This is a genomic window from Longitalea arenae (genome assembly GCF_016924755.1).
In the GTDB taxonomy this organism is placed as follows: domain Bacteria; phylum Bacteroidota; class Bacteroidia; order Chitinophagales; family Chitinophagaceae; genus Niastella; species Niastella arenae.
Window position 1 is genome coordinate 1,153,432 of sequence record NZ_JAFFJX010000001.1, and the last position, 57,671, is coordinate 1,211,102.

At 47.1% G+C, this 57,671-nt stretch carries 39 protein-coding genes (2 of these 39 only partly in view); 24 read left to right on the forward strand and 15 right to left on the reverse strand.

The genetic code is table 11. The features are described from left to right. Nucleotides 1–862: the end of a glycoside hydrolase family 2 TIM barrel-domain containing protein gene (locus JT717_RS04765; RefSeq protein ID WP_205509022.1), read on the forward strand. The gene continues 1,478 nt to the left of window position 1, outside the view; the window shows 862 of its 2,340 coding nt (coding positions 1,479–2,340); its start codon lies beyond the left edge, outside the window; it ends in the stop codon at nt 860–862. Between the two features lie 77 nt (nt 863–939). Next, nucleotides 940–1,836: an aldo/keto reductase gene (locus tag JT717_RS04770; RefSeq protein ID WP_205509023.1), complete on the forward strand. Its 897-nt coding sequence runs from the start codon at nt 940–942 to the stop codon at nt 1,834–1,836. 114 nt (nt 1,837–1,950) lie between these two features. Here the strand turns inward: JT717_RS04770 and JT717_RS04775 are convergent, their stop codons facing one another. The 4 genes from JT717_RS04775 to recG all read right to left on the reverse strand — a co-directional run bounded on the left by JT717_RS04775 (nt 1,951) and on the right by recG (nt 13,042). Next, nucleotides 1,951–5,601, reverse strand: a complete 3,651-nt coding sequence (locus JT717_RS04775) for a DUF7948 domain-containing protein (protein WP_240347815.1) — start codon at nt 5,599–5,601, stop codon at nt 1,951–1,953. 69 nt (nt 5,602–5,670) lie between these two features. After that, entirely contained in the window at nt 5,671–6,690 is a 1,020-nt protein-coding gene (locus JT717_RS04780) for a PorP/SprF family type IX secretion system membrane protein (RefSeq protein ID WP_240347816.1), read from the reverse strand. 303 nt (nt 6,691–6,993) lie between these two features. Next, nucleotides 6,994–10,656: a DUF7948 domain-containing protein gene (locus JT717_RS04785; RefSeq protein ID WP_205509025.1), complete on the reverse strand. Its 3,663-nt coding sequence runs from the start codon at nt 10,654–10,656 to the stop codon at nt 6,994–6,996. A 265-nt stretch (nt 10,657–10,921) separates the two neighbouring features. Beyond that, nucleotides 10,922–13,042, reverse strand: coding sequence for an ATP-dependent DNA helicase RecG (recG, locus tag JT717_RS04790; protein WP_205509117.1), 2,121 nt, complete (start codon nt 13,040–13,042; stop codon nt 10,922–10,924). A gap of 341 nt (nt 13,043–13,383) precedes the next feature. On the opposite strand from recG, the gene JT717_RS04795 reads away from it, so the two are divergent. Together JT717_RS04795 and JT717_RS04800 are read left to right on the forward strand one after the other, a co-directional pair. Next, on the forward strand, nt 13,384–14,019 hold the full coding sequence (locus JT717_RS04795) for a DUF4136 domain-containing protein (RefSeq protein WP_205509026.1): 636 nt from the start codon (nt 13,384–13,386) through the stop codon (nt 14,017–14,019). A 38-nt stretch (nt 14,020–14,057) separates the two neighbouring features. After that, the gene (locus JT717_RS04800; protein WP_205509027.1) at nt 14,058–14,687 is read left to right on the forward strand and encodes an outer membrane beta-barrel protein; all 630 of its coding nucleotides are present in this window, start codon (nt 14,058–14,060) and stop codon (nt 14,685–14,687) included. 128 nt (nt 14,688–14,815) lie between these two features. Here the strand turns inward: JT717_RS04800 and JT717_RS04805 are convergent, their stop codons facing one another. Further along, nucleotides 14,816–15,367 carry a YqgE/AlgH family protein gene (locus JT717_RS04805; RefSeq protein WP_014223435.1) on the reverse strand — a complete coding sequence of 184 codons (552 nt, stop codon included), beginning with the start codon at nt 15,365–15,367 and terminating at the stop codon, nt 14,816–14,818. A gap of 278 nt (nt 15,368–15,645) precedes the next feature. Here JT717_RS04805 and JT717_RS04810 point away from each other — a divergent pair, with 278 nt between their 5' ends. After that, entirely contained in the window at nt 15,646–17,037 is a 1,392-nt protein-coding gene (locus tag JT717_RS04810) for a sensor histidine kinase (RefSeq protein WP_240347817.1), read from the forward strand. Here the strand turns inward: JT717_RS04810 and JT717_RS04815 are convergent. Next, nucleotides 16,988–18,244 (reverse strand): S-adenosylmethionine:tRNA ribosyltransferase-isomerase, encoded by a 1,257-nt coding sequence (locus tag JT717_RS04815; RefSeq protein WP_240347818.1) that lies wholly within the window; start codon nt 18,242–18,244, stop codon nt 16,988–16,990. The genes JT717_RS04810 and JT717_RS04815 overlap by 50 nt on opposite strands. Nucleotides 18,245–19,642: 1,398 nt before the next feature. Here JT717_RS04815 and mraZ point away from each other — a divergent pair. The 14 genes from mraZ to JT717_RS04885 all read left to right on the forward strand — a co-directional run bounded on the left by mraZ (nt 19,643) and on the right by JT717_RS04885 (nt 38,071). Then, on the forward strand, nt 19,643–20,107 hold the full coding sequence (gene mraZ / locus JT717_RS04820) for a division/cell wall cluster transcriptional repressor MraZ (RefSeq protein WP_205509029.1): 465 nt from the start codon (nt 19,643–19,645) through the stop codon (nt 20,105–20,107). Between the two features lie 12 nt (nt 20,108–20,119). Further along, complete coding sequence (gene rsmH, locus JT717_RS04825) at nt 20,120–21,046, forward strand: 16S rRNA (cytosine(1402)-N(4))-methyltransferase RsmH (RefSeq protein ID WP_205509030.1); 927 nt, start codon at nt 20,120–20,122, stop codon at nt 21,044–21,046. A 307-nt stretch (nt 21,047–21,353) separates the two neighbouring features. Then, nucleotides 21,354–21,689: an FtsL-like putative cell division protein gene (locus tag JT717_RS04830; protein WP_205509031.1), complete on the forward strand. Its 336-nt coding sequence runs from the start codon at nt 21,354–21,356 to the stop codon at nt 21,687–21,689. Nucleotides 21,690–21,844: 155 nt separating this feature from the next. Beyond that, on the forward strand, nt 21,845–23,974 hold the full coding sequence (locus tag JT717_RS04835) for a PASTA domain-containing penicillin-binding protein (RefSeq protein WP_205509032.1): 2,130 nt from the start codon (nt 21,845–21,847) through the stop codon (nt 23,972–23,974). A gap of 15 nt (nt 23,975–23,989) precedes the next feature. After that, the gene (locus tag JT717_RS04840; protein WP_205509033.1) at nt 23,990–25,453 is read left to right on the forward strand and encodes a UDP-N-acetylmuramoyl-L-alanyl-D-glutamate--2,6-diaminopimelate ligase; all 1,464 of its coding nucleotides are present in this window, start codon (nt 23,990–23,992) and stop codon (nt 25,451–25,453) included. Nucleotides 25,454–25,485: 32 nt separating this feature from the next. Then, complete coding sequence (gene mraY, locus JT717_RS04845) at nt 25,486–26,766, forward strand: phospho-N-acetylmuramoyl-pentapeptide-transferase (protein ID WP_205509034.1); 1,281 nt, start codon at nt 25,486–25,488, stop codon at nt 26,764–26,766. A gap of 220 nt (nt 26,767–26,986) precedes the next feature. Next, on the forward strand, nt 26,987–28,327 hold the full coding sequence (gene murD, locus JT717_RS04850) for a UDP-N-acetylmuramoyl-L-alanine--D-glutamate ligase (RefSeq protein ID WP_205509035.1): 1,341 nt from the start codon (nt 26,987–26,989) through the stop codon (nt 28,325–28,327). Nucleotides 28,328–28,387: 60 nt separating this feature from the next. Further along, nucleotides 28,388–29,824: an FtsW/RodA/SpoVE family cell cycle protein gene (locus JT717_RS04855; RefSeq protein ID WP_205509036.1), complete on the forward strand. Its 1,437-nt coding sequence runs from the start codon at nt 28,388–28,390 to the stop codon at nt 29,822–29,824. A gap of 42 nt (nt 29,825–29,866) precedes the next feature. Continuing rightward, nucleotides 29,867–31,015 (forward strand): undecaprenyldiphospho-muramoylpentapeptide beta-N-acetylglucosaminyltransferase, encoded by a 1,149-nt coding sequence (murG, locus tag JT717_RS04860; RefSeq protein ID WP_205509037.1) that lies wholly within the window; start codon nt 29,867–29,869, stop codon nt 31,013–31,015. 102 nt (nt 31,016–31,117) lie between these two features. After that, complete coding sequence (murC, locus tag JT717_RS04865; RefSeq protein ID WP_205509038.1) at nt 31,118–32,494, forward strand: UDP-N-acetylmuramate--L-alanine ligase; 1,377 nt, start codon at nt 31,118–31,120, stop codon at nt 32,492–32,494. A gap of 14 nt (nt 32,495–32,508) precedes the next feature. Beyond that, a complete protein-coding gene (locus JT717_RS04870; RefSeq protein ID WP_205509039.1) occupies nt 32,509–33,285 on the forward strand; it encodes a cell division protein FtsQ/DivIB in 777 nt (258 codons plus the stop codon). A gap of 97 nt (nt 33,286–33,382) precedes the next feature. Continuing rightward, nucleotides 33,383–34,759 carry a cell division protein FtsA gene (ftsA, locus tag JT717_RS04875; protein WP_205509040.1) on the forward strand — a complete coding sequence of 459 codons (1,377 nt, stop codon included), beginning with the start codon at nt 33,383–33,385 and terminating at the stop codon, nt 34,757–34,759. 281 nt (nt 34,760–35,040) lie between these two features. Next, nucleotides 35,041–36,906, forward strand: coding sequence for a cell division protein FtsZ (gene ftsZ / locus JT717_RS04880; RefSeq protein ID WP_205509041.1), 1,866 nt, complete (start codon nt 35,041–35,043; stop codon nt 36,904–36,906). Between the two features lie 238 nt (nt 36,907–37,144). Further along, nucleotides 37,145–38,071, forward strand: a complete 927-nt coding sequence (locus JT717_RS04885; RefSeq protein ID WP_205509042.1) for a TIGR01777 family oxidoreductase — start codon at nt 37,145–37,147, stop codon at nt 38,069–38,071. On the opposite strand, the gene JT717_RS04890 is transcribed toward JT717_RS04885, so the two are convergent. The 4 genes from JT717_RS04890 to JT717_RS04905 all read right to left on the reverse strand — a co-directional run bounded on the left by JT717_RS04890 (nt 38,072) and on the right by JT717_RS04905 (nt 43,215). Continuing rightward, a complete protein-coding gene (locus JT717_RS04890) occupies nt 38,072–38,875 on the reverse strand; it encodes an ABC transporter permease (RefSeq protein ID WP_205509043.1) in 804 nt (267 codons plus the stop codon). It abuts the gene before it with no gap. Nucleotide 38,876: 1 nt separating this feature from the next. Further along, a complete protein-coding gene (locus JT717_RS04895; RefSeq protein WP_205509044.1) occupies nt 38,877–39,773 on the reverse strand; it encodes an ABC transporter ATP-binding protein in 897 nt (298 codons plus the stop codon). 113 nt (nt 39,774–39,886) lie between these two features. Next, nucleotides 39,887–40,546, reverse strand: a complete 660-nt coding sequence (locus tag JT717_RS04900; RefSeq protein WP_205509045.1) for a zinc metalloprotease — start codon at nt 40,544–40,546, stop codon at nt 39,887–39,889. A 287-nt stretch (nt 40,547–40,833) separates the two neighbouring features. Next, entirely contained in the window at nt 40,834–43,215 is a 2,382-nt protein-coding gene (locus JT717_RS04905) for a 3-hydroxyacyl-CoA dehydrogenase/enoyl-CoA hydratase family protein (RefSeq protein ID WP_205509046.1), read from the reverse strand. A 152-nt stretch (nt 43,216–43,367) separates the two neighbouring features. On the opposite strand from JT717_RS04905, the gene JT717_RS04910 reads away from it, so the two are divergent. Continuing rightward, a complete protein-coding gene (locus JT717_RS04910; protein ID WP_205509047.1) occupies nt 43,368–44,684 on the forward strand; it encodes a glycerate kinase type-2 family protein in 1,317 nt (438 codons plus the stop codon). Between the two features lie 234 nt (nt 44,685–44,918). Here the strand turns inward: JT717_RS04910 and JT717_RS04915 are convergent, their stop codons facing one another. Together JT717_RS04915 and metG are read right to left on the reverse strand one after the other, a co-directional pair. Beyond that, entirely contained in the window at nt 44,919–45,848 is a 930-nt protein-coding gene (locus JT717_RS04915) for an NAD(P)-dependent oxidoreductase (RefSeq protein WP_255552911.1), read from the reverse strand. Between the two features lie 15 nt (nt 45,849–45,863). Continuing rightward, complete coding sequence (gene metG / locus JT717_RS04920; protein ID WP_240347848.1) at nt 45,864–47,966, reverse strand: methionine--tRNA ligase; 2,103 nt, start codon at nt 47,964–47,966, stop codon at nt 45,864–45,866. A 364-nt stretch (nt 47,967–48,330) separates the two neighbouring features. Between metG and JT717_RS04925 the strand changes: the two genes are divergently transcribed. From JT717_RS04925 to JT717_RS04940, 4 genes are all read left to right on the forward strand, one after another. Next, complete coding sequence (locus JT717_RS04925; RefSeq protein ID WP_205509049.1) at nt 48,331–49,353, forward strand: S66 peptidase family protein; 1,023 nt, start codon at nt 48,331–48,333, stop codon at nt 49,351–49,353. A gap of 61 nt (nt 49,354–49,414) precedes the next feature. Beyond that, nucleotides 49,415–50,341: a S66 peptidase family protein gene (locus tag JT717_RS04930; protein WP_205509050.1), complete on the forward strand. Its 927-nt coding sequence runs from the start codon at nt 49,415–49,417 to the stop codon at nt 50,339–50,341. Nucleotides 50,342–50,582: 241 nt separating this feature from the next. Further along, a complete protein-coding gene (locus JT717_RS04935) occupies nt 50,583–52,013 on the forward strand; it encodes a UCP032817 domain-containing protein (protein ID WP_205509051.1) in 1,431 nt (476 codons plus the stop codon). 909 nt (nt 52,014–52,922) lie between these two features. Then, nucleotides 52,923–53,858 (forward strand): hydrogen peroxide-inducible genes activator, encoded by a 936-nt coding sequence (locus JT717_RS04940; RefSeq protein WP_205509052.1) that lies wholly within the window; start codon nt 52,923–52,925, stop codon nt 53,856–53,858. A 148-nt stretch (nt 53,859–54,006) separates the two neighbouring features. Here the strand turns inward: JT717_RS04940 and JT717_RS04945 are convergent, their stop codons facing one another. The 3 genes from JT717_RS04945 to JT717_RS04955 form a co-directional block, all read right to left on the reverse strand. Further along, a complete protein-coding gene (locus tag JT717_RS04945; RefSeq protein ID WP_205509053.1) occupies nt 54,007–54,813 on the reverse strand; it encodes an alpha/beta hydrolase in 807 nt (268 codons plus the stop codon). A 220-nt stretch (nt 54,814–55,033) separates the two neighbouring features. Next, complete coding sequence (locus JT717_RS04950) at nt 55,034–55,813, reverse strand: alpha/beta hydrolase (protein ID WP_369411685.1); 780 nt, start codon at nt 55,811–55,813, stop codon at nt 55,034–55,036. A 301-nt stretch (nt 55,814–56,114) separates the two neighbouring features. Further along, nucleotides 56,115–57,671, reverse strand: the 3' portion of a protein-coding gene (locus tag JT717_RS04955; RefSeq protein WP_205509055.1) for a KUP/HAK/KT family potassium transporter. Its footprint extends 441 nt past the window's final position; 1,557 of the gene's 1,998 nt are visible here — the last part of the coding sequence; its start codon lies off the right edge, out of view; its stop codon occupies nt 56,115–56,117.

Here is a 57,671-nt window from a genome sequence, read left to right on the forward strand (position 1 = left end):
ATTGGTATTAACTGTTCTCGATAACAAGGATAAAGAAGTATATACCTGGACCTTCCCCATTATGAAACCAGAAGATGTGGTGAAGACCAGCCCTGAAGTAGCTTCTATCTCTACCATTATGCGTACTGAAGATCCTGAGCACCTTTCGCTGGTTTGCGATGGTATCAACTATATCTTCGACAAAAAGAATGGCAGTCTTACCAAAGTATATGTAGGTAAAAGAGATCTTTCGTTTCAGGGTCCTTTCCTGGCCGGTGTTTCCGGTTATACTTTGGCCGATTTCAAACACCTGGTAAAAGACAATACGCATTACGTTGATGTTACCTATAAAGGCGAGCACTCCCTGAATGTGAAATGGACATTCCACACCGGCGACCTGCCCAAGATGGATTATTCATACACCATGAAATCGCCTAATGAGTTTGTAGGTATCACCTTCAAATATCCCGAAGAAAAGATCACCGGTATGAAGTGGTTTGGCCGCGGCCCCTTCCAGGTTTGGAAGAACCGCCTGAAGGGACAACAGTTAGGCGTATGGGAAAGATCGAACCGCGGTGCAAACACAGCCGAGTTCAAAGGATGGCATGCCGATATTTACTGGGTTCAGTTCCAGACAAACATGGGTAATTTCACCTTCTATACCGATCAGTCAAATCTGTTCCTGCAAATGTTCAGCCCCCTCAAGCAGGGCGCCCTGCTGAATGAGTTCAGCAGCGCTCCATTCCCTGATAACGGTAACATCGGGTTCATGCACCAGATCAGCGGTTTGAGCACCAAACCAGCTGATAATGTTGCTGCCAAAAGCCTGAAAAGCGCCAATGAGCAGCTGAGCGGCACTTTGTATTTCGATTTCAGATGGTAATGTAGCACTATAATAATGTAAAAAGCGTGGCACGGTTTCGAACCGTGCCACGCTTTTTTTAGTTATACCTTTATACCATGGAATATGTACAATTAGGCAGATCAGATCTGCGGATCAGCCGTATTGGCTTTGGATGTATGTCGTTAGGCGATGATGATGCCGCCAATGAAAAGATCCTGCACCGGGCATTGGACCTGGGCATTAACTTTTTTGATACGGCCGATCTGTATGCAAAGGGGATGAATGAAGTGTCCGTTGGCAAAGCGCTGAAAGCACACCGCAGCAAAATATATATCGCCACCAAGGTGGGTAATCAGTGGCGCGCCGATGGCAGTGGCTGGGACTGGAACCCTCGCAAAGATTACATGCTGGCCCAGGTGGAAAAGAGCCTGCAGCGGCTGCAAACCGATTATATCGATCTGTACCAGTTGCATGGCGGTACCATCGATGATCCCATCGGTGAGACCATTGAGGCCTTCGAATTGTTGAAGCAGCAGGGAAAGATCAGGTATTATGGCATCTCTTCCATTCGCCCCAATGTGATCAGGGAGTATATCAAACGATCGAATATCGTGAGCGTGATGATGCAATACAGTTTGTTAGACCGCAGACCCGAAGAATCGGCCTTACCGTTATTGCTGGAACATAATATAGGCGTATTGGCCCGGGGCGCTGTGGCGCAGGGATTACTGGTGAATAAAACAGCAAAACCCTATTTAAATTATTCACAGCAGGAAGTAGAGCAGGCAGCAGCAGCCGTGCAATCAATATCCAATGCCCGCCGGAATGCGGCTCAAACCGCCATCGGCTTCGTCTTACAGCATCCTGCTTTAACAGCAGCCGTAACTGGTATAAGAACAATGGAGCAGTTGGAAGAAGCTGTTGCAGCCATTGATTCACCTTCCCTTACAGAAGCAGAAATGAAGAAGCTGCAGGCATCATTGATCGCTAATAAGTATGAGCAACACCGGTAGCAGCAATTGGCAGCTGGCAATTCGCAGTTCTCAGTTGGCCTGTATTGCAAACTGCCAACTGCAAACTGCGTACACACCACTATGTTTTCAAAACATGTAATTACTTAGAAAGCATCACCTAATAAGCGTGATATCTCCCGTCTTTCGCAGCTTTTGCCCATCAAAGAACTCCACATCTAACGTATAGGCATATACATCCATGGGCTGCAGCTGGCCTTTAAAAGTGCCATCCCAGCCAATGCGGCGATCCTGGGTCTCAAACACCAGTTTTCCCCAGCGGTTGTAAATGCGCCAGTTCATTTTCGCAATACCAAAACCGCTTACCATTACAATGCCGTTGCGGCCAAAGCGGCCCGGAGTAAAGGCGTTGGGCACATCGAGCAATGGATTGATCAGGGCCTGAACCGGTTTGCAAACCGTATCGGTACAATAGTCGGCAGAGACCGCCACCAGGCAAACTTCGAAATTACCAGTGGCATTATACTGATACATGACCGTATCCTTTGTTCTTTTAACTACCTGTTCGCCATCGCCAAAATGCCATTGGTATTCCATGGCAGGGCCCGACAAATTGGTAAAGATGGTCGGTTTATTAACCTCCGGCGTAACCGGCGCGAAAGAAAAATCAGCTACCGGTTTCGCATACACATTGATCACCTGAACGATGGTATCCGCTTTATTACAGGTGTTGGTATCTGTGACGATCAGGGTAACCGGGTACCTGCCTATATTGGTATAGGTATGGCTGGGGTTCACTTCTGTTGAAGTGGCGCCATCCCCAAAATCCCAGGAAAATTGATGGCCGGCCAGCGACGTGTTGTTGAAGAAGGCGGTGTAGGGAGCACAGCCGGTAGCCGGTGTTTCAAAGCGGGCAACCACCAGCGGCGATACCCGCAGTTCCTGAAATGCCGTATCTGGCGAATTACAATACGCGGTGTCATTCAGGATAAGCCTGGATAAATAAGTACCCGGCGCGGCATAAGAATGCTGTATCGTCTTGTTCGCCGGTGTTATGCGGGTGCCATCCCCAAATTCCCAGATAAAACTGTTGGCATTAAAAGGTTTGCCGGGCGGGAAAGTGGAGATATTTTCAAACTCGTAATTCAGCGCTTCGCAGGGTGCTAATTTTTTCACTGTGTAACTGACCTTCGCTTCATCATCGCGCACATGAATGGTTACATAGGCCGTATCGCGGATATTACAGGAAGCAGAATCGATAGCGATCAGCCGCACCCGGTAGGTACCCACCGCATGAAAAGTATGCGACACATTGTATACGGTAGTTGTTACATCAGGGCTGCCATCGTCAAAACTCCATTCATAACTTTTCGCATCCAATACCGTATCTCGAAAATTTAAAGTGAAAGGCACGCAGCCCACTGTATCAAAATTGCCTCTGAAATAAGCTTTAGGGCCGGCGCCAACACCTGCAAAATTGAAGAGGATCTTCACCGCGCCCAGGTTACAGCCCGTGCCGCCGGTTCCATTCGCGGGTCCTACCACACCGGGCGTTATAGGATATGGCCGGGTTATGCGGGAGGGCGTACTGCCAAAACAGTTGGCGCAAATGGCCTGGTAAATAGCGCCCTGTTTATCAAAGCGGCTGGTGCCGCCATCAACGTGTTCGCCAAAGCCACCGCTTTGTCCAAAGTAAGTACCATATAACAGGGAGGAAGCGTTCTTTTCCAGTACGATAAAATAAAAATCACGGTCATCGGTGACCGATTTCAGGGCGTCAGGGGTTATCGGCATGTTGGCCACGCCGCCCAGGTCGTATGGGTCTTTATCGGTCGAATGCCAACCACCCCAGCCAGATACATACACATTCTCACAACGGTCAACCATAAAGGCCACCGGTGAAATATTGGGTTTTGGTCCGGCCCCGAAAGTGGTGGAATAAACAATGCCCGTAAGATCGGCTTGCAGTTTTACTATAAATTGTTTGGTGTCTGGGATGCTGTAGGCGGCATTGATCACCGGCCAGCCACCCCGGCTCGTACCCATCACGTAAGGATAACCGGTGAGATCGAACTGGATGCCATAGACCAAATCGATTTGGGGCGTGCCCAGGAAGGTCGTGCGTTTTATAGCCGTGCCGTCGTTGGAAAATATAGAAACATAACCGTCGATATTACCTGCCAGCACATCGCTGATAACGCCATTGGTAAAACCTGGTACGGTGCCGGGCAGGCTGGGGCTTGCAGTGCCGCCGGCCACATAAACATCGTTGGTGACAGGGTGTATGGCCAGTACAAAAGCGGCATCATCGGCTGATCCGCCGATGAAAGAACTCCATAGAATGGTATTACAATCGGGATTTATTTTGAGCACAACGCCGTCCTGGGCGCCCCCTCTTTTATTTTGAAAGCCACCGCCGCGCATGGGAAAATTATCTGATTGTGACTGACCGGCCACATAAATAAAACCGGCCTCATCGAGGATCACTTCACTGTGCGAGTGGTCGCCATAGTTCCTGAGCAGGGAGGTGCTGCGGAATGGACTGGTCTGGCTGGTGGTCACTAACTGGTCTTCAATATTCAGACCATCGTTCTCAGCGCCGCCGATACGCATGGAACCGATCAGGGCGCTGCCGGTGGCGTTCAGTTTGGTGACGATCATATCACATTTGCCGCCGGGACCTACCACCGTACCAGGATAATCACCGGAATAGGTTCTGCCCAAGACGACCAGGTTGCCCTGCTTATCGCAATACAAGCTATGCGGAACATCATCTTCGTTGCCACCGAGATAAGTGGCATACTCGCGCCTGTCGCCATTGGGACTGAACTTTAAGATGCCTATGTCGATGCCCCGGATGCCGCCATTGGAGTGGGTGGTTTTATAAGCGCCGGGTGTAACCGGAAAGCCGCCGTGTTTGAATACGATACTGCCGGAAAATAAAGAGCCGTCAGGGCCTGGTGTGGCCGTGAAACCGTATTCGTCGGATGTAGAACCGGTGAATGAGGAGAAGATGATCGCCGGATCGATCACCAGCGTACTGGTCTTTGCATAATCTGCCGTTTTAAAACGCACGATATTCTTTCCCTCGAGTGTATAGGCGCAGTGGGTTTCGCGTTTGCCATGCACTTTATCGAAAAGATAGGAGTAAGGGTAAAGCTCTCTGACCTCGCCCACACTTGTTTTGATGACCAGCTCACTGTTCCTGATCGACAGCTTATCGGCGCCCTCGTATTTCATGACGATCTTAGCTGGGTCGCCGCCCGGGTTCACAATGATATCGTATTTCAACCGGCCGTTCTCGGAGTAATACCGTACATCGATGTTGGGATAGATATTTTTATAGATCACCGCCTGGCAGCTTTTTATAAAACTTCTCCATTTGGAAGGATCATTGCCGATAAGATAATTGGTATAACCGGGAAGAATTTTGTCAGGAACGATCTCCGGGTTTTCGGCAGCGCCCACAAATTGCACCTGGTAGGCATGTGACCGAATGGTGAGGCTGTTATTGCCGGAAGCTTCGGCAGTGCTGTTCCGGGCTTTCGGCTTGTTATTGTGCTGGCCGCCATGGAGCAAAGCCTCGTGGCTATCGTGCAGCAGCTGCAGGTCGCTGCTATTATGTTGTACTACGGTAAAACCGTTCTTCCGAAGATAGAAATTACCGGTGGGCAGATCGCTTTTAAAAGCTACCTGTTTATCCCACTGTCCTTTATTCTCTATAAACTCAAAAGTGGAAGGGCCCTGCGCTACCGATCGTATAACGCCGCTAAGAAGCGCTATAGCTACCAGGATATGTTTAACCAAGATTTGCGTTTTCAAAGTGTATTTAATAGGAAGGTTGCAATAATATTGAATTACTGCGAGGCTACTGAACTAATATTTAAATGAAGGGCACATAGATTGTCTTCTGTCGCCATTGTATTCATTATAGAACCCATGCCGCAACAAGGCAAATTCAAAGGCGCCACGGGAATAATTATACTGGTTCAGCGATGATGTGGTGGCATCATAGGTGAACATCAGCTTAATGGCTTTCCACTCAAATCCGATCATGGGTATAACCGCATCGCCCGGGCGATAATATAAACCGCCGATCAATTGTGTTTCGCCATCGCCGGAGAGATTGTACTGCACATTGCCGCCGGCTACCAGCTCACTGGCTTTGGCCGTGCTGCTGAAATAAGCCATGGGGTTTACGATCACCTGCTCGTTCAGTTTAATGCTGGCATTGGCAAAGGCATTGTACCGCCGGGGAAGGCGGGAATCAAAATCGGCTGCATCATTGTTGAAGAAGGATTCCCGTGGCTGGTTGATATGCCATACGGAGATGCCCCCGTTTATATACAATCTGTCGGTAGGAAAGTAGGCGTAGTTCACGCCCACCTGCATATCGAAGTAATTTACATTCGGTTGATCGAGCACCACACTGGTAGGCAGGTTGCTGTCGAAGAACTTGCCATCAAACTGATCGGGAAATTTAAGGTCAGTGGTGTTGATGCGTTTGTTGGCCCAGCCTACATTAAAACCGGCCGATAACAAATGCGCTACGCCCAGCATCTGATGATAGGCTGCAGAAGCATATATCTTAGTTGAGGTAAGACTGCCTGAACCGGCTACATCGCGAAGGATAACTCCGCCCAAACCCAGCCAGCCGCTTTCAATACGATCTCTGAACACCTGGGCATCGCCCCAAATGCTCATAGTTTTGTATGGCACGCTCATGATCGTTGACCACTGGTTGCGGTAATTAATACCCACCCGGTAATCGGCATCGGGAATAAAGCCCGTATTGGCCGGGTTGGTTGTGAGCGGGGAATTAAACCATTGTGAAAAGTGTAGATCCTGTGCTGCTGTTTGAAAGCAGAAGCACACGATACATGAAATTGGCAGCATCACCTTTAGTAGAAATCGGTTTAAAATTTCCCGGGTCACAGGGGGCCGCACTGTCTTAGTTACTGTAATTGTCTTCATAACCACCTGTTCTAAAATTACAATTTGTTATACCACCGTCAAGCTTTTAGGGAGCTTTAACGTATTATTATAAAAGGCTTAATGCTCAATGCGCAAGGTGTAACGCTCAACGCTTAACGCTTGTTGCGCAACTGCTTATTACCGCGGGCATCCCGTACTGTAAGGCGCTGGCTTCCGCCTGTGAACTTTATGCCTTCTGCCTTTTTGGCTTTTTGCCTTTTGCCTCTAGCGTATTAACGTAATATCCCCCGTCTTTCTTAGTTTTCTTCCGTCGGAAAATTCCACATCGAGCGTATAGGCATATACATCCATCGGTTGTGGCTGGCCTTTGTAGGTGCCATCCCAGCCCGACTTCCGGTTATTTGTTTCAAATACGAGTTGTCCCCAACGATTATAGATCTTCCAGCTCATTTTGGCGATACCAAATCCGGCAACGGAAATATAGCTGTTCCTGCCAAAGCGGCCGGGCGTAAAGGCATTGGGCACATCGAGCAACGGATCAATGAGTGCTTCCACTGGTTTACAGATCGTATCGCTGCAATTAAACTCATTGAAAGTAATGAGGCAGGCATTGAATGTTCCGGTTGAATTGTATTGATGGCCTACAGTATCCATTGTTGTTTTAATGGTTGAATCGCCATCCCCAAATAACCATACATACCTTGTGCCACCGGTTGATAAATTGGTGAAGATCGTTGGCCGGTTGGTCACAGGTGGAACGGGCGTTACCGAGAAATCGGCGGTTGGCAGCGGATGCACACCAATATCCATGAAAGTAGAGTCCTCCTTGTTACAGGTGCTGGTATCAACCACCCTCAATCTCACGCGGTAATTGCCAACGTTGTTATACACGTGCACGGGGTTCACTTCCGTAGATGTAGTACCATCGCCAAAATCCCAGTAAAACTCCTGGCCGGCCAGTGACGTATTGTTGAAAATAGCTGTATAAGGCGCACAGCCCGATGGCGGCGTTTCGAACCGGGCATCTACCAGCGGCGATACCCGCAATTCCTTCTCAATGGAATCGGGCGAGTTACAATAAGCTGTATCGTGCAAGATCAATCTCGTTTTGTAGGTACCCGCCGAAGCATAGGAATGTTCCACTACCCGGTCTGCCGGTGTAACCCGGGTGCCATCCCCAAAATCCCAGGTAAAGCTGCTGGCCTGGAAGGGTTTGGTGGGCGGGAAGGTGGTGGTATTGGTGAACCGGTAATTCAGCGATTCGCAGGGCTGTAATTTGTTAGTCATGAACGCCAGCTCGGCCTTATCGGAACGCACATGAATGGTCACATACGCAGTATCGCGGATATTGCAGGTGGTGGAATCGATGGCGATCAATCGCACCCGGTAATCGCCCACCGCCGTAAACGTGTGTGTGACTTCAACATTGGTGGTAGTTTCATCGGGTGTACCATCGCCAAATGACCATTCATAACTTTTGGCATTGAGCACCGTATCCTTCAGGGTAACTGTAAAGGGCACACAACCCAGCGAGTCTACCGCGCCATTGAAATAAGGTTGCGGGCCGGAAGCCACACCGGCAAAATTGAATGCGATCTTGGCGGCCGCCAGGTTACAGTTCGAAGTGCCCGTACCATTTACGGGGCCAACAACGCCAGGCGTAATAGGGTAGGGCGCCGAAATATTGCCTACCGAACTGCCGAAACAGTTGGCGCAGATGGCCTGGTAAATAACCCCCTGGGCATCGTAGCGGCTGGTGCCCCCATCCACGTGTTCGCCCTCACCGCCGCTTTGGCCAAAAAAGGTACCATACAAGAGGGATGCCGCATCTTTTTTAATAACTATAAAATAGAAATCGTGATTGTCTGTAACGCTTTTCAATGCATCGGGCGTAATGGGCATACCTGCTACGCCCGACATATTAAAGGGATCGCGGCCATTGGCCGATATCCAGCCGCCCCAGCCGGAAATGTATACATTCTCGCAACGGTCGACCAGGAAAGCCACCGGTGAAATGTTCGGCCGGGCAGCACCGTTACCGAATGTTGTTGAGTAAATAAAATTCGACAGGTCGGGTTGCAGCTTGGCAATGAACTGCCTGGAGTTCCCCCCATTATAAGCTGCATTCACAATGGGCCAGGTACCTTCGGTAACCCCCATAATATATGGGATCCCCATTCTGTCGAACTTGATACCATATACCGCGTCAAATGCGCCGGTGCCCATGTAGGTGCTGCGCGTGATGGTAGAACCATTATTCGCGATCTGGGCCACAAAACCATCTGTAGCGCCCTGGCTTCCGCCCTGGTAAACCCCGCTTTTATTGCCGGGAAAATTGGAGCTGGTGGTAGCGCCCCCTACATAAATATCATTGTTCAGCGGGTTAACGGAAATAACAAAAGCTCCATCATCGCCGCTGCCGCCGAGGTAGCTGCTCCAGATCACATTGTTGCAGGTAGGATCTATTTTCATTACCACCCCGTCCTGGCTGCCACCGGCCGTGGCGCCGAATACAGAACCGATGATCCTGAAATTATCTGAACGCGTTTGTGCCGCCACGTAAATATTGCCGCTATTGTCCAGGGTGACTTCACTGCGGGAATCATCGCCATAGAAGCGCAGGGTAGATGTTAAGTTAATAGAGCCGCCTTCCTGCATGTCGCTGACGTTAACACCATCGGCGCCGGCGCCGCCAATGCGCAGGGAACCGATAATCGCCGTACCGGTAGCATTTAATTTGGTGACGGCAATATCGGCACTGCCGCCGGGGCCTATCAATGTACCCGGATACCGGGAAGAATAGGTTCTCCCCATGATCACCAGATTGCCCTGCGGATCACAGATAAGACTATGCGGATAATCGTTGCCTTCGGCGCCCAGGTATGTGGCATATAAACGCTGCGAACCGTCGGGACTGAACTTGAAAATGCCCATGTCTACGCCACCGTTGGTGGAACCGCCCTGGTAAGAAGATTGGTAAGCACCGGGCGATACGGGAAAACCATTTCCAAATACAATGCCGCCAGAGTATAAAGAACCATCCGGGCCGGGGGTTGCGGTAAAACCATATTGCCCCGCCCGGCTGCCTGTAAATGAAGAAAAGATCAGTGAAGGGTCAATGACCAGCGTGCTGTTGGGAGCGTAGTTGCCTACTTTAAACCGCACAGTATTATTATCGACCAGTTCATAGGCGCAGCTTGTTTCCTGCCTGCCTTTTACCAGGTCAAACTGGTAAGAATAAGGATATAGTTCCTTTACATCGCCCACCGAAGTTTTAATGATCAGCTCTTTATTTTTGATCAATAGTTTATCAGCTCCTTCATAGCGCATGCGGATATTGTTCACGTTACCACCGGGGTTTACGATAATGTCGTATTTCAAATGGCCGTTCTCGGAAAAATACCGCACATCGATGTTAGGGTAAACGTTCTTATACAGCACTGCCTGGAAGGTCTTTACGTTGTGCTGCCATTTGGAAGGATCATTGCCGATAAAATAATTGCTGTAGGTGGGTAACTGTTTATCGGGCATTATCACCGGGTTTTCGGAAGCGCCTACAAAATGAACCCGGTAAGCATGGGATCGAATGAGGTAGCCGGGCAGCGTAGCTGTATCCTGACCAGGCTTTTGCGGTTCAAACTTTTTGTCTTTGCCGGCGCGCGCATTTTTAGTCGTCACCGTATGGTCGTCTACCGCACCATGTTGACGGTGGAAATACCGTTGCAGATCGGTGGTGTTGTGTTGTACCACGGTAAAGCCATTTGCATGCAGGTAAAAATCACCTGCAGGCAATTCGCCTTTGAACTTTATTACATTCTCCCACTGGCCCTTGTTCTCGGTAAATTCAAATGTGGATGGCCCGCCCTGAGCGTTGATTTCAAGGGCTATGATGGTAAGAAGAAGTATGATCGAACTAATCCTGCCCAATGCCTGTCGGTTTTATTTATATAATTTGAACGTAATCACAACTATTCTTACCCGCCCGGTTACATTAAAAGCGTATTAAACCATGCAGTGTACATGAATAGCAAGGAAGTGAAACTAATTAAAAGGTACGTTAGTACGATGTTAACGGCCACAATTTCCAGTAAGCAATTAGCCGTTTACAATTTATGGTTCACGTAAATTGTAAATGCCATGAATAAGCAGTATTGGTTGATGGTGCAAATAAGATCGCCGGTTTCAAATATACCTACGATATCTTACTCCAGGCGGTTTTTCCCTGAAGCGACTGCAGGTAATTTTTAAGCTGCAAATTTGCTGCCGAGCTCAGGTCAGGATCGGTATCCAGTAATCGTTCGGCCATTTCACGGGCGATCTCGAGCCACTGTTTATCCTGAACGATGCTGGCCAGTTTAAAATTCAGGGCGCCGCTTTGGCGGGTGCCTTCAATATCGCCGGGACCACGCAGTTCAAGATCTTTCTCTGCTATTTTAAAACCGTCGTTCGTTGCACACATGATCTTTAACCGTTCCCGGGCTTCATTGTTCAGTTTTGAACCGGATAATAGTATGCAGAAGCTTTTTTCGCTTCCGCGGCCCACGCGGCCCCTTAGTTGATGTAACTGGGAAAGGCCAAATTTCTCGGCGCTTTCAATGACCATCACACTGGCGTTGGGAACGTCGACCCCTACCTCAATAACTGTGGTGCCCACCATGATCTGAGTGTCGCCGGTCTTGAAACGTTGCATATTGGTGTCCCGCACTTCATTTGTCTGCCGGCCGTGCACCATACTGATCCAGTATTTGGGTTCGGGAAAATACGCCTGCACATTTTCGTATCCTTTCATCAGGTTCTCGTAATCGAGCTTTTCTGATTCTTCAATAAGCGGAAAAACGATATATGCCTGCCGTCCTTTCGTGATCTCGGCCTTTATAAAGTCCATTACCTGGCTTCGAACCGTTTCATAACGATGTACGGTTAAAATAGGTTTGCGGTTGGGTGGAAGCTCGTCTATAATGCTGGTGTCCAGATCGCCATAAGCTGTCATGGCCAGGGTACGCGGAATGGGGGTCGCGGTCATCACCAGCATATGTGGTGGAACGGCCGCTTTGTTCCATAACCGGGCCCTTTGAGCTACCCCGAACCGGTGCTGTTCATCTACGATGGCCAGCCCCAGGTTTTTGAACTTCACCGTATCTTCCAGCAGGGCATGGGTACCTACCAGAAAATGAATGGAACCTTCTTCCAGCTGCTGCAGGATTTCTTTTCGCTCCTTTGTTTTGGTTGAACCGGTAAGCAGGCGCACGTTTACCGGCAGCGCTTTCAGCAGGCGGGCGATGTTATTATAGTGCTGCTGGGTAAGGATCTCGGTGGGCGCCATCAGGCAACCCTGATAGCCGTTATCAATGGCCAGCAGTAAGATAAGCAGGGCTACGATCGTTTTTCCACTGCCCACATCACCCTGCAGCAGCCGGTTCATTTGCTTGCCACTGCCGGTATCGCGTCTTATTTCTTTAATAACTCTTTTTTGTGCGTTGGTTAGTTCAAAAGGGAGATGATGCTCATAAAAACGGTTGAAGATCTCGCCTACCTGGCTGAACACAACTCCTCTCGAATACCGGTGCCGCTGCTGCCGCAACAGGCCCATACGTAACTGCGCAATGAAAAACTCTTCAAATTTCAACCGGTCCAGCGCCTGCTGCCATGTTTCAAAGTCGGGAGGAAAGTGAATGTTCACGAAAGCCTTGAAACGGGGCATCAGTTTAAGGGATGTCAGTACTGATTCGGGTAATATTTCAGGAATATTGGTTTCCTGCAACAATTTAATCAAAGTTTCTGTAAAATGCCCGATCTGTCTGCCTCCCATACCCCGGGATTTTAATTTTTCCGTGCTGGGATACACAGGCTCCAGGGTGCTTTTGCCTTCTTTTTTTTCGCGGCTGAAGACTTCCATTTCGGGGTGTGTGATCTGGGGCTGTCCCTGGAAAAAGCTCACTTTCCCATACACCAGGTATACCTGGCCGATGCTGAGATTTTTTTGAATATAGGTAATACCCTGGAACCAAACCAGTTCAAGGGTGCCCGAGGCGTCTTTTATTTCGGCCACCAGGCGTTTACTTCTTTTTTCGCCTACGATGCCGAAGCTTTTCAGTACGCCGGCAATTTGAATGAAATCGGTGTGCGGTGTTATATCGCGCACCAGGTTCACTTTGGTTTTATCGATATGGCGATAGGGAACAAGTTCGAGCAGGTCTTTAAAGGTGTAAATGTTCAGCTCTTTTTTGAGCAGGTCGGCCCGTTGCGGTCCTACGCCCTTCAGGTATTCAATGGGATTGGTTAATATGTCTACAGTTCCTTTTATGCGGCAAATTTAGTTGTTAAGTTGATAGGGTTGAAAGAGTTGATCCAGGAACTTGATGGGTTGGCAAGTGATAGCGTTGCCAGCGCAATTGCCAACTGCGAACTGCAAACTGTGAACTGTGAACTGAACTTTGAACTGTGAACTGGATTTGACTTTCACTTTTCTTTAAGCAACGGCTTGCAGCCATAAAAACGTCCTATATGCCCTGGGTCGTATAAGCGATTGGTTTCTATGACTCATATGTAAGGTTTTCAGTACATGTTAGTGTGCTGTTAAGGAATGGAAATTGCAAACATTCAGGCATTGGCTTTGTTTCCATTTTCAATATCAAGTATGTAAAATCAGTAGTTATGAAGAATATAGTATATGTGCTATTGGCAGGTGGGTTACTGGCTTTTACCAGTTGCAGAAAAGACCCCGTTAAAAACCTGGAGGGTGATGAAGGACAGATCTATATCACCAAACACTCCGACTCCGTTAATTACAGCTCATTTCGAACCTTCAGTATTGCCGATTCGGTGGCAGTGATCAGCGATAATAAGCTGGAAGGCAAAGTGCGTACGGAAGTAGATGCGGCTTACATCAATGCGGTGAAAGACCAGTTGGTGCAACGTGGTTACCGGCAGGTGGCCCGCGATCAGAATCCCGATCTAGGTATTAATATCAGCAGGGTATATAATACCTCAACCGGGGTATTTGATTATGGCCGGTATTGGGACCCTTATTACGGTTCATACTGGGATCCGTTTTATTGGGGTTATGGTGGTTACGGATATTATTTCCCTTCTTATTATTTAGGTACCTATTCCATAACGGAAGGGGCTATGTCGATCGACATTTTCAATTTAAGAGATGCCAAACAGACCAACACAATAAGCAATATCTGGAACGGACTTATCAGGGGTTCGGGCGTTTTTGGCGTTTCAGCCGCTAATACCGGCGTAAAAGCGCTTTTTGACCAAAGCACTTATTTCAGGGTATCTTAATGGCTATTCTCATTTATGAACACAAAAAAATCACAGATATGAAGACGCAGTTAAGGACGGCATTGATAAGCAGTCTGTTGTTTTTGGCAATTTTTCCTTTTGCCGCAAAGGCGCAGGAAAGGGAATTACAACTCGATATAAATTACAGTATAGGTATACCGGGCAGCACTTTTAAAACGGGTGCTGTTGAAAAGACATCTGCCCGCGGATGGACCGCCAACCTCATGTACAATGTTAGCAATAATATATCGATAGGGGTGGGCGTTGGATTCCAGGATTTTTATCAGAAGTATCCCCGCGCCGTATATAAAATGGAAGAAGGTGGTGAGGTATCCGCCGTGGTAACGAATTCCATTCAAACTATCCCCTTGCTGGCACAGGTGCAATACCGTTTTATGCCGGGCAAGGCCATTCAACCGTATGTTGGGGTAGGTGTAGGTGGTAATATGGTGGTATTTGATCAATACCTAGGTGAGTTTGAAAATTCGAGATCCAATTTCAAGTTCGCTGCCCGGCCCGAAGTGGGTGTGTTTATTCCGTTCAGGCCGCAGGGACCTGCCGGTATCCATCTTTTCGGAGCGTATAATTACATGCCTTACAAAGAAATGGGTGTTGACAACCTCAATAACTGGGGCGCAGGTATTGGGGTGAAGTTTCCCTTAAGATAATTACCAGTTACCGGTAAAATAAATGGCCGACCGTGTCAGGGCTTAAAGCCGTGACACGGTTTTTCTTATTTATAATGTAAGTTTTGAAGACTCGGTAACTGATTCCCCATTCGCCATTGACCATTCACCTAATTCAGCTGCGGATCCACCGGGAAATTGGCCATCATTTCATAATCGCCGCCGAGGTGTTTCAGCGATTCTTTCCAGATCTCATCGGCCTTGCGGTGAAAGACCAGTTTGCGGGTTGCCTGGGCGGTAAGCCATGATTTTTCTTTCAATTCATCATTTAACTGGCCGCTGCCCCAGCCGGAATAGCCTATAAAAAATCTTATTTTGGTGGTATCAATAGAACCAGCTTTAATGAGAGTAATTGCGGTCTCAAAATCGCCACCCCAGTAAATACCGTCCAGCACTTCATAGCTGCCGGGGATCAGATCGGGGTATTGATGCAGGAAGTGAATGGTATCCATTTGAACCGGTCCACCGTAAAACACCGGAAGTTTTAATTCATCCAGGTCGTTCATCAGCTCATTGAGGGTGTGGCCGAATACCCGGTTGATCACAAAACCAAAACTGCCTTCATCCTGGTGATCGCATAAGAAAACCACTGTTCTGCTGAAATTCGGGTCCTTCAAAAAAGGCTCTGCAATAAGTAATATACCTGGTCCTGGATTTACCATATTCTAAATTAGCACTTAAAACGACTAACCAAAATGATTGTTCAAAAAAATTAGGGATTCAATAAAACTTTTCTAAGTTAGCAGTGTGCTAACTTGGTAAATCTAAGTTAAACCATAGGCAAGGAATTTCGGGCCCTGGTGAACACTAAAATCGTTTATTAAATTTGCCGGTTAAAATTATCTGCTATGGGAATGGAATTTCCCAATAACCAAAGGAGAAAGTTGAAAAGGATAACCGGTAGATAATGACAAGTTCGGCGATATTAAAACCATATAATTTGCAGTTAAGGAAGATTTTTCCTGTTATTATCGTGCTCATCAGCTTATCGCTGATAGGGACCATTTACGTGCAATACAGCTGGTTGCGTACCATGCTGGTTGACAAACATGAGGAGTTTAAGTACAAACTCATCCGCGGTATCAATGATGTGGGAATGGTGCTCATGGAGCAGAAGGGCTCTCTGCCTTCCCTCAAGAATTACCGCACCCGGCCTGATTTCAGCTGGCCTTCCGAACAATTCAAAATGGAATTGATGAAGCCGCCCACCATTGCCCAGAAATTTACGGAACAGGAGGTTGCTGAAAAATTACACAAAGCTTTTGCTGCGCAGGGCTTGAAAGACATAAAGTTTGAATTTGCCATTACCTCGAACGTGAACCTGCTTTCTTACGAAATAAAATCCCGGGCCTTCCTGAACCAGGTAGAAGATACCGCCAGTGACCGCAACCTGGTCTTGTATTACCTGTTCCAGCCTCCCAGCGGCAGCGACCTCGAGAACCTGGTGCCCGAAGAGACCATGACCGTGGTGGTGCCCAACGTTAAAAAGATCGTATTGAGCGAAATGCGCTGGATGATCGTGGGTGCTATCTTCTTCACCCTCATGATCATCACGGCTTTTTATATTACCGTAAATGCCTTGCTGCGTCAGAAAAAACTGAGTGAGATCAAGAACGATTTCATTAATAATATGACGCATGAGTTCAAAACGCCCCTGGCCACCATATCCCTGGCCGTGGATGCCCTGCGCAATGAAAAAGTTGCCCAGGATCGCGAGAAAATGAACTACTTCAGCAGTATCATCAAGGAAGAGAACAAGCGGATGAACAAACATGTAGAAACCATTCTGCAGGCAGCGGTTATGGATCGCCAGGAAATTACGCTGAACCGGGTTCCCCTGCATGTACATAATCTCATCCATGAGATCATGGATAATTACAAACTGCAGCTGGAAGAAAAAGGCGCCCGGGCCGAACTGAGCCTGGACGCGCGCTTCGATTATATTGAAGCCGATGCCGTACACTTCCGCAACCTGATCTCGAACCTGGTAGACAATGCGGTAAAATATTCCAAAGAGAACCTGTTAATAAAGATCGCCACCTATAATACCAATAAATTCATAGGCATCCGGATCGAGGACAATGGGATCGGGATGAGCAAGGAAACCGTACGGCGCATCTTCGAAAAATTCTATCGGGCCCATACGGGTAATATCCATAACGTAAAAGGTTTCGGCCTGGGCTTAAGCTATGTAAAGACCGTAGTGGATGCCCACGACGGCAAGATCAAGGTTGACAGCGTATTGGGCAAAGGATCGGCCTTTACCCTCGAGATTCCATTGTTCAGGGAAAAAGCGAATGCCGAAACAGTAAACAGCCATCACCATAACTAAGGAAACGGAAATCGTTTGCTAACGCATACGAATACATTTTCCGCCAGTCGCTGCCAATAAAAGCGGCTACTAATAGCAACAGCGTCGATTGGGGCTGGTGAAAATTCGTGACCAGCGCCTGGGCAATTTGAAAGGAATAGCCCGGCGCGATCAGCAGCGATGTTTTAGTGATCAGGCGTTCCATTTTCCTGGATTGCAAGTATTGCAGGAGATTTTCCAATGCGGTTTTGGCGGGAACCGGCGTTCCATTCGCTTCATAAGGATCCCATTGTTGAACCACGAGATCTTTTAATGGCAGCTCGGGCCGATGGGTTGTTTTTACGCCCAGCCAGTAAAGGCTTTCTACAGTGCGTAAAGAAGTGGTTCCTACTACGGTGATCTGTTTATCAAGGTATTGCAATATTCTTTCAATAGTGCTGGTAGAAACATCAATGAACTCGGCGTGCATGGGATGCCCGCTCATGGTCTCGCTTTTGACCGGTTTAAAAGTACCGGCGCCAACATGCAGGGTAACATATTCACGGTGGATCTCTTTACTGTTCAGTTGTTCGAAAACCGCATCGGTGAAATGTAAGCCAGCGGTGGGGGCGGCTACCGATCCTTCCGTATTGGCATAAATAGTTTGATAGCGGTCGCTGTCAGCTTTTTCAACCGTCCGTTTTATATAGGGCGGAAGCGGAATATTACCCGCCACCTGTAACACTTCAGCGAAGGTGAGCGATGAAGGTGTCCACGACAGTTCGATAACAAAGCTGTCTTTTTCCTTGCCAAGATACCGGGCCTGCAGTACAATCTCTTCACCGTTCGAATGCATTTTCTTTTCCAGGATCTGACCTGGCTTCCATTTGCTGGCGCCACCGATAAGGCAGATCCAGGTGACCTGTCCTTTCTGGGTCATGGCACTCGTCATATCTGCATACTGGGGTGGTGGTTCCAGGCAAAAGATCTCAACGACGGCACCGGTTGGTTTTTGGAACAAGAGGCGGGCGGCCACCACTTTGGTATTATTGAAGATCAGCAGAGAACCGGCGGATAAATGCTCACCGATGTTGCGGTAAACAGACTCGGAAAGGTTGCCGTTTTTATAGATCAACAGGCGGGAACTGTCTCTTGCTGGGAGCGGGTGCCGGGCAATTTTTTCTTCCGGCAGCTCATAGGTAAAATCGTGAACTGATAAGTCTTTTGGATGCATCTGGTAGGCGGCCAACTGCCGCTGTTTTGATGAGGGGCAAAGGTAGGGAATAGATGGGCAAAGTATCGTATGTCTTAACTCGCTATTACAGTCAATGTCGCGGATTATCAGTTCGCAATCGGCAGTTGGCAAAGTATCCTATGTCTTAACTCGCTATTACACTCAATGTCGCGGATTATCAGTTCGCAATTGGCAGTTGGCAAAGTATCCTATGTCTTAACTCGCTATTACACGCAATGCTCGCGGTTTATCAGTTGGCAGTTGGCAAAGTGACTTATCTCATAGCTCGCTGTTACACGCAATGCTCGCGATGATCAATTGGCAATTTGCAGTTGGCAAAGTATCCTATGTCTTACCTCACTATTATTGCAAACCTTCCGCTTTATAGGTTGGTCAATTGCCTGTTGTCTATTGCCAATTGCCCATTGTCGCCGCTGGGATGACTGGTAAACGCAAATTCCTGCAGAGGAGAATTAAATGGCGGATACTGCACCCCTTTGGAAATAATATAGTGTGTTAGAGCGACTAAAAAATTTGAAAAAAAGTATAAACAATTAGCGGAAACTTGATATCGATTTAGAATTTAATTTATTCAAACAAAATATTGATGCGTATTTAATTATTTCGTAACTTGGTGTCATAGGATAAGGTTTAATGGTTAATGGTATTTGATTAGTGCAGCCTCCCCTCCGGGAGGCTTTTTTATTGGTGCCCGCCAAGAAAACAAATGCCGGTTTTAAGGCGGGTCCACTCGGTGTTTCAAAATGATGAGTGGTTACCTCTCCTGTTTTCTTCAGAGCGTCTTGCCCGATGCATTCAAAAGCTCCCCCGATCACAAATTCTTTTTAATTGCCTGGTCACTCCAGCGGATCGGAAATGACTATACACCAGTTATCGGATTTCCGCGGCAGGAACCTGATCCGGCGGCTTTCACCTGATAGCCATCTCATCGCTGGGGGGCTAAGGGGCCTGGCTGATCTGACACTTTCTCCCACCCAAAACATGGTCCCGATAAAAATCCCCCTTTTTTCCCACCAACCGCACTTCGTTTATATGGTTTTGACATTTTTTACCACCTGCACACACGGGGCCATCAGCTCCCACCAAGGTGATTTAAAGCCGTTTTTTGGCAGTTTTGGCCGCTTTTTACGGTCTGTTTATGAAGGTTAATGCTAAAAACGGCTTGAGGCAGGATTAATTCACAGCTTATGCACCGTTATGCACATTTATCCACATGCTTATGCACATGAAATTGGCTTTTTGGAAGGATGAAAATGGCCGAATTAATTGCTGCTCATCATTATACAAATAAAATTCCTTGTGGAAAAAATAATTTTTCACAATCTCGGTAAGAAAGTGGGAAAAAGTGTTATTTTGTGTAAGTATTAGATAGGCAGCTGCAACTCATTGTAAATGATACAATTTCTCGGAGAATACGAAGCAACCCTTGACGCTAAAGGGCGTTTTCTCCTACCGGCGGGCATTAAAAAGCAGCTACCGGAGGATGCAGGTGACCAATTTGTCATAGCTCGTGGTTTTGAAAAATGTTTGACTCTATATCCTAAAAAAAACTGGGATCCCATATTAGCTGAACTGAGTAAAGTTAGCGAATACAAAGCCGAAAATAGGGAGTTCCTAAGATATTTCACAATGGGTGCTACGCTGAGTGAATTGGATTCTGCCGGCCGGATGCTGATACCACCCAATTTAAAAGCCCACGCCGGGCTCGAAAAAGATATAGTGCTCGTTTCTGTTATTAATAAAATTGAGATCTGGGATAAAGGTAAGTACCAACAGTTCTTTGAGTCTTTTACACCGGAAAAGTACAGCGATCTGGCAGAGCGGGTAATGGGTGGTCAAAATACTACACAATTGTAATATTGTAATGTTATGAGTGAGCCTGTTTACCATGTGCCGGTCTTATTGCAGGAGGTGATCGATGGATTGAACATTCGACCCGATGGCGTTTATGTCGATTGTACCTTTGGTGGCGGTGGGCATTCCCTGGAAATCCTGAAACGGCTCAATGCCGAAGGACGGATGATTGTTTTTGACCAGGACGCAGATGCCCGGAAGAATGTGCCCGAAAATGATGATCGGATCATTTTTGTTCCGCACAATTTCAGGCACCTGCAGCGCTTTTGCCGCTTGCACCGAATAACCCAGGTAGATGGCATTCTGGCCGATCTTGGGGTAAGCAGCCACCAGTTCGATACCGCCGACCGCGGATTCAGCACCCGCTTCGAAGGCGACCTGGATATGCGAATGGACCAGCGGCAGGAACTGACCGCCTATGAAGTGGTGAACACTTACACCGAGCAGCAATTGCACAAATTGTTTGAACAGTATGGTGAAGTGACCAATTCAAAAACACTGGCAAGAACCATTGTTCAGGTGAGAAAAAATGTTTCGCTCAGGACCATCTCCAATTTTAAACAGGCCTTGCACTCCGTGGTAAAAGGAAATCCTCACAAGTACTTTGCCCAGGTATTTCAGGCTTTGCGTATTGAGGTGAATGATGAATTAGGCGCTTTGAAAGAAATGCTGCAACAGGTTCCCCCCCTGTTAAAACCCGCCGGCCGTGTAGCCATTATTACTTTTCATTCTCTGGAAGACCGGATCGTAAAGAATTTCTTTCGCAAAGGCAATTTCGAAGAAGAAGAAGTAGACATTGACCCGTTTGGGTTGCAAAGCAACCAGCCACCACTCAAAGCAGTAACCAAAAAACCAATCGTTCCAACCGAAGCAGAAATGAAACGGAATTCCCGCGCCCGTAGTGCCAGATTGAGAGTAGCGGAGAAGGTAGGGGAAGGTTGATAGATTAACACAATTGATAAAGTTGACAGAGTTGATAAAGTTCTTAAGTTATTCAGTTATTGAGTTGAAGGTGACAAGTGGAGAACGAAGTTCGGGAGTGCTGAAGATGAGGCATAATGATGTAATAAGAGAATGTATTTCATTAGCAAATCATCGCATTAGCAAATTAGCAAATCAACCATTGAGTTCTTATTCTCATAATAAAGGGTATTAAAAATTGCAATGTTCTATTGAATTACGCCTCGTGAATTAAGCTTACGTAGCGGTTAGACGGATAACACCTGTCTGACCGCTATTTGTTAAAAAAATGAGTGAAGAAAAAGAAATAGCACGCAGGAGAAGACAACGGAAAACCTTGTTCGGGTACAGGTGGATCGTGAAGAATATTCCTTTCTTCCTGTTCCTGTCGGCACTGGCAGTTGTGTACATCTACAATGGCCACTTCGCCGATAACACCGTGCGTAACATCAACAAACTGAACCGCGAGCTTAAAGAACTTCAGTACGAATACAAAACACTGAAAAGTGAAGTGATGTTCCGCAGCAAACAAAGTGAGCTGGCCAAGGCGGTACAGCCACTGGGCTTGAAAGAACTGACTGTTCCGCCCGCCGTGCTGGTTGATACGGCTGTGTTGGCAAGGTGAGTTGAAAAGTTGATAATGTTGAAAAAGTTGATAAAGGAAAAAGTAAGGGCGGGTAGCAAGTAGTAAGTAGCCAGTAGGGGAACCGAGACCGAAAAACAATAAGTTACGAATCAAGAGCCAACTAGCCACCAGCTATTAACCACCAGCTAATTCAAATGGAAGTAAAGAAAGACATATTATGGCGGGTGTACCTGTGCTTTCTGGGCATAGTGGTGTTCAGTATCGTAATACTGGGCCGGGCGGTGTACATTCAGCAGGTGCAGGGCGCTTACTGGCGGGAACAGGCAAAAGAGCAACAGCAAAAATTCGTAGAGATCGATGCACAACGCGGAACCATCTATAGTGAAGACGGCCGCATGCTCAGCACCTCTACACCATATTTTGATATTTATATTGATTTTGCAGCAGACGGATTAAGAGAAAAGAATGGGCAACGGTTCGAGAATAACCTTGATTCACTGTCACTTGGACTGGCAACGCTGTTCCCGGAAAAAAGCAAAGCCTCGTGGCGCCGGGAATTAAAGAATGGTTATCAAAAAAAGAACCGCTACTATTTGTTAAAAAAGAACCTGACATTTCAGCAATATAAACAGTTGCGTAGTCTGCCACTCGTGCGCGAGGGAAAGAATAAAAGCGGTTTCATTGCGGAGGTAAAAGATAAAAGATTGAACCCCTTTGGCCTGCTGGCAAACAGAACCATCGGGTTATCACGCGAATACATCGACAGCGGTGGCAACATGCGTAATATGAATGTGGGCCTGGAGAAAACGTATGACGAACATTTGCGTGGTGAAAGTGGAAAACGCCTGATGCGAAAAATTGCCGCTGGTGTATTTGTGCCGGTAGATGGTTCAGAAATAGAACCGCAAAACGGAAAAGACATTATCACCACACTGGATGTGAACATTCAGGACATTGCCGAAAATGCATTGCTCAATGTACTCACTGCAAATGAATGTGAATATGGCACTTGTGTTGTGATGGAAGTGGCAACCGGAAAAATAAAAGCCATTGCCAACCTGAGCCGCAGAGAGGATGGCAGCTATTGGGAAAACTATAATTACGCTGTGCAGGCATCTGAACCAGGTTCTACTTTTAAACTGGTTACTATGTTGTCGCTGCTCGAAGATCAATTAATAACTTTGCAGCAGCACATCAACCTCGAAGGTGGAAGCTGGAATGTGAACGGAAGAACAGTATACGATACAGAAGATCATGGCACAGACGCAACGATAAAGGAAGCATTTGAACACAGCTCGAATGTTGGTATGGCCAAGTTAACCATGACCTACTATGCCAAAAATCCGAACAAGTTCATAGATCACATTAAGAAACTGCGATTCGATCAACCAACCGGCATCGATCTGTTGGGCGAAGCGAAACCGGTTATAAAAACACCCAAATCAAGATCATGGAGCGCGACTTCACTACCGTGGATGAGTTTTGGGTACGAAGTAATGGTAAGCCCTTTGCAAACATTGATGTTGTACAATGCGATTGCCAACAATGGTAAGATGATGAAACCTTACCTTGTAAATGCAGTGCAGGAAAATGGCATGAAGATCCAGGAAAATCAACCGAAGGTAGTGGAAGAAGCAGTGTGCAGCCCCAAAACATTAAAGCTCTTACAACAATGTCTGGAAGGTGTTTGTGTAGAAGGAACCGCCGCCGAATTATTCAAAGGCGCGCCTTACAGGGCAGCCGGTAAAACCGGAACTGCGCTGATGGCCAACGGCAGCAGGGGCTACCGCGATCATATTTACCAGTCATCCTTTGCCGGTTATTTTCCGGCCGAACATCCGCAGTACAGCTGTATTGTTGTGATCCGTAACAAACCATTTGCACCGGTTTATTATGGCGCCAAAATAGCAGGTCCGGTGTTCAAAGAGATCGCTGACAAGTTGTATGCATTGAATGCAGACCAGAGCCGGGGTTTAAAACAGATGGCGCTGAAAAAAGACAGCAGCAATTATTTATACGCCGGTTCAACGGAAGATATAAAAGATGTGCTGGAGAAACTGAGGATAAAATACCGCGACTCGGCGAAGACCGATGAATGGGGGCACATGTACGCGGTGAATTATCAGCCGGTCGTGAATAACAGGAAAGTGGCCAATAATATTATGCCTGATATCAGGGGCATGGGTATAAAAGATGCATTGTTCCTGTTGGAAAATAGAAAAATGAAAGTGGTGTTCCGCGGCAGGGGAAAAGTGATCAGTCAGAGTATAGAACCGGGCACCTACGTTAACCATCATCAAACAGTGACTTTAGAACTGAACTAAAATAAAATATAAGACGTGACGCTGCAGGATATATTATACAAAGTAAGCATTCGCTCGGTACAGGGTAATACCAGTATACCAGTGCGTGACCTGCAGCTCGATTCAAGGAAGGTAGGTGCAGGGTCTGTATTCATTGCGGTGAAAGGCAGTGCGGCAGATGGCCACCTGTTTATTGACCAGGTACTGGAGCAGGGTGCTACCGCCGTAATTTGTGAAACAATGCCGGCTACCTTTAAGGAAGGAGTGACCTATGTGCAGGTAGAGAACAGTGCAGCGGCAGCCGGGTATATGGCGCATAACTTCTACGGTCAGCCATCAGAGAAAGTAAAGCTGGTTGGGGTAACCGGTACCAACGGTAAGACCACCATCGCTACCATCTTATTCAAGCTCTTTACATCATTGGGTTATAAATGCGGGTTACTGAGCACTGTGCAGAACCATATTGGCAATGAAATAGTGCCGGCCACCCATACCACGCCAGATGCCATCAGCCTGAACGCGCTGCTGCAGCAAATGGTGAACAGCGGCTGCACCCATGTGTTTATGGAGACCAGCTCACACGCCATTCACCAGCACCGCATAACAGGTTTGAAATATGCAGGCGGCCTGTTCAGCAATATCACCCACGATCACCTGGATTATCACAAAACATTTGATGAGTATATCCGGGTGAAGAAATCGTTCTTTGATACGCTGCCTTCGGAAGCATTTGCCATTTCAAATGCCGATGACAAACGCGGTCAGGTGATGCTGCAAAACACCCAGGCACACAAATACCTGTACAGCCTGCGTACGATGGCCGAGTTCAAAGGTAAGATCCTGGAGAACAGACTTACCGGACTGGTGATGACCATCAACGATCAGGAAGTGCATTTCCGCCTGATCGGTGAGTTCAATGCCTACAACCTGCTGGCAGTCTATGGTGCAGCAGTTTGTTTGGGCGAAGACAAACAGGAAGTATTGCGCTGTTTGAGTGAGCTTACCGGTGCAGAAGGCCGCTTTGATTATATGATCTCGCAAAAGCAACAGATCATTGGTATAGTTGATTATGCGCACACGCCCGATGCCTTGCTGAATGTGCTGGCAACCATTAAAAAATTGCGCGAAGGCCATGAGCAGATCATTACCGTGGTAGGATGTGGTGGAGACCGCGATAAAGCAAAACGTCCGGTCATGGGCGAGGTAGCTTGTGAGCACAGCGATAAAGTGGTATTCACATCCGATAATCCGCGCAGTGAAGATCCATTGCAGATCCTGGCGGAAATGGAAACCGGATTGAATACAGCGGCCAGAAGAAAATTTGTATCAGTACCCGATCGTAAAGAAGCCATCAAGCTGGCTATAAGTATGGCCAGGCCCGGTGATATTGTGCTGATAGCAGGAAAAGGACATGAAAAATACCAGGAGATAAAAGGAGTTAAACATCCTTTTGACGATAAGCAGGTGATGCGTGAAATGTTTGAGCTGTATGAAAAATGAGGCAAGAGCTCGTACACCTAAAATAAACCAACATGTTGTACCATTTAATCGATTGGTTAAAAGAATTGGGGGTTAAGGTTCCGGGAAATGCACTGTTTCAGTTCATTACATCCCGGGTATTGCTGGCAGTGATCCTGTCGCTGGTGATCTCTGCTGTATTTGGCAAAAAGTTCATCAATTACCTGCGTAAAAAACAGGTAGGTGAAACCGTGCGTGACCTGGGATTGGCCGGTGAGCAGCAGAAAAAAGGAACACCCACCATGGGGGGATTCATTATCATCCTTGCCATCCTGGTGCCCACCCTTTTGCTCGCCGATCTGAGTAAAGCATATATCCGGCTCATGCTGTTTGCCACCGTATGGCTGGGGTTGATAGGTTTCATTGATGATTACCTGAAACTGCGGGCCAAAAAACTGGCGCAGCAACAAGGCATACCGTATAAAAAAGGAGATAAGGACGGCCTGGCCGGATGGTTTAAAATATTAGGGCAGGTAGTATTGGGTTTTGTAGTGGCGGCAACACTGTTATTTAACAACAATACAAAAGTATGGCGCGAGTATACCGGTGAAAACCTGCCTGAAAAAACAGCTAATTACAGGGAGATCCCCTTAGATAATAAAGTGAAGAAGTTTGTGGTGGCCGATGAACCTATTACTACCATTCCCTTTGTGAAATCGCATGAGTTCAACTACTCAAAGTTGTTGCCCGAGGGGCTGCGTTCATTGACATGGATCCTCTATGTGATCATTGTGATCTTTATTGTGACCGCGGTGTCGAACGGCGCCAATATCACAGACGGAATTGATGGGCTGGCTACAGGGACCAGTGCGATCATTGGGGCTTGTTTGGGCATTTTTGCCTATGCCAGCGGTAACCTGCGGTTCGCAGAGTATCTGAATATTATGTATATTCCTAATTTGGGTGAGCTGTCGATTTTCATTGGCGCGCTCATTGGGGCCTGTGTTGGGTTTCTTTGGTACAATGCCTATCCGGCGCAGGTGTTTATGGGTGACACAGGAAGTTTAACGCTGGGGGGCATCATAGCAGCACTGGCCATCATTGTGCGGAAGGAATTGCTGATACCCATCTTCTGCGGTGTATTCCTGGTAGAAGTACTGAGTGTAAGTTTGCAGGTTTCCTACTTTAAATACACGAAAAGAAAATATGGAGAAGGGAAAAGGATATTCCTGATGAGCCCGCTGCACCACCACTATCAGAAGTTGGGCTATCATGAGTCGAAGATCGTAACGCGGTTCTGGATCGTGACCATCCTTTGTGTAGTGTTTGCGATCGTAACACTGAAAATAAGATAAGAAGCGTCACCGGTCAGCCGGTACCTTAACAATATCATAAACCGATTACTGAAAAACCACCACTCTGAATTTCCACTTAAGGAAACACCGATCATAGTAGTAGGTAGGGTGTGGTACGACAGTAAGAATCTAAACTAGAGAAGAACCCCCTTTAATCCGATATCCGATTATAAACAATAAGTAGTCCCGATGTATCGGGGGTAATGGAGTTAGTAATTACATGAGTAAGCGACTGGTAATACTTGGAGCCGGCGAAAGCGGAGTGGGCACTGCCATCCTTGGGGTGCAAAAGGGGTATGATGTATTTGTATCGGACGGTGGAAAAATCAAAGAAAAGTATCAGGAGGAGCTGAACAAACATGGCATAGCCTGGGAAGCAGAACAGCATACCGAAGAAAAGATCTTGAATGCGGATGAAGTGATGAAAAGTCCGGGTATCCCTGAAAAGAACGAGCTGGTAAAGAAGATCAGGAAAAAGGGAATACCGGTGATCAGTGAAATTGAATTTGCATACCGCTACAAAGGCAACAGTAAGATCATTGGCATCACTGGCAGTAACGGAAAAACGACCACGACGTCGTTGATGTATCACATTTGCAAAACCGCCGGACTGGATTGTGCGCTTGTTGGCAATATCGGTTATTCATTTGCCAAACAAATTGCAGAAGATCCGAAAGAATGGTATGTGGCAGAAATCAGCAGTTTTCAGTTGGATGACATTCAAACGTTCAGGCCGGATGTAGCGATACTCACCAATATCTCGGAAGACCATTTGGATCGATATGATTACCGGTTCGAAAATTATATACACAGTAAGTTTAGAATAGCGGAGAACCAAACAGCGCAGGACTATTTTATTTACTGTGCCGATGATCCGGTGACCATGCAGTATTTAGAGAAATATTCCATCAAATCTAACCCATTACCATTCAGTATGAGCAAAGAATTACCCCAGGGCGGTTTTATCAGGAACGGACAAATGACTGTAACTGTAGATGATGAGAAAATGCAGATGAACGTGAGCGATTTTACTTTAAAAGGCAAACACAACCAGAATAACACGATGGCAGCAGCATTAGGAGGTGTAACGATGGGTATCCGCAAGGAGAAGATCCGCGTAGCCGTTCAAACCTTTGAATCGCTGGCGCACAGAATGGAGCCGGTGGCCACTGTACGCGGTGTTGAATTCATCAACGACAGCAAGGCTACGAATGTGAACAGCACCTGGTTTGCACTGGAAAGCATGGAGCGCCCTACAATATTAATACTGGGTGGCGTAGATAAAGGAAATGATTATACGATCCTGAGTGAACTGGTTCGGGAAAAAGTAAAAGCGATCGTTTGCCTGGGGGTTGATAACCGCAAGATCCATGAAGCCTTTAAGAACGATGTGCAGCTGATGGTGAATACCAACAGTGCCGATGAAGCGGTAAAAGCTGCATTTCATTTTGCAAGTCCGGGCGATACCGTGTTGTTGAGCCCGGCCTGCGCCAGCTTCGACCTGTTTAAGAATTACGAAGACCGTGGCGATCAGTTCAAGCAGGCAGTGCGTGAGTTGTAAGCTGTATAGTAGTAGGTGGGATAGTAAAGTACACTGGTAAAAGATATTTCTGTATATAGAATGACAGGCGCAAATGACATATCGGTAAAGGGACCAAACGCAGGCGGCCTGCTGAGCAAGACCCGGGGTGATAAAGTGATCTGGGCTATCGTTGTGGTATTGGCATTGGTGTCGATGCTTGCGGTTTATAGTTCCACCGGCTTGCTGGCCTACAAGTATAACCGCGGCAACACCGAGGTATACCTGTTAAAGCAGGTGATCTTTACAGCGGTGGGCCTGGCGATCATTTATTTTTCGCACCGGGTAAATTATACCTTGTATTCACGGGTTGCCCGCATTTTATTTATGCTGTCAATCCCGTTGTTGATATATACCTTATTCTTTGGACTGAAACTGAACGAAGGTAGCCGCTGGATCCGGTTACCTATCATTAATTTAACATTCCAGACCTCTGACCTGGCCAAGCTGGCGCTGTTCATGTTCCTGAGCCGCCTGCTGAGCAAGAAACAGGAAGTGATCAAGGATTTTAAAAAGGGATTCATTCCTGTGATCTTGCCGGTTGCTGTCATTTGCATCCTGATTGCACCGGCGAACCTGTCCACTGCATTGCTGGTAGCCGCTACCAGCATGTTGTTATTATTTATAGGACGGGCCAGCACCAAACATTTGCTGCTGACAGTTGGTGTAGCGGCCATACCGGTAGCCATCCTGGTAATGATATCAGTCGCCTTTTATGATAAAAAGGAAGAAAAGTGTTCAGAATTGCCATTTTTTTTGCAGGCTGGCCGGATCCCCACCTGGGTTAGCCGCGTGCAAAACTTTATATATGACAGCAAACAGGTCGACAAAGATGAGAACTACCAGATAAACCAGTCGAAGATCGCCATTGCAAAAGGCGGTTTGCTGGGCCTGGGACCGGGTAATAGTGAAACACGGAACTTTTTACCGCATCCTTATTCGGATTTTATTTTTGCGATCATTATCGAGGAGTATGGACTGGCAGGAGGCGGTTTTATCTTATTTGTATACCTGGTCTTCCTGTTCAGGAGTATCAGAATATTTAAAAAATGCCCTTATGCTTTTGGGGCATTTCTGGCATTGGGCTTAAGCTTTACGCTGGTCATCCAGGCATTGATCAATATGGCAGTGACCGTGAATCTCTTCCCCGTAACCGGGGTCACCCTGCCACTGGTGAGTATGGGCGGAAGTTCTTTTCTCTTCACTTGCCTGGCCATAGGTATTATCCTGAGCGTGGCGCGCAACGTAGAACAGCTGGAGGCGCCGGCAGAAGCAAAAACACCCGTAGCAGAAGCGAAAGAAAAGAAGAAGGCGGCGGTTAAGTCGGATGAAGAAGAAGAGGAAGTAGAGGAAAAACCGGTAAAAGCCAAAAAAGAAAAAGCGGCTAAGAAAAAAGAAGCGGTTGAAACGACCGAGGAAAAAGCCGCCAAGTTAGCGGCCTTAAAACCGCTGCTGGAAGAGGGCAATAAACAGAATTAGTGGTGATAGAAGTATTAAACAGGTGCTTAAACAAAGTGCACAATGAGTGAAGCTCAACATCAATCAACTGGTTCATCATTCGCGTCCACGGGAGGCATTAAGGGACCGCGCCGGATAATCATAGCGGGGGGAGGAACAGGCGGACACATATTTCCGGCAGTGGCCATTGCAAACGCCCTGCGGAAGTTTGAACCCACTATTGAGATCTTATTTGTTGGCGCTAAGGGGAAAATGGAAATGGAGAAAGTGCCGCAGGCCGGGTATAAAATAGAAGGCCTGGATATAGCAGGCTTTAACAGAAGTTCTTTGATCAAGAATATCGGATTGCCGTTAAAACTGCTGAAGAGCTTCTGGCAGGTGCGAAAAATCATTGGCTCATTCAAGCCCGATGCGGTTATTGGTGTGGGTGGTTATTCCAGTTTCCCGGTATTGCGATATGCACAAACCCGGGGCATTGCCACTTTTATTCATGAAGCCAATTCGTTCGCCGGTAAATCGAATATCATGCTCGGTAAAAATGCCACTAAGATCTTTGTGGCAACCGATGGTATGGAAAAATTCTTTCCGGCAAACAAGATAATGATCACTGGTAACCCCGTACGGCGGAACATCGTAAACAATACGATCAGCCGCAGCCAGGGAATTGAATTCTTTGGATTGGATCCGGCAAAGAAAACGGTTTTTGTTACCGGGGGTAGTTTGGGAGCCAAGGGCATTAACGAAGCGATCGATGCCGGCGTTGATGAGTTTACAAAGAACAATGTGCAGTTGATCTGGCAAACCGGTAAACTCTATGCAGAAAAAGCCAGTGCACGGGCAGTGGAAAACAGGAATATCTGGGCAAACAGTTTCATTACACAGATGGAATATGCTTATGCCGCTGCAGATGTGGTAGTGTCAAGAGCCGGGGCTATGTCGGTGGCAGAATTATGTGTGGCCAAGAAACCGGTGGTATTTGTGCCATTTCCCTTTGCTGCAGAAGATCATCAGACTGCCAATGCGCAGAACCTGGTGAACAAACAGGCCGGCCTCATGATCAAAGACAGTGAGGCCAAAGAAAAGCTGGTGTCAACGGTGATCGCCCTGGCCAGGGACGAACAGCAGCAGAATATGTTGAAGGAGAATATCGCACAACTGGCAATCGTAGATGCTGATGAGGTGGTGGCGAGAGAGATACTTAGGTTGATTTAGGTGACGAGTTGATACAGTGGATACAGTTCATGTAGTTGATACAGTTGATAGCGATGTCGATAAGTTGACCATTCACCATTGACCATTGACCGAATTAAGACAATGAACGACATAAAAGACATAAAGAGAGTTTATTTCATAGGTATTGGCGGGATTGGGATGAGCGCTTTAGCCCGGTATTTTAAGTTCCATGGCAAAGCAGTAAGCGGATACGATAAAACTGAGACCCCCCTTACCAAACAACTGGTTGCAGAAGGCATTCCGGTGCACTATGACGACAACCTGGAGCTGGCGCCGAAAGATGCAGAACTGATCGTGTATACCCCGGCGGTGCCAAAAGGACATAGCGAATTGATGTATTACCAGCAGCACGATTATCCGTTGATGAAAAGAAGTGAAGTGCTGGGTGCAATAACAAAAAGTTCTTTTAATATCTGTGTGGCGGGAACGCATGGCAAGACCACAATTACTACCATGGTGGCTTTTATTCTGCGGCATAGCGAATATGGCTGTAATGCTTTCCTGGGAGGTATTGCCGCGAACTATAACAGCAATTACTGGAGCCATGAGCGTGATACCTGCGTGGTGGAAGCCGATGAATATGATCGCAGCTTTTTGCGCTTAAGTCCCGATGTGGCGGTGATCAGTGCAATGGACCCCGATCACCTCGACATCTACGGAACCACGGCTGCCATGGAAGAGGCCTACATCGAGTTTGCCGGTAAAATAAAACCAGGTGGTTTCCTGATCAGCAAATACGGTTTGCCCAGGACCGCCGATCTGAAAGCGCCGAACCAGTTAACGTATCATTTGCAAAATACCCAGGCTGATATATATGCCTGTAATATTCGGATGCAGCATGGTACTTATATATTCGATGTGCAGGTGAAAGACTGGCGCCTGACCAATGTGGTGTTGAACATGGGCGGGTTACATAATATAGAAAACGTAATAGCAGCCATTGCTATTGCCCACTGCCTTGGAATAAGCGATGAAAAGATCAAAGCTGCTGTAGAAGCATTCCGCGGCGTAAGACGCCGGTTCGAATATGTGATCAAAGATAACGGCCTCACTTTTGTAGATGACTACGCACATCATCCTGAAGAGCTGCGGGCTTTAATAACCGGTGCAAGGGGCCTGTTCGGGGATATGAAGTGTACGGTGATCTTTCAACCGCACCTGTTCAGCCGCACAAGAGACCTGGCCAATGAGTTTGCTGAAGTGCTTGACATGGCCGATGAAGTAGTGCTCTTACCCATCTATCCGGCAAGGGAATTACCGATAGAAGGAGTAACCAGCTACACGATCCTTGATAAAATGAAGAATGAACGTAAACAGGTGTTGAGCAAGGAGCAATTATTGCAGTGGGTGAAAGACCGCTCAACGAAAGAAGATAAATCCTGGTTATTGATAACGGCCGGCGCCGGAGATATAGATACACTGGTGCTGCCCATTAAGCAGATCATCGAAAAGAAATAAGCAGGTTCAGGATAATGAAAAAGAAACGCTCTGTCAGGAAATTATTATTAGTGGGCTTTTGGCTGTGTATAGCAGCCGGCACTATGGTATTGCTGGTAGCTGCGATGAATGCCCAGAATAACAAGACCTGCAAAGGCTATGCGATACGCCTGAAAGGCAAGCCGGACCAATGGTTCCTCGACAAAAAGGATGTTACCGCCATACTGGTAGGTCAGGGCGGTGTAAAGGGCAAGCCGATAAAAGATTTTGACCTGCGTGGAATGGAGAACCAACTGAAGAATAATGTATGGGTTAAAGACGCAGAACTGTTCTTTGATAATAGCCGGGTATTACAGGTGCGCATTGAAGAGCGCGTGCCCATTGCCAGGTTATTTACGGTTACTGGTAACAGCTTTTATATCGACAGCAGTGGCGAAAGACTGCCCTTGTCTGATAAGTTTTCGGCCCGCTTGCCGGTGTTCACCGGCTTTCCTTCAGAAAAGGATAAACTAAAAGGAGCCGATAGTGTATTGATACGCGACATCATCAACATTAGCAATTATTTATTGCATGATGATTTCTGGATGGCACAGGTTTCGCAAATCGATGTGCAGCCTGATCGCACATTTGAATTCATACCCGTGGTAGGCAACCATATTATTCAATTTGGAGATGGTACCGATTACGAGAAGAAGTTTAGGCGGTTGCTGTTGTTTTATCAGCAGGTGTTGAGCAGAACAGGCATGGATGTGTATCAAAAGCTGAACGTACGATACGCAAGGCAGGTGATAGGGGTGAAGAAGGAAGGGTAAAGAAGAGAGTACTAATTAAGCAACATATATATAGATGAGTTAGAGTCTAAGGTCGGAAAGACGGAACTCCTATACAACAACTAAAAACAGGATAAGTATGCAACACGAACAACAACCCATTATTGTCGGACTGGATATCGGTACGACAAAAATTGCCGCGATTGCCGGCCGGAAGAACGAGTTCGGCAAACTGGAGATCATCGGTTTCGGCCGCGCCAACTCCAATGGTGTTAAGCACGGTCAGGTGCTTAATATCGACGAAACCATCAAGGCCATTACCATGGCGCTTGAAAACTGCTACGCATCAAACCCCGGACTGGAAATAAATGAAGTGTATGTTGGTATTGCAGGTCATCATATTAAAAGCCTGCAAACCCGCGGTGATATCGTTCGTCAACAAACCGATGATGAAATATCACAACGCGAGATCGATCAGTTGATCTCTGATCAGTATAAAACCTACATTCCGGCCGGTGATCAGATCATCGATGTGATACCCCAGGAGTTTACAGTTGATAATTTTCAAAATATTCCTAACCCAATTGGCTATGGTGGCGTGAAAATTGGTGCTAATTTCCACATCATCACCGGAGATAAAAATGCCATTCGAAATATTAACCGCGCCGTAGAGAAAAGCGGTCTCAAAACAAAGGACCTGGTCTTGCAACCACTGGCATCTGCAGCAGCTGTAATGGGTACCGAAGACCTGGAAGCAGGGGTAGCCATTGTAGATATAGGTGGTGGTACTACCGACCTGGCCGTTTTCTATGAAGGTATTTTGAAACACACGGCGGTTATACCCTTCGGTGGTGAGAATATCACCAACGATATCAAAACCGGTTTGGGTGTATTGAAAACGCAGGCCGAACAAATGAAAGTGCAGTTCGGCAGCGCCCTCGCCAATGAAGCCCGCAGCAATGCCTTCATTACGATTCCCGGTTTACGCGGGATGCCGGCGAAAGAGATCAGTGTAAAGAACCTGGCCAACATCATCCAGGCACGCATGAGCGAGATCATGGATTTTGTTACCTATCACCTGAAGCAGGTGGGCCTGGATAGCCGCATGCTGAATGGTGGTATCGTATTGACCGGTGGTGGTTCTCAATTAAAGCATTTGATACAGTTGACCGAATATGTAACCGGTTTGAATGCCCGCATCGGTTTTCCGACCGAGCACCTGGCTGCCGGTCACATCGAAGAACTGGCCCGCCCAACCTATTCAACCTGTATCGGTCTTATTTTGAAAGGTTACAGCGATTATGAAAATCATCGCAAACAGTTCGAGAACCAGTTCCGGAAAATAGAGATCCCCGACAACCTGCGAAAAACAGCGCTGGTGGAAGAAGAGCTGATCGACGAAGAGGAACTGCATGCAGAAAAAGTAAGGAACCGTAAGGGCATTAAAGATTTCTGGGGCAAGTTCAAGGACGGTATCATTGAGCTGTTCAAGGAAGAAGAAGATCACGCTTTATAAAACTGAACGCAAAACGCCGCATGCGACAAAAGGCGTGCAAGCGAGGAAGTAAAACGCGGAACGCAGTAACAAGTAACAGGAATTGATAACAGACCACGTACATTCAACCTTTTGAAAAAGAAAATCCGGGGAATATGAAAAGAACCAGCATGGCCATGGATCGTTTGCCGCCGCAATACGAACCGTTGCAATGCAAAATTGTTAAACTAACCCGTTATTATTCTTAATCTGGTCTCAGCAGCGAGTGAGGGTAGGCTGGTGGGGCTGTTAAACAGTAAGCTATGATTCATTTTGATTTGCCAAAGGAAAAATCATCCATCATCAAAGTGATTGGTGTAGGTGGTGGCGGTAGCAATGCGGTTAACCACATGTATAGCCAGAATATTGAAGGCGTAAATTTTATTATCTGTAATACCGATGCACAGGCTATTTCACAAAGCAATGTGCCTAATAAAGTGCAGTTGGGACCGCATCTTACCCAGGGATTGGGTGCGGGAGCAAACCCCGAGATCGGCAAACAGGCAACCGTAGAAAGCCTGGAAGAGATCAAACGTATTCTGGAAGTGAATACCAAAATGGCATTCATCACGGCGGGTATGGGAGGCGGAACCGGTACCGGTGGCGCACCTATTATCGCTAAAATATGTAAAGAGCTCGATATACTTACTGTTGGAATAGTCACTACGCCTTTTTCCTACGAAGGAAGGAAACGGCAATTGCAGGCTGAGTATGGTATAAAGGAATTAAAACAATCTGTTGATACCCTGCTGGTGATCAGTAACGACAAATTGCGTCACCAGTTCGGCAATCTGAAGATGAAGGAAGCGTTTGGGAAAGCAGATAATGTACTGGCAACCGCTGCCAAATGTATTACCGATGTTATTAACAGCACCGGCCAGATCAACGTTGACTTTGCCGATGTATGCACGGTGATGCGTAACGGAGGGGTAGCCATCCTTGGTAGTGCAGCCTGCAGCGGTGAAGACCGTGCGTTGCGTACGATCGAAGAAGCATTGAATTCACCTTTGCTGAATGACAATGATATCCGGGGCGCCAAATGGATCCTCATCAATATCAATTCTGCCGAAGGCGAACATGAGTTCACAATGGATGAAGTGGAGATCATTCAAAATTATTTATTAAACCAGGCCGGCGAAGGCACCGATGTAATTCTCGGTATGGGTTACGATGAATCACTGGGCGATAAGCTGGGTATCACCCTTATTGCCACCGGCTTCGAACATAAAGACCCTTTTAAAAAGGAAACCAAAAAGGTTGAGCCAAAGAAAGATGAAAAGATCCTGCTTTCGTTGGAGCAGCAACAGCAACAGCCAAAGAAAGAGCAGCCGGTAGCTGAGAAGAAAGAGGAAAAGGAAGAGCCTGTTATAAAACCCGAGCTGGCGCCCAAGCTGGTGGATGCCGATACACCGCCTGTTACCGTCGAACTTTTTACGAAGGAGGACGCAGGTAAATCTACTGTGGACAATACCGTGGATAAAAATGGCACGCCGGGAAAAATTGAATGGGTACTTTCGCAGCCATCCGCTCCCGTTGAGAATGCTGCTTTGTCAATAAAGCAACAGCAACAACAGCAACAGCCCCAAAAGGCGCAAAATAATTCTTCGATGTCTGCAGCATCCGGAGGATACTTGGCCAAGCCCACCAATATTTATGCAGAACCAAAAAAAGATGAATCCAAACCGGAACAGACGCCTGTGAAGGAACCTGTCAGAAACACAGGTGCAAACCCAATCCAGGAAGAAGATCCTTCCAATGAACTGCACCTGGTTTTCAAAGATGATATTCCAGCGGCGGATGAGCCTGGGGCCTATCATTCTCAACCCCCTGTTAGTAACGGCCATATTTCTGCTGAGGACCTGGCAATGCTAGACGAAGCAGAAGAACAAAAACGCCGTGCAGCTGAACGAATACAGAAATTGCGCAACCTTTCGTTCAATATTAACGGAGCTGACCCTAACAACGAGTTTGAAACTGTGCCGGCATACATCCGCCGCAATTTGGAACTGTATAACACTATTTCAAGCGTAGAAAATTTTTACAGCAAGTATGAAGTAAAAGCCGACGAAAATAATAATGGTCAGATTTCCACCCTGAATACCTTCCTGGATGGAAAGAAACCAGATTAATAATAGTTGTTTAGTATCCTGTCCCACCCATGTGCTACCTGTTTGTATTGAGAGTAAAGGTTCATTGAACAGGGGTACCGGGTTAAATCGATTGTTTTAACACAGCGATTGTTGTTTTTAGTTGTAATCCCCCCGACTAATCGGGGGGATTTGTTTTTTACCAGCGAACACCGGGATCACAGTTCCAAACCGGGGCACGGTTACCCGGCAAACCGGTAACAAATCCTACATTTGCACTATGGCAACCATACTTATCACCGGTGGTACGGGCACCATTGGTAGATCCCTTACCAGCTTCTTAACCGGTAAACAACACCAGGTAATTATATTATCGCGGCAGCCCCGGGAAGGCACAGCTGCTGTTTCCTATGCAGCCTGGGACCCGGCCAAACAAACCATTGATCTTGATGCGTTGCAAAAAGCCGATTATATCATTAACCTGGCCGGAGCCGGTGTTGCCGACAAACGCTGGTCAAAAAAACGTAAAGCCGAGATCGTAGACAGCCGCGTACAAAGCGCCGCCTTACTGGTAAAAGCCTTGCAGGAGAATCCCAACAAAGTAAAGGCCGTGATCAGCCTGGCAGGTATTGGCTGGTATGGTGATGATAAGAACAGGGCCCCTGATCAGTCGGTCTTCCGGGAAGGCGATGCGGCCGATACTGGTTTTTTAGGTGACACCTGCGTGAAATGGGAAAACGCCATTAAACCGGTAACTGCCCTTAATAAACGCCTGGTCATCTTGCGTTGCGGTGTGGTCTTAACCAATGAGGGAGGCGCACTTGCCGAATTTAAAAAGCCCGTTAAAGCAGGCATTGCTCCCATCTTCGGCAGTGGCGACCAGGTGCTCAGCTGGATCCACATCGATGACCTCTGCCGCCTGATCTTATTTGTGATCAATGATGAGCGGAAACAAGGTGAATACAATGCCGTGGCGCCAAACCCGGTGACTAACAAACACCTGATCCTTACACTGGCCCGCAAAATGAAAGGCAGCTTTCATATTCCTGTCTATGTTCCTTCATTTGTATTGAAACTGATGATCGGTGAAGTGAGTATTGAATTGCTGAAAAGCACTAAGGTTAGTGCTGAAAAGATCAGCAGCAGCGGCTTCCAATTCCAGTATCCAACCCTGGAAGTGGCGCTGGATGACCTGCTCAAAAAATAACTACAGATCGTCTGTCTCGAACTTTTTAACTACAATGAACAGGTAACTGGCCAGGTATAGCAGCGACACTACAAAAATGGCGGTCAGGTTCGGTGTATTATCGAGCAGCTTATTCATTACCCGCTGGATATGCGGAAAAGGAATCTGCATATCGGTCGATTCCAGCGGCAGATAACGGCCGAAATAGTTAACATATCTGTTCAAGATCAGTACAAGGATCTGCTCCAGCACAAGGGCATAGGCGAAAAAGACCCCAATGGCCAGTCCGCCCCGTTTAAACAATATGCCCATTAACAGCGCTACCATGATATAGCTCATAGCCTGCAGGAAGAAATAACCGATATAGGAAAAGCCTTCAAAACTGAAAGAAGCGCCGCCCTGCATAATACCAAATATCATGGCCGTAATAATAACCACAACAACAGACAGTAAAGCAAGGCCGGTGGCGATCATGATCTTGGCAGTGATGAATTGCCGGCGGGTGAAGCCATCAATAATATTCTGGCGATGCGTTTTGAAACTGTATTCGTTCGTTACCGCCATGATCATGATCAAAGCGGGAATGAAGAGCAGCCAGCTGCTGACGTGTGATACGGCCTGCCACACGGTGGGGAAAGCATAAGGCGGATTGCCCAGCAGCATGGTAGCTATGCCTTTGGCCTGTCTTTCAGCGTATATTACTTCCTGGATGCGGTAAATAATGTAATTGCCGCCAAAAATGGTGGCGATATAAATGCATAACAGGATCCAGAAAGCGCGATAGTTCTTCAGCTTCATCCATTCTATAACTAATAATTGCCCCATATTAATTCAGTTTTTGCGTGAGTTCGATGAATTTGGATTCCAGACTTTTTTTACGCAGGCGAAGATGGTTAAGGGTTATGCCATTATTGAAGCAATACTGGTTTAATGCTTCTAAAGTGGCCGTGCCTTGGGTAAACGATAATTCAACATGCTGTTCGCTCCTTTGAACTTTTTTGGCGCCGGCATATCCTTGTAAAAGCGAATGTAGTTTCGGCAAGTCGGCTGCACCTGCTTCTACAATGTCTTCCGTTACCAGAATTTCATCTACATGGCCGTGCGTAAGCAGCGTTCCTTTTTGCAGGATGGCCACATGGCTGCAAACTTTCTCTACCTCATCGAGCAGGTGACTGGCCATGATAATGGTTTTGCCGGCCTTATTCAGTTTCTTAATGAGTTCCCGGGTTTCTGCAATACCAACGGGATCAAGTCCATTAGTAGGTTCATCAAATACCAGCACTTCAGGATCGCCAAGGAGGCTGCTGGCAATGGCCAGCCTTTGTTTCATGCCCAGCGAATAGGTGCTGAATTTGGAGAATTTCCGTTGCTCCAGGTTAACCAGTTCCAGCACTTTGTTTATATCGCTTTTACCTCTTTGTTTGATCGCTGCGGCGATCCGCAGGTTCTGTACGGCATTCAGGTAATGATAAAAATTGGGGGTTTCGAGCAGGGTGCCGATCTGTTGCCGGTGCAGATGGCTGGGTGCTTCATCAAATAATTTATAAGAACCCGATGAGGCTTTTAACACATCTAGGATAATGCCTAATAAAGTCGTTTTGCCACTGCCGTTAGGGCCCAGGATGCCGAATACCGATCCGCTGGGCACTGAAAAAGAAACGTCTTTTAGCGCCTGAATGGGGCCGTAATGTTTGTGTAGATTCTCAACGGTAAGAATTGCCATGTTTAGCTGTTTAGCGATGATTGGGCCAGGAATGATAAAAAGTACTACCAATATGTCGCTGGAACAAGCCAAATATTACCGGCGGAGTTTGCCAATTTCAACTGGCCGATGGATCAGGTAATAACCGGTCTGTGCTTTTCATGATACAGGCTGGTAAAATCGCCCACCATCGCTCTTCCATTGGTAAAAAGCAGTTTATGCAGTTTCAATGCTTCTACATCCTTTTGCAGCACCCTTCGATGGATGGGATTCAGCGTGCCACCGTGCCCCGGGCCGGGTGCGGCATTCGGGTCATACTGAAAAGGCGGATCGACGATCGTGCCGCGCGGGTACATTATACCGGGAGCTGATTGTCCCCTGATATCCAGATCTTCCGGATGGATCAAACCGAGGGTATGCCCGTATTCATGGGCTGCGGTTGTGGAGGTTTGTAATACGTTCGCGAGTTTAAAGTAACCTGTATTACTACCGATGCCATCTACAAACGAAATATCATCGCCGGGGGCAAATTCTTCAATGCGAAAAAAATTAAAACGAGGATTATCATTGTACCATACTTTTTCCGGATCCAGGTCGGGCTCATAAATACCGTCAATGTCGAAGCGCACCTGGTACCAGTTATTGCCGATCCGGATACTGGCCTGGGGTTCATTCCAATGATTGTCAATATCATTGGCTATTTGCCATGAAAGTTCTTTGGTGGCTGCATCTCCGTAGAAGAAGAATACAGAATGGATCACCAACTGGTTCGTATGTAATTCGGCCTCACCCATACCCTCTTGCCCCTAAAGGGAAATTTAATTACTATTAATATTCATCGTTGATCTGCTTAACCGCCAAACGGCAATAGAACGAACATGATACCGTTCCAGGTTACAGCTTGCAAGTTAGTTGCAGGCAAATACAACTGCAGCGCCCTGAACCCTGTATCCGCTGAAAACCGGCAATTCCATTTCACGACAACGCAATCAATTAGTCAACTCATCAACCAACCCTAATTTAACGAAAAAGGCGTCCCGATGAATCGGAACGCCTGATTTTCTCATGTGACGCCTAGTTATCAATTGCGGATAGGCTTTCCGCCTTTCAAAACACTTTGTATCCTTTCCAGGGTTTTCTTTTCACCACAGAGTGATAAAAAGGCTTCCCTTTCCAGGTCGAGTAAATATTGTTCAGATACCAACGTAGGTTCGCTCAGATCGCCGCCGCACATGACATAGGCCAGTTTTTTGGCTACGACTACATCATGATCTGTTGCATACGCTGCCCGCCACATACCATTGATACCGGCATATAATGCGCCCAGGGCAGAGCGGCCCAACACCTTGATGTCTTTCCGCTGCACGGGAGTAACATAACCACTGTCGAAAAATTCGATCACGCTTCTTTTCGCTTCTGCGATCCGGCGGCCCTGGTTCATCACCACTTCGTCTTTTCCTTTGCGTAAGATGCCCAGCTCGAACCCTTCTGCAGCCGAAGTGGCCACCTTTGCTGTTGCGATGGTAAGAAAGCGGTTTTTAAGTGTATTTGTATCTGGTTCGTCCTCATGCATTTCATCTGCGGCCCGTAATACAAATTCTTTGGTGCCGCCACCCCCGGGGATCAAGCCAACCCCCAGTTCAACCAGGCCAATATACGTTTCTGCCGCTGCACAGATCTTATCTGAATGCAGGCTCAGCTCACAGGCGCCGCCCAGGGTTAGCGCATGGGGCGCTACTACCACGGGCACAGCACTATAACGGGCCCGCATCATGGTGTTCTGGAACATCCGGATGGCCATGTCAAGCTCATCATATTCCTGCTCAATGGCCAGCATAAAGATCATGCCTACATTGGCGCCGGCGCTGAAGTTGGCGCTGTCATTGGCAATTACCAGTCCTTTATATTTTTCTTCAGCTGTTGTTATAGATCTTTGAATGGCTTCCAGCACTTCGCCGCCGATACTGCCCATTTTTGTATACCACTCAAGGCCCAGCACATCGTCTCCCAAATGGTACAAGCGGCAGGCGCTGTTCTTCCATACGGTCTGGTTCTCAAAATTCTTCATCACGATAAATGCATCACCGCCTGGTAATGATCTATATGATCTTGAGTGTACATCATAGAACAGCCGCTTCCCATTTTCAACTTTATAAAAACTTTTTACACCGGCTTCCAGCATCTCATTGATCCAGGGAGCTACTGAATAACCGGCTGCTTTCATCTTCTGTACGGTGCTTTCTACGCCCAACACATCCCAGCTTTCAAAAGCGCCGATCTCCCAGCCAAAACCGGCCATCATAGCATCGTCAACGCGGTAAAGCTCGTCTGAAATTTCAGGAATGCGGTGGGAGATATAGGAGAACAAGCCGTAATGAAATGCGCGGTAGAACTCACCGGCCTTATCGGTGCCGGCGCACAAGGCCTTAATCCTTGTTTTCAGATCATCGATCGGTTTGGCCGTTTCTACCGTAGCGAATTTTGCTTTTGTGCGCGGTTTATATTCAAAGGACTTCAGGTCGAGCGAGAAGATCTCTTTTTCGCCGCCTGTGCCTTTTTTCTTTACAAAGAAACCTTGTCCGGTCTTGTCGCCCAATTGATTATTGGCTACCATTTTTTCGAGCCAGGCAGGAATAACAAAACTATCCCGGTGCTCGTCGTTGGGACAATTATCATAAACACCTTTAGCTACTTTTACCAGCGTATCGATACCTACCACATCTGCTGTTCTGAACGTAGCAGATTTGGGCCGGCCGATGATGGGGCCGGTCAATGCATCGATCTCATCAACGGTTAAACCCATTTTCTCTACCAGGCCAAAGATGGCCATGATGCCATATACACCAATGCGGTTGGCAATAAATGCCGGCGTGTCTTTACACAACACGGTGGTCTTCCCTAAGTACAGGTCACCGTACTGCATTAAAAAATCAACTACACTGACATCGGTATGCGGTGTTGGAATTATTTCAAGTAAACGTAAATAACGGGGAGGATTGAAAAAATGCGTTCCGCAGAAGTGTTTCTTAAAATCATCGCTTCTGCCTTCGGCCATCAGGTGAATAGGAATACCTGAGGTATTGGAAGTGATCAGCGTGCCAGTGGTGCGGTACTTTTCTACTTCGGTAAAGATCTGCTGTTTGATATCAAGCCTTTCTACAACCACCTCTATGATCCAGTCATAGCCGGCGATATCTTTCATATTATCAGTAAAGTTGCCGGTGGAGATCTTCTTCACAACGTCCTTCGTATAAACCGGTGAAGGATTGCTTTTAAGCGCAGCCTGCAGGGCATCGTTAACCAGTTTATTGCGCGCAGCTTTGTTATCACTCTCAACAGCTTCCTTCGGCACCATGTCTAACAACAGTACCTGAAGCCCAACACCTGCAAAGTGGCAAGCAATACGGGAACCCATAACTCCACTTCCCAGTACAGCTACTTTTTTAATGATTCGTTTACTCATAAAAAAATAGTTAGCTAAACAACTATTTTCAAAGATAGGATAAAATCCGCACGTGCCAAGTGCTTTTTATAAATTAGCAGTCTGGCAGGCTGGCCGCTATTTATCAGAAATTATATAAGTAACTGGCTCTCCGTAAAAAAACAGCCGAAAAGATGCGAAACGATGCACTTAAAATATTTTCCGCAGCGGTGCGGGCGGTGCAGCCGCAATATCTATTGCCGAGGTTTATGCGATGGCAGCAGGACCGCTTGTTGCTGGGCGAACAGCTTTTTGACCAAGCAGATATAAATAAGTTATTTATTATAGGTGCGGGCAAGGCCAGTGCGGCCATGGCGCGGGAGGCGGAGCTGGTGCTTGACAGCCGGATCAACGACGGCGTGGTGGTTACCAAATACAGTCATGCTTTTCCTTTAAACAAGATCCGTTGCATGGAAGCAGGCCATCCGGTGCCGGATGAAAACAGTTTGCTGGGTGGAAGGGAAATCATCCGCCTGTTGAAAATTGCCGGTGAAAAAGATGTGGTGATCGCCCTGATCAGCGGAGGCGCTTCAGCGCTGGTGGTCGATTGTCCGCCCGGTGTTTTACTGCCGGAGCTGCAAATGGTATTTAACCGCTTGTTGCAATGTGGCGCCACCATTGAGGAAATGAATACGGTGCGAAAGCATTTATCGGCCGCTATTAAAGGCGGACAATTAATGCGCACTGCCTGGCCGGCTACAGTGATCAATTTTATTCTTAGCGATGTAATTGGCGATCCGCTCGAGAGTATTGCGAGCGGACCTACGGTTGCTGACCCCAGTACTTTTGCCGATGCCTGGGACATTGTATGTAAATATCAGTTGCTGGAGAAACTACCGGTCAGTGTCATTCGCTGGCTGCAGTCAGGCTTAAATAAAGAGATCCGGGAAACACCCAAACCCGCTGATCCCATTTTTACAAAAAGCTTTAATTACCTCATTGGCACCAACCGGGTGGCGCTGGAAGCGGCGGCGGAGACCGCCCGCACATTGCAGTATACACCGGTTATTGTAACCGATGCGATGCAGGGTGAGGCGCGCGATAAAGCGCAGGAACTCGTAGCACAAGTGCTGCAGTATAATGGACCAAGACCTGCCTGTTTATTGTTGGGAGGAGAAACCACCGTGACCATTAAGAAGCCCGGAAAGGGTGGCCGTAACCAGGAGTTTGTCCTGGCTGCATTGATCGCATTGCAGGAGGCTTTTCCGGATGGTGAAGGAATGCCGGTACTGCTCAGTGCGGGCACCGATGGCACTGATGGCCCTACCGATGCGGCAGGCGCCGTAGTGGATGCAGCGGTTTTAAAACAGGCTGCCCAACGGGGATTAACAGCTGAGGATTTTTTGTTGCAAAACGATTCCTGGAATTTCTTTCACCAGGCCGGCGGGCATATTATTACCGGGCCTACTTTCACCAATGTGATGGATATCGTTGTGGTGTTGATCCCTTGATAAGAGGAGACCTGTGAAGAAAACAAGACCTGTAAGGTCCATCATCGGTTTTTGCCACTTGGGCATGTTGACTTGGACCTGACAGGTCTGTTTCGATTGATACAACGACCTGTCAGGTGGACTACCACCCACTGATTGCTCAGGAGCTTGCTGCCCACCTTACAGGTCTCGCCTTTGCTCATTGCCAATTGCCTTTTTCCCATTGCCTATTGCCAATTGCCCTTTGCCCATTGCCTATAGATTCGCTGCCTGCGACACGGCGCTCCAGTCGAGTTCAGGATCTTTTTCAATGATCTGTTGCATATGGTGTTTCAGCAGCATGGCAAAGGGCATATTATTGTCTACTGCCGCCGCCTGCGAAAGCACCAGGTTGATGTCTTTCAAGCCCAAGGGCATATTGAATGCAGCCGGTTTGAACTGCTGGTTTACGATGATATTACCATAGTTCACATAGATAGGCGAGTTGAAAAGTGTTTGCGAAAAGAAGGACCACATTTTCTGCGTATCGATATTGCTTTTGGCCGCCAGTGAAACGCTTTCACCGATGGCTTCCAGCGCAGCTGCGATCATAAAATTGCCGCAAAGCTTCACGGTATTGGCAGCAGTGATGGCATCGCCAAAATCCCAGACACCCGCGCCACCGGCATCTTTAAACAGTTGTTCGTACTGCTGGCGAAGGGTAGCTGCACCTGATATCACAAAGTTCAGTTTGCGCGCACGGGCCGCTTCAGGCCTGCCAAATACCGGTGCCGCCAGGTAGTGTGAACCCTGTTGTTGGTGTTGTTCTGATAATTCCTGCGCAGTAAGCGGCAGTATGGTGCTCATGGCGATGTGAACGCCACCGGGCTGCATATTCTGTATCAGGCCCTCGTCGCCTTCGCAAATGCTTTTTAAGGCTTTATCGTCTGAGACCATCGTTACGATCACTGCACATTGCGCAGCAAGCTCCTTAACCGTTGCAATGGCGGTGGCGCCTTTATCGGTTAATGCTTTGGTTTTGGAAGCGGTGCGATTGTAAACAAATAACTGGTGTCCTTTTTCGAGCATGTTTTCGGCAATAGGAGTGCCCAGGTTGCCTAATCCAATAAATCCGATCTTCATATTAATGGTATTAAAAAGATAACCCCACCTGCTTTGCCATTGCGCAAAACAAGTGGGGCACAATGGTGAATAATCTATTTAACTCACTGAAGAGCCATTGTCAATAGCATCAACAGGATTAATAAAATGCAGTTTACCTGTTTTGTCTTCAGCCATCAGGATCATGCCATTGCTTTCAATGCCGCGCATTTTGCGGGGCGCCAGGTTGGCTACCACCACTACCTGTTTGCCGGTGATCTCTTCCGGTTTGAAGTGTTCGGCAATACCCGATACAATGGTTCTGGTCTCAAAACCCAGGTCTACCTGCAGCTTTAAGAGTTTGTCGGCCTTGGGTACTTTTTCTGCAGCCACAATAGTGCCTACGCGAAGATCGAGCTTGGCAAAATCATCATACTGAATTTGCTCCTTCACTGCTTTGGGTGCTGCGGTATTTTCCGGTTGCTGACTTCCGGCCTCCGGTTGCTGAGCTCCGGTTTCCGGCTTCACCAGTCCGGCCTTTAATTTCGCGATCTGCGCTTCTATCTCGGCGTCCTCAATTTTCCGGAACAGCAATTCAGGGGCCCGTAAGCTATAACCAACACTCAGCAATTTTGTTTTACCGGCATTCTCCCATTCTAACATTTTATCAACCACCTTCATCATATGCAGCATCTTTTGCGCAGTGCCCGGCAAAAATGGATTGATCAAAATGGCCAGGTTAGCGGTCAGCTGCAAACAAATGTGCAGGCAGTTATCGATCAGTTTCTGGTTATCGGGATTTTCGGCTAAGGTCCTGGCAACCATCCAGGGTTCTTTTTCCTGCATGTATTTATTGCCTTTTCTCGAGAGGTCGATCACTTCGAACAAGGCATCGCGGAACTTAAAGTTCTCGAGATGTTCTTCTACCTTAGTTTTGGTCACCTCAAATTCAGCCAGCAGGTTTTTGCCGGCATCATCCAGTACGTCTGCATGTAAAGCGGGCACTTTGCCGCCGCATAATTTGTGCATCAGCACAAAAGCGCGGTTCACGAAGTTGCCGAAAATGTCAACCAGCTCTCCTTTTACCCTTGTCTGAAAATCTTTCCAGGTAAAATCATTGTCTTTGGTTTCCGGCGCATTGCTGCATAACACATAACGCAACATATCTTCGCAGCCCGGGAAATCTTTGATGTATTCATGCACCCATACCGCCCAGTTACGGCTGGTAGAAACTTTCTCACCTTCAATATTCAAAAACTCATTAGCCGGTACATTATCGGGCAGTACAAATCCGCCATGCGCTTTCAACATCGCCGGGAAAATGATACAGTGGAAAACAATATTGTCTTTACCAATGAAGTGCACCAGTTTGGTGTCATCCTTACACCAGTAATCGTCCCATTTTTCGGTCAGTTCTTTAGTGGCAGAAATATACCCGATCGGCGCATCGAACCACACGTACAGCACCTTGCCTTCGGTATCCGGCAGGGGAACTTTTACGCCCCAGCTGCTGTCGCGGGTCATGGCGCGGCTTTGCAAACCACTATCAAGCCAGCTTTTGCATTGCCCATATACGTTGTTCTTCCACTCGGTATGGCCTTCGAGGATCCAGCCTTTCAGCCAGTCCTCATAGTTCTGCAACGGGAAGTACCAGTGTTTGGTTTTCCGTTTTACCGGCACAGCATCACTGAGGGTGCTGCGCGGGTTTATTAATTGTTCCGGACTAAGCGAAGAACCGCATTTCTCACACTGGTCGCCGTATGCATTGGGATTGGCGCAAACCGGACAGGTACCAGTGATGTACCGGTCTGCCAGGAACGTATTCGTTTTTTCGTCATAATACTGTTCGGTCTCTTTTTCCTCGAACAGTCCATCGTCGTACAGTTTTTTGAAAAAGGCCGCTGCTGTTTCGTGGTGAACCTGATTCGAAGTGCGCGAATAGATATCGAAAGAAATACCCATTTGATCAAAGCTCTCCTTGATCTGGGCATGGTATTTATCTACAATCTGTTGCGGGCTCACGCCTTCTTTCATGGCGCGGATGGTAATGGGAACTCCATGTTCATCACTGCCGCCAATAAATTTGATATCCCTTTTCTGCGCGCGTTGGTAACGCACATAGATATCAGCCGGTAAATAGCAGCCTGCCAGGTGACCGATATGCACGGGACCATTGGCGTACGGCAGGGCCGCTGTGACTAAATAGCGCTTAAAATTGCTCATTTGATCGTCTTTAGTTTTTCTTATCATCGTCCCTTTCCGCCAGTCGGCGGATCCCTTGTACTGCATATCGCTAAGCAGCCAGGCAAATGCCGGATGGGGAATTGCAAAAATAACCATTCGGGGGCAAGGCATAAAATTGGTTGCCGGATGCCGGTTACCAGTTCCCGGTTACCGCGTGAACATTACCTCGTTTTTGATCACCGCACCGCTTTATTGCGAATGAGCAACTGGTATAACACCCAAAGTACCAATGCAAAGGCTACTAACAATGTTATTATAAAACCTGCTGTCATACGATAAAAGTAATTTCTTTATATATGGGCTAAAGGAACTTTGCGGTATATTTAAAAATTATATTCAGTAAATGAACCGTAAGCATTTTTTATCCTCATTCCTGGTGGCCGGATTGCCTTTTCCTGGTTGGAGTGCCGTGGTTAATAATGATGATCATGAATCACCCGCGCCTATTCTGCCCCGCTATTTAAAACCCGGCGATACCATTGGTATTACCTGTCCGGCAGGCCATATTACCCTGCCTGAAATACAACCGGCGATGCTGCAAATGGTAGAGTGGGGGTACAATATCAAGGTGGGTGATACCGTAGGTAAAAAGGACTGGACCTTCGGGGGCACCGATGAAGAAAGGGCGAAGGATTTTCAACAGATGATCGATGATCCCAGGGTAAAAGCCATTATGTGTGCCCGTGGTGGTTATGGATTTGTTCGGATCATCGATAAACTGGATTTCAGCAAACTGGCTACTCATCCCAAATGGATCATTGGTTTCAGCGACATTACCGTCCTGCACTGCCACCTGAACCGGAATTATGGCATTGCCTCCATTCATTCAAAAATGTGCAACAGTTTTCCCGACGACTGGAATAAGGCTGAACAGATCCAGATCGATACGATCCTTTCAATAAAACAGGCATTAACGGGCCAAAAGATGCATTATACAGCGCCGGTAAATCCCTATAACAAACCGGGAAAAGCAGCAGGCGCCCTCGTGGGTGGCAATCTGAAGCTGATAGAAACTTTGGCCGGTACCAGATCTGATCTGCGCACGACTAACAAAATATTGTTTGTAGAAGATACGGGCGAATATCTCTACAGCATCGATCGCATGTTCTGGAACCTGAAACGGACCGGTAAGCTCGAAAAGCTGGCAGGTTTGATCGTTGGCGGCTTCAAAGTAAAACCCGATGATGCCGGGGAAGAGTTCGGCCGTACGGTAGCCGACATTGTGCTGGAAAAGGTAAAAGAATACAACTATCCTGTTTGTTTTGATTTTCCCGTTGGTCATCAACGGAATAACTACGCTTTAAAATGTGGCGTAATACACCGGTTGACCGTTTCTAATGAAGAAGTAATACTGCGGGAAATCTAGGCTGCCATGGTTTCCTTATTTTTGATATTCGTTAATTAACAGTCGCAATTGGCATCTAACTATGGTAAAAGTTCCTCCCTATTTACAACCAGGCAGCACGATCGCATTGGTATGTCCCTCGGGATTTATGGCAATAGAAAAAGCACAAACATGTATTGATGTACTGCAGCAATGGGGATATAAAGTGAAAGTCGGCACCACGGTCGGCAGTTTTTCCACCAATTATTTTTCGGGCACCGATGAAGAACGCCTGATCAACTTTCAACAGATCCTCGATGACGATGAAGTAGATGCGGTATTATGTGCCCGTGGGGGATATGGTTTAAGCCGCATCATCGATCATATCAGTTTTAAGAAATTTAAAAAACGGCCCAAATGGGTGATCGGCTTCAGTGATATCACCGTATTGCACGCACATATTTATTCCAATTACGGTATAGCCACCCTCCATGCGCCGATGGCAGGGGCGTTTAACGATGGCGGTTATGCGAATGAGTATGTTGGATCACTAAAACAGGCGCTGGAGGGAAAAAGAATAAGGTATGAGTGTGCGGGCCATGCATTTAACAGGAAAGGCGAAGCCATTGGCGAGCTGGTGGGCGGTAACCTGGCCCTGCTGGCCCACATAGTGGGTACGCCTTCAGACATCAAAACAAAGGGCAGGATCCTTTTCCTCGAAGATGTGGGGGAATACCTGTACAATGTTGACCGGATGATGCGGCAACTGCAACGCAGTGGTAAGCTTGAAAAACTGGCCGGACTGATTATCGGTGGTTTTAGCGATATAAAGGATACCGAACGGCCTTTCGGACAAACCGTATATGAGCTTATAAATGACATTGTGAAGGAGTACGACTACCCGGTAAGTTTCGGTTTCCCGGTGAGCCATGAAAAAGAGAATTATGCGTTGAAGGTGGGTGTCGGTTACAGGCTGAAGGTGGGCAGGAGCAAGGTCTTATTGGAGGAGTATGTGGATGAGTTGGATTAGTTAGTAGACGGGTTGGCTGGGCTGATAAAGTTGCAATGGTGAACGTTTATAATTGATACCTGTTGCCATTGCCCATTGCCTAAATTGCCCATTGTCCATTGCTGCATCGTTCCACAAACGTTCCATAAGCGCGTTTCACATACAAAGTGCAGGTTCCACGATGCTTAACGATTTGGTAACACAAGCTTTCTTGCACGCATGCTTAACTCCGTTATAACTTTGTGTAACCAAAGACAGAAATATGAAAGTTGAAGAACACAGAAGCCTTTGGAATGCAATAGAACAATTTCCCCTCGATGACCCTCATGCAGCAGTTACCTTCTCGCACAAATTAGCTGCAAAACAAAACTGGTCAGCCTTCTACACAGAAAGGGTCATTGCAGAGTACCGGAAATTCCTTTTCTTATGTTGCATCTCTCCAGATGGCGCATCACCCTCACAGGCCGTAGACGAAGCCTGGCATTTACACCTCACTTATACCAGATCGTACTGGATCGACCTTTGTAAGAACACCTTGGGCAAAGACATCCATCACCATCCATCCCGGGGAGGGGATGACGAAGACCACAAACACCGCGATTGGTATAAGGAAACGCTGGTTCTATACCAATCCATCTTTGAATCACCGCCACCAGATGACATTTGGCCACCGCCCCTTGAAATTCAGCAACATTTTCCCGAGCCGCGCTACTCCATATCCAATGAAACCATCGCTCTTATTATAATGTTGCTAACGCTTCCGCTCATTGTAAGTGCTTACCTGCACAAAGTCTTGTCTCCTTTTTCATTGAATGGTCGTCAATTCCTCGTTTTCTTTCCTTTACTGGCGCTTAGTTGTATAATTGGTTATGTAATTCTCCAAAACGAAAAAGGCCGCGCACTGAAACAATTAGTTACCGAACAGTTTCCCACAGATGCCACTCCTTTTCAAATCGCGCAATTTCTCTTCGGTAAACACCGGGCCATTCAGGCAGGCATAGTAGATCTGCTGCGGCGCAACCTGATCGGACTTACGAATGATAACCGGTTTATTCTTCACAGGAACTGGTACAGTAAACCTGTTAACGAGCAGAATCCCTTGATCCCCGGGTTTTTGAATGAACAGTATGACAGCATCAATTATGAAGGCATAGCAACTGAGTGGTACAATGAAGAGGCGATCAAACATCCGGTGCTGCAAAAGCTCTATCACCTGGCTTATCACAAAGAACCGCTTTTGAAAGAATACCATTTGCTGTTGATTCCCTATGCGGTGCTTGTCATCAGGTTCATTCAGGGATTGGTCTACCATAAACCGCTATGGAATCTTTTCTCTGAATGCTTCATTCTGGTTTTTGTTTCCGCCATTCTTACAAGTGCTTTGTCACGCAGGAAGATGGTGCTTTTAAAAGCAGAAAAGCTGGCCAAAGAGTTACAGCATGATGGCAGCTTGTATAGCGACCAGGTAGTTTCAGCATATAGCATGTTTGGAAACGACACGCTGACCTGGTTTGCAGAAGGAGCTGCACTCACTGCCATCTTTGCGCCTTTTCCGGTACTTAACCATGACAAGCGATCGGTGACCAATAGCTCCTGCAGCAGTTGCAGCAGTTGTTCCGGTAGCGGCGGAGATGGAGGCGGTGGTTGTAGCGGTGGCGGATGCGGTGGAGGTTGTGGTGGGTGCGGGAGTTGATGGGGTTAATACAGGAGTTGAGCAGTTGATAAGTTAACAAGGTTACCGGCGGTTACTGGTTACCGGTTACAGGGTTACAAGGTACAGGTTACAGGGGTTACAAGTTACAGGTTACAGGGTACTCGTTACAAGGTTACAAGTTACAGGTTACAGGGGTTACAGGGTACTCGTTACAAGGTTACAAGGTACAGGTTACAGGGGTTACAGGTTTTACAATGGTTACAGGGTACAGGTTACAGGGGTTACAAGTTACAGGTTACAGGGTACTCGTTACAAGGTTACAAGTTACAGGTTACAGGGGTTACAGGGTACTCGTTACAAGGTTACAAGTTACAGGTTACAGAGGTTACAGGGTACAAGCGTTATATGTTACAGAGATTTCAGGTTAGCATTTGTCCGCCTTTGGCGGATTTTTCGTTTCTTCTCCTTATCCTTCTGCATTAGCGTTCCACGCCTGTTCCGTCTTTGGCGGATGCTGCTTTTGCGTTCAGCATATAAAAAAATGCCACCGTCCTTCCTAAGGAACTTGTGGCATACTTTAACCTAAACTATAATTTACTCCTGTGACCTGTATATAAAAAACAATAGATCAGATCATGTTTACCCAAGCGGTAGCGATGTACATCAATAGGATATTACACAGCCAGCAATTGTTTAAGGCAGTTAGCTGATGCCATCTACCACATGAGCGGGTCGCAGATGCAATTGCGTTACATCTGCCAATTCTTTCGCTGGGTATCACTCACAACACTAAAGCTACCGATCCATTGGCCTTTCCCGAACTCCCCAGATACGGTTTTCATTGTGGTGTGCCCGGATTGTGTTGTGTCTTATGACATCACAAAACTTGAATTATTTTGTTGATAAATCAAATTGATTAATTTTATACATCAATAGATAAAAACTATTATGACATTTGTTCAACTGGAATACGTCGTGGCTGTAGATACTTACCGGCATTTTGCTACCGCTGCCGAGCATTGTTTTGTGACCCAGCCCACATTAAGCATGCAGGTGCAAAAGCTTGAAGAGGAACTGGGCGTTAAGATCTTCGATCGTAGCAAACAGCCGGTGGTGCCAACAGAAATAGGGATCGAGATCATTGAGCAGGCACGCCGCATTCTATCTGAGAAAAACGTGATCAATGAATTGGTTCAAACTAAAAAAGGCATCCTGACCGGCGAATTGCGCATCGGCATTATTCCTACCCTGGCTCCTTATTTACTGCCGCTGTTCATTCAGAGCTTCTACAAAAAATACCCGCATATCAAGCTGGTTGTACAGGAATTGATGACAGAATACATTGTCACCCGCTTACGGGAAGGGCGCATCGATGTGGGCATCCTGGTAACGCCGCTTCAGGAAAACGGCATCAAGGAACATGTGCTTTTCTACGAAGAGCTACTGGCCTATGTATCGCGGAAGAATGCTGCGTATAAAAAAACATATGTGCTGGCGCAGGACATTGATCCCGAAAAATTATGGCTGATGGAAGAAGGGCATTGCTTCCGCTCACAGATCGTAAATCTCTGTGAATTGCGCCGCGCCAGTGAGTTGGGTTCCCATTTTGAATATGAAGCCGGCAGTATTGAAACCCTGCGCCGCATGGTGGAATTGAATGATGGCATCACCATTCTACCGGAATTGACCACCCTCGATATGACGGCCCGCCAGCTACAACTCATCCGGCATTTTAAAAAACCTGCCCCCATGCGGGAAGTGAGCATTGTAGTGCACCGCGATTTTGTAAAGAAACGCCTTATAGAAGCGCTGAAGGAAGAGATCATTGCGGCGATCCCGGATAAGATAAAGATGAATAAAGATCTGAATGTGGTTCCTATTTAGGTGGTCAATGGTGAAGCTGTTCCCGGTTACCGGGGACCGGTTTCCGGGCCTTTGCCTGGCAAACGGAAACTGTTTCTGCGGTAACTGGTAACCGGCAACTGGTAACCGGTAACTGATATTCGGTAACCGGCAACCGGCGCCCGGCAGCCTACTTCAGCAAAGAATCCAGCTTCTTTTCATATACAGGAAAAGAGGGCAGGTCATTATGTTTCCCTCCATCGATGGTTATGTACTCATCCGTTGGTTTCAGGTAGGGCCTCAGCTTTTTTGAATTGCGATACGGAATGGTATTATCACTGGTTCCATGAAAAATGACTATGGGATTGGTGACTTCTTTTACATACTGCCAGGTAGGCAACTGGAAACGGATCATCTTGTTCAGCGGGTACACCGGCAGCCAGCTTCCAATAATAGATGGAAAACTATAATAAGGCGCTTCCAGGATCAGGGCTTTACAATCCCGGATCGTAGCCAGTTGCGCAGCTATGCCCGTGCCCATTGATTTTCCATAAATGATAATACTGTCCTTAGAATACCTGGCCTGCGCCAGTTTGTAAAAGACCAGCGCCCAATCGTACAAGCGCTGTTCGGTAAATTCACCAGTGCTTTTGCCAAAACCGGGATAATCGATCATCCACACTTCATAACCCCGGCTGGTGAAGGCAGGCGCTGCTTTGGCATAACGGCTAATATTCTGTTTATTGCCATGAAAATATAACACCACTCCTTTCGCCTGTGCTTGCGTGGCCGGAAATTGAATGATATTGATATTCGATTCCTTCGACCAGGGAATATTCACTTCTTTATACGGAAAAGGAAAACTGTATGGTGATTTGGCAGTTACCGGTTGCGGATGGAACAGGATCTTGTCCTGCCCGTAATAAATGGCAATCCCAATTAAACAATAGATCAATATAATAAGCTTGAGCCAGCGGAATAGGATCTTTTTTTTCATGAAGTCACAATATATGAAGGGTTTATGGTTCATTCAATGAAAATCCATCAATTGGGGCGTTTATGGTTTGTAGTTTATGGTATCCTAATTTTATAGCCGCCCTATTAATGGCAAACCAGCTGAAATGTCAGCAAAACAGGTCTAACCGACCTGGCAAATCAACGGGTCGCAAGGCTGACGGTGGTTTAGAATAAATGAACCACAAACCACAAACCATAAACTAGTATTTTAGTATGTCCCGCACAAAATTGTGGTATTCCGGGAAGGAAGGTAAATTATTATGCCCGCCGTCCAGGATCCGGATGAGCGTGATCTTGTTGGGATTGATCCGCTGCAGCGCCTCGCTATGCCTGATCGGGATGAGCCGGTCACGGGTGCCATGGATGATATAGGTATGGCAGTTCACATGGCGGATCCATTTATCGGTGCGCAGGTGATAACGCAATACAAACCGAACGGGCAGTATGGGCAGAAAGCGTTCTACCACGATGCGGAAATTATAATAGGGCGAGTCGAGGATCAGATAGCGCGGTTTGTTTTCCGAGGCAATATATGCTGCAAAACCGCTGCCGATACTACGCCCATATACAATGATGTGATGCTCGGGATATTTTCCGGTCAAAACATTATAAACGAACTGCATGTCGTTCAGCATGTCTTTTTCGCTGCGTTTGCCGGTGCTTTTGCCGAAGCCGCGGTAATCTACCAGCACCACGTCGTAATCGTACCGGTAAAAGTCACGGGCATACTTAGCCCAGCCTTTGATGCTGCGGCTGTTGCCATGAAAATAAAGGATCAGTCCCTTGGGGGCGGGGCGGTAAAAATGCAATCCGTTAATGCGCACCCCCGGTGAAATATCGAAGAATAATTCATTGAAGGGAATATCATACCTGAATTGAAAATCGGGCGGCAGCTTTTCCGGCTTGAAAATAAACCAATCCTGTATTAAATAGGCAAGAATGCTTAGCAGGAGCAGGCTTCCGATGATATAGTAAGCCACCGTTGGCAATGAGTTAGTTTGTGGTTTATGGTTTGTGGTTTATGGTTCTTTCCACGCAAATCTCCGATAAATATCTGGCACCCCGAACGCTCAGTCGGTTACCAATAGTGAGACGATATGGAGTTTATGGTTTATAGATTGTGGTTTATGGTTCTTTCCCTGCAAATCTCCAATAAATATCTGACACTCCGAAAGCTCAGATGGTTAACAACAATGAGACACTTATAAAGTTAGGATAACCACAAACAACAAACCACAAACCACAAACCGTCGATCGGCCGCAGGCCGGCTGATTGATCGGCTAATATCCGGTAATATCTTCTTCGCTGCTGTCGAACACCCTTTTCAGGTTCAGGTTAGGCACCGGCGCAACAATGAGCGGGAATTTTTCGATGGTCACATTGCTCACATCCAGTCCAAACCCGCGTTCTTCCGATAAGCTGTATTCCTTTACCATGAAATACAGGCGCATGATCATTTTCTCGAAGAAAGGCAGCTCAATATCCTGGCTCAGGTATTTTTCCATTACAATGAACTGGAAGTCGCCAACCACATTATTCCGTTCCAGGCTTTCATAACGGCTGGTGATATTCACCTCTTTATTGGCTACCAGGTCGGCCACCACCTTGCGGAACATCAGGTTGATCTTGGGCTCCATTCTGAAACCCAGCCTGAACTCAACCCGGATGATGTCATTCGGAATAATGTGCTCAACCGTGTACTCGCACGTATACGGATCGTCGAGGGTGTCAACATGCACAAACCAGTAGATATCGGCCCTTTTGGGCTTTTTATTCAGGATGGAATAAATGATCTTATGCTCAATTTCTTTCGGGTTATTGGCGCTGGTAAGGTATACCAGGTGAGTGGCATACTTGGGTACGGTCTTGTCGTTACTCAATTCCTGGATCTGTGGAATATAATGTTCCAGCCGTACAAACTCCACGTACCGGTTCTTGATCTTGCGGCTCCGGTACCAGATGTACATCACAAAAAAGAGGCCGCCGCCTACCAGCAGGGTCACAAAACCCCCATGGGGGAATTTTTCGAGATTGGCGAACAGGAACGAAAGTTCTATAGTGAGATATACGATCAGGAAGAGATAGATCCATATCGGCTTGGCCCGCCGCGATACCAGGAAGTTGGCGAACAGGATGGTGGTGGCGATCATACACATGGTAATGGCCAGTCCATAAGCCGCCTCCATGCGGGAGGATTTTTGGAAGTATAATACAATGCCTACACAACCTACGAATAACAGCATATTGATGCCGGGGATGTACAGCTGGCCCCTTTCTTCGGTGGGGTAATTGATCTTGAGCTTGGGCCAGAGGTTCAGCCGCATGGCTTCACTGATAAGGGTAAACGAGCCGCTGATCAGGGCCTGGCTGGCGATGATGGCTGCTGCGGTAGCGATCAAAATGCCCGGGATCACAAACCAGCTGGGCATGATCTTGTAAAAGGGGTTAAAGCCGGCGCTGATCATTTCAGGCGTGATCATTTTGCCCGAATAGTTCGCCAGCAGGTATGCGCCCTGGCCGAGGTAATTAACGATCAGGCAGCTTTTTACAAAGATCCAGGAGTACCGGATATTGGCCCGGCCGCAGTGGCCGAGGTCTGAGTACAGGGCTTCGGCCCCGGTTGTACAAAGGAAAACGGCGCCCAGGATCCAGAATCCTTTGGGGTATGATGTTAATAAGTCTATGGCATAATAAGGGCTGAATGCCTTGAATATATGCAGATCATCCATAAGATGCGTAGCCCCGAGGATCGCCAGCATACAGAACCAGCAGAACATGATAGGGCCAAACATTTTACCAATGGAGGCAGTACCAAATTGCTGCAGAAAGAAAAGGAC

What these genes read in the sequence shown, in the direction of transcription:
- JT717_RS04770 (WP_205509023.1), top strand. Translation starts at nt 940, where the DNA reads ATGGAATATGTACAATTAGGCAGATCAGATCTGCGGATCAGCCGTATT.
- mraZ (WP_205509029.1), top strand. Translation starts at nt 19,643, where the DNA reads ATGATACAATTTCTCGGAGAATACGAAGCAACCCTTGACGCTAAAGGG.
- JT717_RS04805 (WP_014223435.1), bottom strand. Translation starts at nt 15,367, where the DNA reads ATGGTAAATCCAGGACCAGGTATATTACTTATTGCAGAGCCTTTTTTG.
- JT717_RS04935 (WP_205509051.1), top strand. Translation starts at nt 50,583, where the DNA reads ATGAAAGTTGAAGAACACAGAAGCCTTTGGAATGCAATAGAACAATTT.
- murG (WP_205509037.1), top strand. Translation starts at nt 29,867, where the DNA reads ATGAGTGAAGCTCAACATCAATCAACTGGTTCATCATTCGCGTCCACG.
- JT717_RS04870 (WP_205509039.1), top strand. Translation starts at nt 32,509, where the DNA reads ATGAAAAAGAAACGCTCTGTCAGGAAATTATTATTAGTGGGCTTTTGG.
- JT717_RS04800 (WP_205509027.1), top strand. Translation starts at nt 14,058, where the DNA reads ATGAAGACGCAGTTAAGGACGGCATTGATAAGCAGTCTGTTGTTTTTG.
- JT717_RS04780 (WP_240347816.1), bottom strand. Translation starts at nt 6,690, where the DNA reads ATGCTGCCAATTTCATGTATCGTGTGCTTCTGCTTTCAAACAGCAGCA.
- JT717_RS04940 (WP_205509052.1), top strand. Translation starts at nt 52,923, where the DNA reads ATGACATTTGTTCAACTGGAATACGTCGTGGCTGTAGATACTTACCGG.
- rsmH (WP_205509030.1), top strand. Translation starts at nt 20,120, where the DNA reads ATGAGTGAGCCTGTTTACCATGTGCCGGTCTTATTGCAGGAGGTGATC.
- metG (WP_240347848.1), bottom strand. Translation starts at nt 47,966, where the DNA reads ATGAGCAATTTTAAGCGCTATTTAGTCACAGCGGCCCTGCCGTACGCC.
- JT717_RS04900 (WP_205509045.1), bottom strand. Translation starts at nt 40,546, where the DNA reads ATGGGTGAGGCCGAATTACATACGAACCAGTTGGTGATCCATTCTGTA.
- JT717_RS04895 (WP_205509044.1), bottom strand. Translation starts at nt 39,773, where the DNA reads ATGGCAATTCTTACCGTTGAGAATCTACACAAACATTACGGCCCCATT.
- JT717_RS04930 (WP_205509050.1), top strand. Translation starts at nt 49,415, where the DNA reads ATGGTAAAAGTTCCTCCCTATTTACAACCAGGCAGCACGATCGCATTG.
- JT717_RS04905 (WP_205509046.1), bottom strand. Translation starts at nt 43,215, where the DNA reads ATGAGTAAACGAATCATTAAAAAAGTAGCTGTACTGGGAAGTGGAGTT.
- murC (WP_205509038.1), top strand. Translation starts at nt 31,118, where the DNA reads ATGAACGACATAAAAGACATAAAGAGAGTTTATTTCATAGGTATTGGC.
- mraY (WP_205509034.1), top strand. Translation starts at nt 25,486, where the DNA reads ATGTTGTACCATTTAATCGATTGGTTAAAAGAATTGGGGGTTAAGGTT.
- murD (WP_205509035.1), top strand. Translation starts at nt 26,987, where the DNA reads ATGAGTAAGCGACTGGTAATACTTGGAGCCGGCGAAAGCGGAGTGGGC.
- JT717_RS04925 (WP_205509049.1), top strand. Translation starts at nt 48,331, where the DNA reads ATGAACCGTAAGCATTTTTTATCCTCATTCCTGGTGGCCGGATTGCCT.
- JT717_RS04910 (WP_205509047.1), top strand. Translation starts at nt 43,368, where the DNA reads ATGCGAAACGATGCACTTAAAATATTTTCCGCAGCGGTGCGGGCGGTG.
- JT717_RS04885 (WP_205509042.1), top strand. Translation starts at nt 37,145, where the DNA reads ATGGCAACCATACTTATCACCGGTGGTACGGGCACCATTGGTAGATCC.
- JT717_RS04945 (WP_205509053.1), bottom strand. Translation starts at nt 54,813, where the DNA reads ATGAAAAAAAAGATCCTATTCCGCTGGCTCAAGCTTATTATATTGATC.
- ftsZ (WP_205509041.1), top strand. Translation starts at nt 35,041, where the DNA reads ATGATTCATTTTGATTTGCCAAAGGAAAAATCATCCATCATCAAAGTG.
- ftsA (WP_205509040.1), top strand. Translation starts at nt 33,383, where the DNA reads ATGCAACACGAACAACAACCCATTATTGTCGGACTGGATATCGGTACG.
- JT717_RS04795 (WP_205509026.1), top strand. Translation starts at nt 13,384, where the DNA reads ATGAAGAATATAGTATATGTGCTATTGGCAGGTGGGTTACTGGCTTTT.
- JT717_RS04855 (WP_205509036.1), top strand. Translation starts at nt 28,388, where the DNA reads ATGACAGGCGCAAATGACATATCGGTAAAGGGACCAAACGCAGGCGGC.
- JT717_RS04835 (WP_205509032.1), top strand. Translation starts at nt 21,845, where the DNA reads ATGGAAGTAAAGAAAGACATATTATGGCGGGTGTACCTGTGCTTTCTG.
- JT717_RS04830 (WP_205509031.1), top strand. Translation starts at nt 21,354, where the DNA reads ATGAGTGAAGAAAAAGAAATAGCACGCAGGAGAAGACAACGGAAAACC.
- JT717_RS04890 (WP_205509043.1), bottom strand. Translation starts at nt 38,875, where the DNA reads ATGGGGCAATTATTAGTTATAGAATGGATGAAGCTGAAGAACTATCGC.